Origin of the sequence: Sphingomonas sp. PAMC 26605, from assembly GCF_000241485.1 — a bacterium.
Taxonomy (GTDB): Bacteria; Pseudomonadota; Alphaproteobacteria; order Sphingomonadales; family Sphingomonadaceae; genus Sphingomonas.
In genome coordinates, this window is the sequence record NZ_JH584241.1 from 623,120 (window position 1) to 680,790 (window position 57,671).

Below are 57,671 nucleotides of genomic sequence, written 5' to 3' on the forward strand. Positions count from 1 at the left end.
CCGCCGCCGCCGCCGGCACCCGAACGGCCACCGGCACCGCCGGGACGACCGCCACCGGGACGGCCCTGGCCGCCGGGGCGACCCTGACCACCGGGACGACCCCCGCCGGCCGGACGCCCGGCACCAGCCGGACGACCAGCACCCTCGGGACGCGCGCCCATCGGGCGACCGGCACCCGCCGGGCGATCCCCGGTCGGACGTGCCGCATGCGTCGCCTTGGGCGGCGCACGGTGACGGCCCGACTCGTCGCGACGCTCGAACGTGTCCGAACCCGCCGGACGCGCCGCCTTGATCCGTGCCGCCTCGGCGGTGAAGCCCTCGGGAAGCTGCATCATCTCGGGCTTGACCTTGGTCAGCTTCTCGATGTCGCGCAGGTACGTCCGCTCATCATCCGCCACGAAGCTGATCGCGGTGCCCGATGCGCCGGCGCGCGCGGTCCGGCCGATGCGGTGGACATACTGCTCGGGAACGTTCGGCAGCTCGAAGTTGAAGACGTGGCTGACGCCCGAAACGTCGATCCCGCGTGCCGCGATGTCGGTCGCGACGAGCACCTTGGCCTTGCCCGACTTGAACTCGGCGAGCGCCCGCTCGCGCTGCGGCTGGCTCTTGTTACCGTGGATCGCGTTCGAATCCATGCCATTGGCGGCGAGCAGCTTCACGACGCGGTCGGCGCCATGCTTGGTGCGCGTGAAGACGAGCGCACGCTCGACCTTCTCGTCGCGCAGCAGGATCGTCAGCAGCGCCTGCTTCTCGCCCTGGTTGAGGAAGGTGACGAACTGGTCGACGCGCTCGGCGGTGCTCGACGTCGGCGCGACCTTGACGGTCTGCGGGTCGTTGAGGAACTGGTTGGCGAGCTCGCGGATCGCATTCGGCATCGTCGCCGAGAAGAACAGCGTCTGGCGCTGCTTGGGCAGCATGCGGACGATTTTCCGAAGCGCATGGATGAAGCCCAGATCGAGCATCTGGTCGGCTTCGTCGAGCACGAGGATCTCGAGCATTGCGAGGCTGACGAAGCGCTGCTCGATCAGGTCGAGCAGGCGGCCCGGCGTGGCGACGAGGATGTCCACGCCGCGCGCCATGTCCTGGCGGTTCTTGTTGATGCTGGTGCCGCCGAACACGGTCGCGACCGACATCTTCGAGAACTTGCCGTATTCACGCGCGCTCTCGGCGATCTGGCTGGCGAGTTCGCGCGTCGGCGCGAGCACGAGCATGCGGCAATGCGTCGGCAGGACGCGCTTCTCGTTGTTGACGAGATGCTGGATCGACGGGAGCACGAAGGCTGCGGTCTTGCCGGTGCCGGTCTGCGCGATGCCGAGCAGATCGCCGCCTTCGAGCAGGATCGGGATCGACTGCTTCTGGATCGGGGTGGGGGTGGTATAGCCTTTGGCTTCGAGCGCGCGGACGAGCGGCTCGGCGAGGCCAAGTTGAGCGAAAGTCATGGGTAGTTTAGTCCATTGCATAGGCCATGGACGCGCATCATCGACGCGCGAATGGCGGGGGGAAAGGTGACACCCCGCGTGAAAAGGGAGGTCCGTTACAGTAACGACCGAGGCGGAGCTTGGGCTGCCGGTTAACGACATGCCTAATCACGCTGCATGACGCCTCGATGCGGGCGATATGCGGCGCGCGGTCGGAAAAGTCAAGGTTTGTTGCGGCAGCGGAGCAATCGAGCGGCGAGTCCCTGCTCGGCCGCTCCGCTGCAGGGCGAGTCACCGCTCGTACGCTTTGGGCAGCGCGCCTTCCTGCGGCACCATATAGCGCTCGCGCAAAGCGTCCTGCCGCGTGCGCAGCGGCTGCTTGACGCCGTCGATATAGACTGCCGCCACCGCGCTGCCGAGTTCGAGCGGATCGCCGTCCCAGATCACCACGTCGCCGCGTCGCCCGGCGCGGAGCGAGCCGATCTCGTCGCCCATGCCGATCGCCTCGGCCGGGCCCGAGCTGATCGCGGCGAAGGCGGCGTTCCAGTCGAGCCCGGTTGCGCCCGGCACCCTGGTCAGCGCGACGAGATTGCCGGCATATTGCTTTTCGAGCCGCGCCTGACGCGCCTCGTCGTCGTTGATCGTGCCGATCCCGACGCGCACGCCCGCCGCCTTCATCCGCCCGACGTTCGATTGCGTCGCGGCGAGCTGGTCGAAGCTCTCGGGCAGGTCGTGAAGCGCCGAGGCGATCACCGGGACGCGCGCGGTGGCGATTTGCTGCGCGACGAGCCAGCCTTCGCCCGCACCGACGAAAACGAGCTTCAACGCCGGATAATCGCGCTTGAGGTCGAGCAGCGCCAGCATGTCGGCTGCACGCTCGACGTGCACCAGTAGCGGCATCCGCCCTTCGACGACGGGCACCAGCGCCGCCGCGTCGGCGCGGGTGAGCAGGGCGTTCTTGCCCTGATCGGCATAATGGTTGGGGTCGCGCGCATAATCGCGTGCCTGCGTCATCGCGTTGCGGAAGGCGATCAGCGCGGCGGGGCGGCTGCCGCCGGCGGCGCGGCCGCCGGTCTCGCCATATTCCATGAACTGGAAGGCGCGCGCGCGGGTGACGGGCGCGCGGTCGGCGCCGAGATCGATCACCGCGCCGAGCCCGGCGAAGATCGACCCGGCGATATCGGGCGCGACGATCGCGCGGGTGATCCCCTCGGCGCGGTTGAGCGGGATCGACGAGGTGCTCGGGTTGACCGCGGGGGCCACGTCGATCGCGGCGTGGAACGGGCTGGTGCGCGCGCCGGCGTCGTTGGTCTGGTCGACCCCGTCGACCTCGACGATCCCCATCCGCGTGAAGCCAGCAACGATCCCCGGCGTGACCCAGCGTCCGCCGGCATCGACGCTCGTCGTTCCCGCCGGGACCGCGACCGAGCGGCCGGCGGCGACGACGCGCCCGTCGCGGACGATCACCGTGCCGCCCTCGATCGGCGGCGAGCCGTCGCCGATGACGAGCTTGGCGTTGGTGATCGCGACCGATTGCGCAGTGGCGGGGGTCGCGAGGAAGGTCGCGGCAAGGAGCAGGAGGCGCTTCACTTGGTATCTCCCGCACCGGGCTGGCCGAGTTCGAAATCGGAGACGGGGCGGCGCTTCGGATCGTTGGCGTCGTAGAGCAGCGCGCCGTCGATCCACACCTTTTCGGGGCGGGTATAGACGCTGAACGGATTGCCGTTCCAAAGCACGAGATCGGCCATCTTGCCGGGTTTGAGGCTGCCCGTCTTGTCGGCGATGCCGAGCGCCTTGGCGGGATTGTAGGTCAGCCATTCCCACGCGACCGCATCGGAGATGTCGATCCCGGCATGACGCCCGGCGGCGAGCGCCTTGGCGACTTCCTGGTTTAAGCGCTGGATGCCGTTGGGATCGTCCGAATGGATCATCGCGCACGCGCCGTTTTTCTGCAGCAGCGCGAGATTCTCGCTGATCGCGTCGTACGATTCCATCTTGAAGCCCCACCAGTCGGACCACACCGCCGCGCAGGTGCCGTTTTCCTTCAACAGGTCGGCGATCTTGTACGCCTCGACCGCATGGTGGAACGCGCTGACGTGGTAGCCGAACTCCTTCGCCATATCCAAGACGATCGCCATTTCGTCGGCGCGGTAGCAATGGTTCTGGACGAGGATTTCGCCCGAGAGGACGCCCGCGAGCGTATCCATCGCGATGTCGCGACCGGGGGGATCGCCGCCGTCCTTCTCGTATTTGTCCCATTTGCGCTTGTACTCGACCGCCTTCGCCCAGGTCTGCCGATCGACCGCGATATTGCCCATCCGCGTCGAGGGTTCGCGCCCCTTGGACCCATAGACGCGCTTGGGGTTCTCGCCGCACGCCATCTTGAGGCCGTAGGGCGCGCCGGGGAACTTCATCCCCTGTTCGGTGCGGGCATAGACATTCTTGATCACCACCGAGCGGCCGCCCATCAGATTCGCCGAGCCGGGCAGGATCTGCAGCGTGGTGACGCCGCCATTGACGAGCGCGCGGCTGAAGCCCGGGTCCTGCGGCCAGACGCTGTGCTCGGCCCAGACTTCGGGCGTGGTCGGGCTGGTCGCCTCGTTGCCGTCGGAATTGGCTTCGACCGCAGGCGAAGGATAGTCGCCGAGATGGCTGTGGATGTCGATCACGCCGGGGGTCAGCGTCTTGCCGGTGCCGTCGATCACGCTCGCGCCGGCGGGGGCGGCGATGTTTTGGCCTAGGCGCACGATCTTGCCGTCGGCGAACAGCGCCGAGCCGTCATCGATCCTGGCGCCTTCGCCGTCGAAGATCGTGACGTGCGTGACGAGCGTGGGAATGCCGGGATAGGCCTTGTAGGTCGAGGGAAAGGGATCGTGTGCATAGCCTTTGCCGGCGCCAGGGCCCTTGCTCGACTTGGCCGACGCGCTTGCGGGATGTTGGCCATCGCTCGCGCACCCCGCAAGCAAGGCGACGACCGCCACCATGGTCCAATCGAAAGGCTTCATGCGACCCCCTTATCGCGCGTTTCGCGCTGTAGGGGCACGTCATCCGGGACACGCGCTGCGCTGTCAATTGCGCCGCGGGCCACGCGCAATTTTCAAGCGCGGCTAGGCAGTCGTGCAGCGCTGGATTACAGGCGCGGCGCGGCCGGCATGTATGATCGGGCCGCAGATCGAGGACGGATGTTTCACGTCGAATATGACCGCCGCGCGAACTGCCTCAATTTGCTCGTCGCCGGATTCTGGAAACCTGAGGACGTCACCGAGCTGGCGCGTGAAGTCGGGCTCAAGGCACTCGCGGCAAAGGCGATTCGCGGCGATTTCAACGCCTGTGTCGAATCGTTCGATTTTCCGGTGCAGGCGATGGATGTCGCCGATCTGCTGTCGGACATCATGCGCGGTGGGATCGCGATGACGACCGGGCGCGCCGCGGTCGTGGTCGGCAGCCAGCTCAACAAGGCGCAGGCCGAGCGGACGCTGGTTCATCCGCGGGTTCGCGTGTTTACGACGATGGAAGCGGCGCGGGCGTGGCTGGCTGAGCCCCAGTAAGCGTATTCCTGCTAAGCGTATTCCCGCGTCCGATCGCCGGACGCTAGACTTCGTCGCGATATTTGATTTCGAGGAAGCGTCCGCGCGTTTCGAGTGAGTCGAGGTCGCCTTGCGCGATCTGCGCCGACATCTCGCCGATCTCGCTGTCGATCAGCCGCAGCGCGTCGGCGAGCTGTGCGTCGGGGCTCTTGCCGTTGCGCGCAACGCCGCGCAGCGGCGGCGGGACCTTGGCATAGCCCTTGAGCAATTCGGGCAATTGCTCGCCGATCAGCTTGCGCACTTCGATCGCGGCGGGCTCGCTTTCGTCGAGACCGGCCAGTTGCGGCGACAGCGTCTCGAGCCGAACCCCGATCCCGTCGACCAGCGTCTGCGCGGGGGCGGGGAGAAGCTTGCGTTGCGTGTCGAGCCATTGTTCGGTCTTTGCCGGCAGCGCTTTCAGCGGCACCTGAGCCAATTGTTCGACGCGGACCGGCGGGGTCAGCGTCGCAAACAGCAGAAACGCCGTCACGAGGATCAGCAGCAGGCCGACGAGCAACGCTCCGCCCATGCCGAGCGGCACGAACCATCCGATCGCGATCGCCGCCAGGACGATGATCGCATCGGCCCAGCCGACCAGCGCGAGCCGCCGCGCGAGACTCATCCCTTGGCGCCGCCGCGCAGTGCGCGACCGCCGCTCGGCGCGCGTACGGTCGAGCAATTCCCCGGCGCGGGCGATCTGGCGGTCGACGTCGGTCATGGCGTTACAGCGCCTCCAGCTTGAACGTGTCGCTTGCGGCGCCCTTGTTCTCGATCGCACCCTGCGCTCGCGCGATATACCCCTTCGATTTCTCGACCTCGCTCGACAGCGTGCCGACCGTGCTCTTCATCGAATCGAGCGCCTTGAGCTTGAACGCGTCGATCGCGTCCATCGTATCATAGATGTTCTGGAACGCGCGCTGCAGCGTTTCGACCGGGATCGTCGCGGCGGCGGCCTGTTCGTGGATCGTCGCGGTCTGCGACTTGAGCAATTTGCCGGTCGCATCGATGATGTTGGCCGTCGTCGTGTTGAGCGCGGTGATCTGGTCGAGCGCCAGCTTCTGGTTGGCGAGCGCCTGCGCCACCGTCACCGCGGTGCGCAAAGCGCTAACCGTCGTGGTCGAGGCGCGGTCGACGCCCTTCACCAGCTCGACATTGTTCTTCTTGACGAGATCGAGCGCGAGATAGCCCTGCACCGTGACGGCCATTTGCGTCAGCAGGTCCTGCGTGCGCTGGCGGACGTAGAACAGCGCGCTTTCGCGCAAGGCCTTGGCCTTGGCCGGGTCGCTATGGTCGAGCTCGTTGGCCTTGTCCTCGATCCGGGCGTCCATTTCCTTCGACAGCACGATCATCTGCTCGAGCCGGCCCATCGCCGCCCAGAGATTGGCGCGCTCGGTGTCGATCGCGGCATTGTCCATTAGCAGCTCGTCCTTGCCGCGCGCGAGCGTCTTGAGGATCGCCGAGATATGCGATTGCGAGGAGCGATATTTGTCGAAATAGGTGTTGATCCCGCCGCCGAACACCTTGCTCAGCATGCCGCGGCCCGACAGCAATTTGCCGTTGACCGAAGGGTCGAGCTTTTCGATCGTGCGGCGCAGTTCGGTGAGGTCGGCGCCGACGCCGCTTTCGCCGTCCATCGCCTTGACCGGGCGATCGAGGAAGCGGTTCGACTGATCGGCGGCGGCGCGGATTTCCTTCTGGCCCATCGCCGCGATCTGATCGACGCGGCGGCCGAATTCGGGGCTGTTGACGTCCTGCGCGACGAGATCGTCGACGAAGCCGGCGACCTTGGTCTGCAATTGCGTGCGCACCGCGTCGTCGACCGGAACGAGTCCGATCGCTTTTTCTGGCGCGACCACGGGAACGGGGTCGGGCGGGGTGAGGACCAGCGCGGTCGCGTCGGTATCGGCAGCGGTCGCCATCTTTTCCCTCCAGCTAATGTCGCCCCCTTAGATGCAGGGGATCGCCGCGCGGTTCAAGTGTGCCATGATAGTAATACGCATGCCGTCATACAAGTTTCATGGAAATGACGCGAGCCCGACGCCTCCAGCCGATACCGCGCCGCAGCAGATAAGAAAAAAAGGGGATTCATCGATGCGTCGTTCCGTTTCGTTCGGGCTTGCGGGGCTTTTGCTCGGCTGCAGCTCAACCGCTGCGCTTGCGCAGGCGGCGATCCAGCCAAATGTGCCCGAGGAGGGCGGCGATATCATCGTCACCGCTCAGAAGCGCGAACAGAAGATCCAGGACGTCCCGATCACGGTCACCGCGGTGACCGGCGCAAAGATGGAGGAACTCGGCGTCAATTCGCTCGCCGAGGTCGCGTTGTACGTGCCGGGCCTGCGCATTCAGGAGCAGAGCGACAACAATCCCGGCTTCGTGATCCGCGGGATCACCTCGGACAGCGGCTCGGCGCAGCAGGGCGCACGCGTCTCGATCTATTACAACGGCGTCGACATCTCGCGCACCCGCGGAGCGTATCAGGATCTCTACGATCTCGAGCGGATCGAGGTGGTAAAGGGCCCGCAGGCGACGCTGTTCGGCACCGCGTCGGCGGTCGGCGCGGTCAATATCATTTCGGCGCAGCCGCGGGCAGGGACGTCGGCGGGGCTGCAGGGATCGTATGGCAATTACAATCGCGGTCAGGTCTCGGGCTTCGTCAATGTCGGCAACGACACGCTCGCGGGGCGGCTTGCCTTTGCCTACAAATATCATGACGGCTTCGTCCGCAACATCGCCGGCGACCCCAAGGTGGCCAACCAGAACCAGGGCAAGGTCGATCAGGACGATCTCAACGGGCAGGACCAGCGCGGCATCCGCGGCTCGCTGCGCTGGGCGCCGAGCGACGCGATCGTTGCCAGCCTGGTGCTGACCTATGACGGCCAGCGCAACCCCGGCACCGCGTTCCGCTCGCGCGCGCAGGCGCCGACCGGTGGCAATGGCGGCGATTACAGCTACGCCGAACTGTCGGGCTCGCCGTATAGCGCGGCAGTGCTCGGCGCGGCCAAGCTCGGGCTCAAGCGTGACGTGTACGACGCGAACTTCACGCTGACCTGGGAGCTGTCGCCGGGCGTCAGCTTCACCACCGTCAACGGCTATCGCAAGTTCGACAGCAACGAAGTGTTCGATGCCGATGGCGGGCCAGCTTGGTATCTCGAATTCGCCGAGGATGCGCGCGGCGATCAGTACAGCCACGAAGGCCGCTTCAACTTCTCGGGCGACACATATCGCGCGTCGTTCGGCTGGAACGGCTTTTTCGAGAACAACGTCCAGCGCGTGCCCTTCTCGACCGAGGAAGGCACCTATCTGACCTGCGCCGGCGCGTTGCCCGCCACGACGCGCGCCGCCCTGCTCGCAGCCGGCATCCCGAGCGGCCCGGGCTGCGTGCTGCCCAACGGCACCGTCGCCGCGGCGCGCGCCACCGCCTTGCTGACCCGCGGCGCGGCGACCGCGATTCCGTACAGCTCGGTCTTCTCGAACTTCGGCACCAACGACACCTATTCGGTGTTCGCCGACGGCACCTGGATCCCGACGCCCCGGCTCGAATTGACCGCCGGCGCGCGGATCCTGATCGAGCGGCGCAAATCGGCCTACAGCTCTGTCCAGCCCAATTCGGTGCTGGCCGGCGTGCCGCTGCTCCCGACGGTCAGCACCGGCGGGCGCGAATTCACCGCGCAGCGCAGCTTTTCGGCGATCCTGCCGCGCTTCAACGCGCTCTACCGCGTGACCGACGCGATCAACCTCTATGCTACGATCAGCAAGGGGCGCCGCTCGCCGGTCGTTCAGCTCGCCGCGGCGAGCGTGGGCGGCGTCGTCGTGCCGAGCCTGCAGATCGTCCCCGACGAAGTCGTGTGGAACTATGAAGGCGGGATCAAGGGCAAGGTCGGCCCGTTCACCGGGTCGCTCGGCGTGTTCTACCAGACCTATAACGGCTTCCAGGTGACCGTCACCAATGGCGGCGTGACGACGACGCAGAGTGCGGGCAAGGCGAACAACCCCGGGGTCGAGTTCGAAGGCAATCTGAAGCTCGGGCGCTTCCTCCAGCTGTTCGGCAATTTCGCCTATGTCGACGGCAAGATCGCCAACAACGCCGCCTATGGCGCCTATGCCGGCGACCAGTTCCGGCTCCAGCCGAAATACAGCGCCTCTGGCGGCGCGACGCTGCGCGTCCCGGCGGGCGACCTGACCTTCTATGCGACGCCGTCGGCGACGTATCAGAGCAAGGAATATTTCGAGCTGCCGAATTCGGAGGCGATCAGCCAGGGCGGCTATACGCTGGTCAACTTCCGTGCGGGGGTCGAGCTGATGCAGGGCAGATACCGGATCGGTGGCTTCGCACGCAACGCGTTCGACAAGAAGTATCTGATCGACGCGGGCAACACCGGCGGCGGCTTCGGCATCCCAACCTACATCCGCGGCGAGCCGCGCGTGTACGGCGTCGAGGTCGCGGGCAAGTTCTGATCCCTGACTAGCCCACCGCCCGTCATCCCCGCGCATGCGGGGATCCCGCTTCTTCCGCCGAACCCAGCAGAAGAAGCGGGACCCTCGCTTTCGCGAGGGTGACGGGGCATGGGGGCACGCGCGTTAATCCGGCAAGCGTCCCGAGCGCGACGCGTGGCCCCACGCCAGCCGAGCTCCCCCAAGAAAAACCACCCCCCTTTCCGCGACGCAGCATTTGCGCTAGGGGCCCAACGCAATCATTCCTCACTTCATCGAGCTATATTCATGAGCCTCCGCAATGTGGCCATCATCGCACACGTCGATCATGGTAAGACCACCCTCGTCGACCAGCTGTTCCGCCAGTCCGGCACCTTCCGCGACAACCAGCGCGTCGAAGAGCGTGCGATGGACTCGAACGATCTCGAAAAAGAGCGCGGAATCACCATTCTCGCCAAGCCGACCTCGGTCGACTGGACCCCGCCGGGTGAATCCGAGAGCATCCGCATCAACATCGTCGACACCCCCGGCCACGCCGATTTCGGCGGCGAGGTCGAGCGGATCCTGAGCATGGTCGACGGCGTCGTCCTGCTGGTCGATTCGTCGGAAGGCGCGATGCCGCAGACCAAGTTCGTCACCGGCAAGGCGCTCGCGCTCGGCCTCAAGCCGATCGTCGTCGTCAACAAGGTCGACCGCAACGACGCGCGCATCCAGGAAGTGCTCGACGAAGTGTTCGACCTGTTCGTGTCGCTCGACGCCAATGACGAGCAGCTCGATTTCCCCGTGCTCTACGCCTCGGGCCGCAACGGCTACGCCTCGACCGACATGGACGCGCGCGAAGGCACGCTGATCCCGATGTTCGAGACGATCGTCAGCCACGTCCCCGCACCGAAGGTCGAAGTCGCCGGCGTGCCCTTTACCTTCCTCGTCACGCTGCTCGATCGCGATCCGTTCCTCGGCCGCATCCTCACCGGCCGCGTCAACTCGGGCGTGGTCAAGCTCAACCAGCCGATCCACGCGCTCGATAACGACGGCAAGATCGTCGAGACCGGCCGCGCGTCGAAGATCATGTCGTTCCGCGGCCTCGACCGCGTTCCCGTCGACGAAGCCAAGGCCGGCGACATCATCAGCCTCGCCGGGCTGTCGGTGGCAACGGTTGCCGACACGATCGCCGACATCACGGTGAGCGAGCCGCTCCACGCCCAGCCGATCGATCCGCCCACGCTGTCGATGCGCTTTGCCGTCAACGATTCGCCGATGGCGGGTCGCGAGGGCACCAAGGTGACGAGCCGCATGATCCGCGAGCGCCTGTTCCGCGAAGCCGAGTCGAACGTCGCCGTCAAGGTGACCGAAGCCTCGGACAAGGACAGCTTCGAAGTCGCCGGCCGCGGCGAGCTTCAGCTCGGCGTCTTGATCGAGACGATGCGCCGCGAAGGCTTCGAGCTCGGCATCAGCCGCCCGCGCGTGCTGTTCAGCGAAGACGAGCAGGGCAACAAGACCGAGCCGTACGAGACCGTCATCATCGACGTCGACGAGGAATATTCGGGCACGGTCGTCGAGAAGATGAACCTGCGCAAGGCCGAGATGACCGACATGCGGCCCTCGACCGGCGGCAAGACGCGCATCACCTTCTCCGCCCCCTCGCGCGGCATGATCGGCTATCACGGCGAGTTCCTGTCGGACACGCGCGGCACCGGCATCATGAACCGGCTGTTCGAGAAGTACGGCCCGCACAAGGGCAACATCGAAGGCCGCAAGAACGGCGTGCTGATCTCGAACGGGTCGGGCGAAGCCAATAACTATGCGCTCGGTCCGCTCGAAGAGCGCGGCATCCTGTTCGTCGGCCACGGCGAGGCGCTGTACGAGGGCATGATCGTCGGCGAGAACGCCAAGCCCGACGATCTCGAAGTCAACCCGATGAAGACCAAGGCGCTGACCAACTTCCGCGCGAGCGGCGGCAAGGACGACCAGGTCCGCCTGTCGCCTCCGAAGCGCGCGACTTTGGAGCAGGCGATCGCGTATATCGACGATGACGAGATGGTCGAGGTGACGCCGAAGTCGATCCGGCTGCGCAAGCGCTTCCTGGATGCGAACGAGCGCAAGCGGGCGAGCCGCGCGAAGCAGAGCTAAAGCGGGTCGCGCGCCGCCGCAGCGAAGCTGCGGCGCGCCCCCCAGCGATCCGCTCGGCCGGCCTCGCCACAGCGAGGTCCGACGGCGTGGCTTTGCCACGCCGGGCCATGTGGGTGATCGCGTTGTCGCGAATGCTATAATCGTGTACTCTCAACCCATGACCGTCGTCAGCGTTCACGAAGCCGAGACGCACCTTTCCCGCCTGATCGAACAGGTGCTGGCGGGCGAGGAAGTCGTCATCGCGCGCGACGCGCAGCCGGTCGTCCGGCTGGTGCGCGAGGGGCCGGCGGAACAGCCGGCCAAGAAGCCGCTGCTCGGGGCGATGAAGGGGCGCTTCACCGTGGACGATGCCTTCTTCGAGCCGCTGTCGGAAGAAGAGCTCTCCACCTGGCACGACGGCAAGATTTGAGGCTCCTGCTCGACACGCACGCCGTGCTGTGGAGCGTCCTCGACCATCCCCGTCTTTCGCACCGTGCGCGCGCGGCCGTGGCTGACCCCGGAAACGAGCTTTTGATCAGCGCGGTGTCGATCTTCGAGATCACCTTGAAGCATCGCCTCGGGAAACTGCCCGAGGCCGCGCCGTTTGCGCTCGATCACCAGGCTATGCTGGCCGACCTTAGCTGGTCGCCTTTGGCGATCAGCAATGCGCACGCCGCGACCGCGGGCAGCCTCGATATTCCGCACAAGGACCCGTTCGATCGGCTGCTGATCGCGCAATCGCTGGTCGAGCGCGTTCCGCTGGTGTCGGTCGAGGTGGTGTTCGACGGGTTCGGAGTCGAGCGGATTTGGTGAGCGGCGGGAGCGAACGCGTCGGGCCTTTTCGTCGTCTCGCGTTTACGGCTAGGGTGCGGCGCATGACGGAACCCGTTGCGGTCCTTTTCAGACGATATCGGACGCACGCTACCGCGCTGCTTCTCGCGTGCGCGGTTCCGGCGTCTGGCCCGGCTGTCGCCGCGCCCGAGGTTGCACCCGATTTCACGGTACAGCTTCTATCGGGCGGCGCGGTCCCAGCGAGCGCGCTCAAAGGGAAGGTGATCGTGCTGAATTTCTGGGCGAGCTGGTGCGCACCGTGCAAGCGCGAACTGGCCGATCTCGACGCCAGCTTCGTACGGCACGGCCCCAGCCACCTCGCGATGTTTGCGATCAACGCCGAGCACCCGCCCGATCAGCGCCGGCTTGCACAACAGGCTGTGCGCATGACGATCCCGGTCGCGACGAGCATCACCGGAGGCTATCGGCCCCGCAACAATGCCGTGCCGACAACCTTCGTGATCGACGCCGCCGGCAAGCTCGTTTTGACCAAGGCGGGGGCTTGGAAGCCAGGCGAAGTCGATGCGCTCATCGACGCTTTGCTCACCCCTAGTTCGGCATCCGATACGACACGTTGACCGTCTGCCCGACACAGCCAAGCACCTGATTGCCGAGCGTCGGCGGGAGATACCGGAACTGCCCAACGGCGCGTTCCGTCGCCGGGCCGAACACGAACGGCGGATACGACAGGACCGTGCGAACGTTCTGGACCCGGCCGTCGGCCGCGATGTCGAAGGCCTCGCGCACGGTACCCTCGAAACGCCACCGCAGTGCCTCCGCCGGGAAGGTCGAACTCGAAATGTCGGTATTGCGGGCGACGGGCCGCACGTCGAGCAGCGAGCATTGTTCCGCGTCGATCCCCGCATTGTTGAGTCGCTGATCGGCAAGGGCGGCCGCACCGGAGCGCTTGTCGATCAACGCCAGATGCAGCACCGCCAAGCTACGAATTGGGTCGTCTGCCGGAAGCGTGCCGAGCGGCAACGCGGCGACCGCTTGCAGCGCGGTCTTTGCCGGCGCGAGGGCGTAGCTGGCTTCGAGCGCGAGGCCATATTCGGCCTGCAGCCATGCGCGGGCATGGTCGGCGCCCGCGATGCGGTCGACCGCTTGGATCGCCGCCGCCAAGGTGCGCGCATGCGCTGCCTGATAGCTGCGGGCGCCGTGCGCGCTTTGCGGGGTCGCGGCGAGGTAGATTGCATAGGCGCGCACGTCGATCGGAGCGTTCGCGGCGACCAGAGCGGCGTCCAGAGTGGCGCCGGCGGCGGCCACCGCGCGATCGCCGTCCGCCTTCCACAAGGCGACGAAGGCGGCTGGAACCGGCGCCCCGCCTGTCGCATGCGGATCGAAAACGCCCTTGGCCAGTGCAGGGTCGTAACCCGATTTCGCCAACCAATCGCTGGTGGCGGTGCGGAACGGATCGTTCAGAGTAAGCAGGGGCGGGTGCGTGACGCAGCGCAGTTCGAGCCGCACCGACGCGCGCCAAAAGGGGTTGAGCTTGGCGAGCGCATCGGGTTTCCAGCGCCAGGTGTTGACCGCCGTTGCGAAGGTTGCGCCGACCGGTCCCGGTCGACTGGCATAGAGGGTGTTGGCGCCCCACGCCCGGCCGTCGTCGCCGATCGTGAAATCGACAACCGCGAAGTCGTTCGGCCCAATGACCGAGTCACAGACCGGCAGATCCTTTTCGGCGGCCGAAAGCCAGCTGCCGTCGGGCAAATGACCGGCCCCCGAATAGGTGAGATATTGGCGGACGTTTTCCTCGTCGCCGAGCTTCGCGTAGATCAGCGCCGCATTGCCGCGGATCTGGACCTGCACGATATTGATCTTCGTTGTCGTGCGGCCGGTGAGCGTCAGCGCCTTCTCGATATAGCTCGACGCGAGTTTTGCCTGACCGCGATTGAGTTCGGCCATCGCCCGCGCACTGAGGACGTTGGCTTGATCCGTCTTGCTGATCGACGCGAACACCGACGCGTCGGTCAGGATCGAATCAAGCGTGCTCGCTGCAAGATCGGGGTTTGCAGTCAGCGTCGCCATCGCCAGCCCATAGCGCGGCTGCAGCAAGGCGGCCGGAGCGTCGGAGGTCATCGTCGCGAGGGCATTCCGATATTCGGTGATCGCGAGATCGTTGTCGGCAGCGCCCCGATGCAGGCTTGCCAGGAGCACATAGGACAATGCGAGATCGTCATTTTTGCCGACCTTTTGAGCCTCGAAGCGCGCGATCGCGAGCTTTGCTTCGGCTTCTGCCTCGGCCCGCCGTCCGGTGCGCTGCAACGCGCCCGCGAGGCGTGCGTGGATCACCGGAATCGCCGCCGAGTTCGGCTTCAATGCGGCCAGCGCCGTACGATAGCCTGAGACAGCGGCGGGCCAATCGCTGCGATCGAAGGCAGCCTGCGCTGCGTCGAACAGCGCTTGCGGGGTCGGGTGCGCGTCGCTCGCCAGCGCGCCGCCGGCGGCGACCGACCAGATCAGCGCCGCGGTCGTTTCTATGGCGGTAAGTGCCCGTAGTTGCATGAAACCTGCCCCCCTATGTACTCGAATGCGTATCATGACGATTGGAAACCGCGAAGTAAATCGCGCGTCGCGATCGTAATAGTCGCACTCGCCGCGCTTTGCGGTATAGAACAGACCATAAACAAAACGCTGTCCTACACGCCCCGAATCTGCCTACCCTCCGCGCACCACCCGCAACCGGAGGCAAGCCCATGCAGAACCGCACCCCCGTCGCGCGCGAGGCGCGGCCGGCTCTTCCCGAGTTCACCCCCGTCCCCCGCAAATATCGCCATGACGGCTGGACGCCCGAGCGGCAGAAGGCGTTCATCGAGGCGCTTGCCGATACCGGCAGCGTCTCCCGCGCCGCGGCGATGTGCAACATGGCGCAGGCCAACGCCTATACGCTGCGCCGCGCGCCCGGCGCCGAGGAGTTCCGCCGCGCCTGGGATGCAGCGCTCGATTATGGCGTCCAGCGGCTGAAGGACATCGCGTTCGAGCGCGCGATCGAGGGCGAGCTCGTCCCCGTCATCGCCGGCGGCAAGGTGATCGGCTATCGCCGCAAGCGCAACGATGCGCTGCTGATGTTCTGCCTGCGCCATTATGGCCAGGACGCCGAGGGGCGCCGCACGACGATCAACTATGTCAGCACGCGCGCGACGGCGGGTGCCAGCGCGGGCGCCGCCGCCGGGGCGGGCGCCAGTGTGGGCGCCAGTGCCGGGGCGGGCGCCGAAGCGGGCGCGGTCGCCGAGGCGACCACCACGACGATGCGCACCAGCGTTACGGGCGCGCCCGATCTCGCGGCGGTGGCGGCGCGCGATGCCGGCGGCGAGGCGGCGGCCGATGCTGCCGAGGACGATCCCGACACGCTGTTCCTGCGCGTGCCCGAGGGGGGATCGGAATATCGCGGCACGCTGCAGCCCGCGCCCGACGATCTCGACGATGCGCTCGCCGCGGGGATCGATCCGTTCGAGCCCGACTGGAGCGAGCATGGCGCGGACCAGCCGGCGTGGGTGTCGGAGCTGGCCGAGCGGCAGGCGCCGTCGCAGGCGATCATCGACGCGGTGGCAGTCGATCCGGGGGCGGTCGACCCGGACGACGGGGTGGCGGCGGTCAAGCGGCCCCGGCGGCGGCGCAAGCCCGGGTGAGGGGCGGGGGGCTGCTCCCGCGTCGTCGCCCCGGTGGTGCGCCGTGGGGCCCGGCGCGGGGCCGGGGTGACCGTCGGCGGGAAACGCCGCCGAAGCGCGCCCCCCGCCGCCGTTCGCGCATCGCTCAGACGGGCTCGGGCTCGGCAGCCGTTTCGGGCGTCGCCGCAGGCGCTTCCTCGCGCAGGAAGGCGAGCAGATCGGCGTTGAGCCGGTCGGGGTCGGTGATCGCCACGCCGTGATTGCCGCCGGGATAGACAATCAGCCGCGCGTCGGGGATGATCTTGGCCGCGGCGCGGCCGCCGGCGTCGATCGGCACGATCTGGTCGTCGTCGCCGTGGATCACCAGCGTCGGCACGTCGATCCGGCGCGCGTCCTCGGTGTAATCGAGCTGCCAGCTGAACGAGGTCTCGTATTGCGCGAGCAGCCCGCCCTGCAGCCCCTGGAACCAGAACAGGTCGCGCATCCCCTGCGTCACCTTCGATCCTTCGCGGTTGGCGCTGAAGAAGGGGATCGCCACCTCCTTGAAGAATTGGGAACGGTTGCCGAGCGTGCCGGCGCGGATCGCATCGATGCCCTCGAGCGGGACGCCGGCGGGGTTGTCGGGCGCCTGGAGCATGCGCGGCACGATCGAATCGAGCAGCACGACCTTCGCGACGCGGCCCGTGCCGTGCCGGCCGATATAGCGCGCGACTTCACCGCCGCCGGTCGAATGGCCGACGAGCACGACCTGCTCGAGATCGAGTGCTTCGATCAGGCCGGCGAGATCGTCGGCCCAGGTGTCGACGTCGTTGCCGAAATCGGGCTGGTCCGAGCGGCCGTTGCCGCGCCGGTCGTGCGCGATGACGCGGTAGCCCTGCGCGCGCAGGAACATCATCTGGCCTTCCCAGGCGTCGCCGGTCAGCGGCCAGCCGTGGCTGAACACGACCGGCTGGCCCTTGCCCCAGTCGCGGTAATAGATCTGGGTTCCGTCATCTGTGGTGTGGATCGGCATTTCACGTCTCCTTGTGAGCGGCACACGCGGTACGCGCCGCCACAGGAGGCGTTTTCAGCTGCGCCGGCGGATGCCGTCGGCGGCCGAGACTCGCGGTGTGGCAGCGGCGCGACCTTACCATGCAATCGGCGAACCAGCGCGGCGGAAAGCACGCCAGCGCCGCCCAGCGGACCGAAAGACGCGGCGTGATGCACTACGGCGGCCGGGCGCAACGGTCGCCGCCCTGCGCTTACGAGCGGCCGCTCAACTCGTGCTGCCGTCGGCCAGCGCCTGGACGCGCAGGCGCGGGAAGACCTCTTCGATCGGCTTGGTGTCGGGCAGGACATAGACATAGCCGCCCTTGCGCTGGAACAGCGGGCGCACCGACTTGCCGTAGAACGCCGTGGGCACGTTGATGCAGCCGAAGGTGATGCGGTGGTCTTCGGGCGTCGGCGACAGCATCCGCTGGCGGCGCCGCTCCTTCGGGTTGGCGCCGGGCGGGATCGCGTGGAGCGCGACCGATGTCGCATAATCGACCCAGAGGATGCGCTCATGGCCGAACGCGATGCCGAACTTGGCGAGGAAACGCCCTGAAGGCGTGGTCTTCTCGGCCGGGCCGATCTCGGCGAGGTTCTTGCTGCCGATGCCGGGGGTCGCCTCGTCGCCGAGCGCCACGCCGATCAGCACCGGCGCCGCGCCGAGCGGCTTGCCCTTGCCGTCGAACAGGAAGATCGATGCGCCGAGCTTGTCGACGATCGCATAGGGCAGTGCGTGGTTGTCGCCCGACGTGGCGACCCATTCGGCGACGCGCAGCTCCGATTCGGAGGGCAGGATGACCGGGGCGGCGGGGGGCGCCTTCGCCGCGCGGGGCGCCTTTGCCGGCCGCGTCGCGTGGGGCTTGGGATGCTCGGCCTTCGCTGCCGGCACGGTCGACGCCAGCGCAGCGAGCGCCAGCAGAAAGCTCTGCATCAAATGGGTGCTCGACATGAACCGGTCGTCGCCCGCGGGCGACGACCGATGTTGGGATCATGATACGATCGGCATGCCGACCGGTCGGGTCAGTTGCGCGGACGCTTGCGCTTCTGCTCCTGCACCGTCAGGCGCTGATCGACGCCGTCGACGCGGCCGGTCAGCTGGTCGACGCGCTGGTTGGTGCCCTGGATCTGCGCCGATGCGGCCTGCGCTTCGGTTAATGCCGATTTGGCGGTGGTGTCGGTCTGCTGCAGGCGCTGCTCGAGCCCGTCGACACGCTGGCTGACCGGGGCGATCTGCTCGCGCACATAGGACTTCGTCGCGCAACCGCTGAGGCCGATCGCGCCGGCCAGAAGGACGATCGCCGGGGTAAATTTCGAAACGGATGTGACCATGGTAGTTCTTCCAATCGTTGATGACGCGATCACCAGCCCCGCACTTCGCTTCGAGACAATGCGATTGTGTCGGACTGTGCAACCACTCGGGTCAGTGGAGTTTAGCGAAACGACTTGCGCGGCCGATGGATCCACGACGTGTCGTTATGTGCGGCCATGCCCGGAGCATATCTCACGGCTTGGTCCGCCGTTTGTGATCCGACGCGAAGGGATCCTTGGGGATCGCGTCGGACCGGGACGTCTTGCCCGTTTCGGCTTTAGGTCCGGCCTTGACGGCATCGACGCAGCGCCGCAGCGCCGCGACCGCCGCACCGCTGCCCGCCAGGTCGATCTGCTCGACGGGGACATCGCCGCGCGACACCTGCAGCGCGGTCGAGGTTGCGAAATATGTCGGAAATTTCGCGTCGAAGGTCGTCACGAACCCCTTCTGACCGTTCGACGCCAGCCCGACCGCATCATGTTTGACATAGCCGCCGCCCGAGAGACGGAAGTCGAGCTTGACGCGCGCCTTGGGGCTGATCGACCAATTGTCGTTGAGCAGCGAGAGACGGTTGCTGCCGTCCTTGTCGAGGCCGAGCAGCAGCGTCGTATGACCGACCCCGTCATATTGCCGGCTCAGGAAACAGCCTCCGCCATCGCCGCTCTGCGCCAGCGTCCAGCCGCCGATGTCGCGGGGAAGATCGTCCGCGGCGACGACCGGGGCGGTCGCGAACAGGGTCGCGGCACCGGCCAGCGAAAGCAACCGCAGCCATCGCCCGCGCCGTGCCGGCTTCGAATGTCCCTGTCTGCGCACCCCGATCATAGCCTGCTCGTCCACTCGATTTTCCTGTCGACCGTATATGCCGAAATAGCGCGTGAAGGTGCAGCGGAATGATTCGTGAGACGGAGCGGGGGTGGGGAGCGCGCCGCGGCGAAGCCGCGTCGTCGGACGGCGCTTTGGCGCCGCCGGCCGGAGTTCGGCTGATCCTCGCCTAACGCAACGATTGCTGCGCAATCGGTTCGTTAGGCTCGGGCCTCACTCTTCCCCCATCCTCAACGCCGCAATGAACGCCTCCTGCGGGATGCTCACGCTCCCGTACTCGCGCATCTTCAACTTGCCCTTCTTCTGCTTGTCGAGCAGCTTGCGTTTCCGCGAAGCATCGCCGCCATAGCATTTCGCGGTGACGTCCTTGCGCATCGCGCTGATCGTCTCGCGCGCGATCACCTTGCCGCCGATCGCCGCCTGGATCGGGATCTTGAACAGATGCCGCGGGATGAGGTCCTTCAACCGCTCGACCATGCCGCGCCCGCGCACCTCGGCGGTGCCGCGGTGGACGATCATCGACAGCGCGTCGACCGGCTCCTCGTTGACGAGGATGCTCATCTTGACGAGGTCGCCCTCGCGCTTGCCGATCTGCGTATAGTCGAAGCTGGCATAGCCCTTCGACAGCGACTTCAGCCGGTCGTAGAAGTCGAACACCACTTCGTTGAGCGGCAGCTCGTAGGTCGCCTGCGCGCGCCCGCCGACATAGGTCAGGTCCTTCTGGATCCCGCGGCGGTCCTGGCAGAGCTTCAACACGCTGCCGAGATATTCGTCGGGGACATAGATCACCGCCTGGATCCACGGCTCGGAGATGCTCAGGATCTTGTTGGGATCGGGCATGTCGGCGGGGTTGTGCAGCTCGATCGTCCCGCCGCCGTGCGTCAGTTCGATGTCATAGACCACCGACGGCGCGGTGGTGATGAGGTCGAGATCGTATTCGCGCGTCAGGCGCTCCTGGATGATTTCGAGGTGGAGCAGGCCGAGGAAGCCGCAGCGGAAGCCGAAGCCGAGTGCGGCGCTGGTTTCCATCTCGAACGAGAAGCTCGCGTCGTTGAGGCGCAGCTTGGAGATGCTCTCGCGCAGCTTCTCGAAATCGGCGGCGTCGACCGGGAAGAGGCCGCAGAACACCACTGGCTGTACTTCCTTGAAGCCCGGCAGCGCCTCCAGGGCAGGGCGCTTGGCGTCGGTGATCGTGTCGCCGACGCGGGTCTGCGCGACTTCCTTGATCTGGGCTGTAATGAAGCCGATTTCGCCCGGGCCGAGATCGGTCAGCTGTTCGATCTTGGGGCGGAAGCAGCCGACGCGGTCGACCAGATGGAGCGTGCCCGCCTGCATGAACTTGATCTGCTGGCCCTTCTTCAGGACGCCCGCGACGACGCGCACCAGGATGACGACGCCGAGATACGGGTCGTACCAGCTGTCGACGAGCATTGCCTTCAACGGCGCATCGGCATCGCCCTTGGGCGGCGGGATGCGCGTGACGATCGCCTCGAGCACTTCGGCGATGCCGATCCCGGCCTTGGCGCTGGTGAGCACCGCCTGGCTCGCGTCGAGGCCGATCACTTCTTCGATCTCGGCCTTGACCTTGTCGACGTCGGCGGCGGGGAGATCGATCTTGTTGATGACCGGAATGATCTCGTGATCATGCTCGATCGACTGATAGACGTTGGCGAGCGTCTGCGCTTCCACGCCCTGCGCGGCATCGACGACGAGCAGCGCGCCCTCGCATGCGGCGAGCGAGCGGCTGACTTCGTAGGCGAAGTCGACATGGCCCGGCGTGTCCATCAAATTGAGCGTATAGTCGACGCCGTCCTTGGCGGTGTAGCGCAGGCGCACCGTCTGCGCCTTGATGGTGATCCCGCGCTCTTTCTCGATGTCCATGTTGTCGAGGACTTGCTCGGACATTTCGCGGTCGGTCAGGCCGCCGGTCGCCTGGATCAGGCGGTCGGCGAGCGTCGACTTGCCATGATCGATATGCGCGATGATCGAGAAATTGCGGATGGTCTGGAGAGGGGTCACGAATTCGCCCGGATGAGTGCTGCGGAAAGGGAAAGGCGGCCCATAGCATCGTGCGCGGCGCGGCACAAAGCCCGTCGCGCGGCGGCGCAATCTGCCTATGCCACCCGAGCAAAATTGGGTATTGCAGCCGTAACGACTCTCAGCGGGGGCTGCATGGCGAAATTCTCGGCCGGATTGGCGATCGTAGTGTTAGTGTCGAGCGTGCCGATGCAGGCGCAAGCCCAGCGTCTCGCAAAACCGTCTGGCACGCAGAAACTCCAGGAAGCGACGATGAACGACGTGCCGCGCTGCGCGCGCAAGCACGGCACGATTTCGATCGTCGACGGCGACGATCCGCGCGGCTGGACGCAGTACAGCCTCGCGCCGCCACAGAAATTGCTCAAGGTGCTCGTCGCGCGCTCGGGCTGCTTCAATTTGGTCGATCGCGGGAGTGGGCTGCAGGCGGCGCAGCGCGAGCGTGACATCGGCGGCGATCTCGGGCTGCAGCGCGGCGCCAATGTCGGGCAGGGGCAGATCAAGGCGGCGGATTACGTGCTTCAGGCCGAGGTGCAGGGCGCCAACAGCAATGCCAGCGGCAGCGGCGTCGCGGCGGGCATTGGCGGGCTGATCGGCGGGCCGTTCGGCGGAATCGTCGGCGGCGTGCGCAGCAAGAAGATGGAAGCCAATGTCGTGCTTTCGATCACCAACGTCCGCACGACCGAAACGCTCGCGACCGAGGACGGCTATGCCGCCAAGAACAGCCTGAGCTTCGGCGGTGGGGGCGGGGTGTTCAGTGGCGTCGCGGGCGGCGGGGTGATCGGCGGCGGCTATGACAATACCGATATCGGGCGGATCGTGACGCTCGCCTTCATCCAGGCCTATGCCAAGCTCGTGAATGATCTCGGCTACACCAACCCCGGCGACACCGGGACTGCGGAAGCTGCGCCCGCCAAGACCTTCACGACGCAAGGCCCGGTGGCGATGCGCAGCCTGCCGAGCGCGACGGGCAAGGTGGTGCGCGCGCTGCCGCCCGGCGCGATCGTCTATCCCACCGGCAAGAAGGACGGGATGTGGTGGGAGGTCGCCGACGAGAATGACAATGTCGGGTGGGTGCTCAACTCGAAGCTCGCGCCGTCGCGCTAGGGGGCATTTCGGCGCGATACTTCCTTCGTCGTCACCCCGGGCTTGTCCCGGGGTCCACCGGGATGCACGTCCTGCCAGTGCGGTTTACGCGGCACGGTGGGCCCCGGCACAAGGCCGGGGTGACGGCAGTGTGGTGATCGTGCTGGCGGAGCGCCCGGCGGCGGGATAGGGTGTGGCACTATCCCAGGAGACGATGCCATGAAGTTCGCAGTTCCGCTGATCGCCACCGCCGCCGCCGCGCTCCTCGCCGCTGCGCCCGCCAATGCCGCACTGAAGGTCGGCGACACCGCGCCGAACTTCTCGACCGAGGCAGCACTCGGCGGCAAGGCCTATCCCTTCTCGCTCACCGCCGCGCTCAAGAAGGGGCCGGTCGTGCTCTACTTCTTCCCCGCCGCCTTCACCTCGGGCTGCACCGCCGAGGCGCATGCCTTTGCCGAGGCCGCCGACGATTTCACCAAGCAGGGCGCGACGCTGATCGGCCTGACCGCGGGCAATGCCGAGCGGATCAAGGAATTCTCCTCGGTCGAATGCCGCGACAAATTCCCGGTCGGTCTCGCCACCCCGGCGACGATCTCGGGCTATGACGTCGCGCTGCCGCAGAAGGCGGGCTGGACCAACCGCACGTCGTACGTGATCGGCAAGAACGGCAAGATCGCCTATGTCCTGTCCGAGATGCAGCCCGCCGGGCACATCACCGGCACGCTCGCCGCGGTGAAGGCGCTCAAGGCGAAGGGCTGATCTACCCCAGTCCCGCCGCCTCGATCGCCGCGAGCGCGGCGGCGAGGCGCGCGGGGCCTTCGCCGCCGACGATCGCATAGCGCAGGCCGCGCCGATCGAGCTCGGCGCGCGACAGGTCGAAGAAGCGCTGGCGTTCGGCCAAGCTGCCGAACAGGCGCGTGCCGTCGTCGACCCAAGGCAGATCGATATCGAGCAGCAGATACAAATCGGCGGTGGCGTGCCACGCGTCGAACCACGGATCGCGCGCGCCGAACAGCATGTCGGCCCACACCGCGGTCATCAACGGATCGGTATCGAGCAGCAGCGGATCGGCGCCCGTCGCCAGCGCCGCGCGCGTCCGTGCGTCGTGCGTCCGCGCGATCTCGACCAGGTCGGCCATGCTGAAATCGGTCCCGTGCGTCTCGGCGAAGGTGCGGCCATATTCGCGCACGAAAATCGTGTCGAAATGCGCCGCGAGTTGCGGGATCAGCGTCGATTTGCCCGTGCTCTCGGGGCCGTGCAGGCAGATCGTGCTCATGCGGCGCCGACCCTCCGCCGCTCGACGCGGCGCCAGTCGATCAGCCCCCAGATCGCGAGCGCGAGGAAGATCGTGTAGAGCAGCATCGTCAGTCGCAATCCTTTGGCGGCGTACAAGGCGACCGAGCCGATATCGACCGCGATCCACAGCCACCAGCTCTCGAGCTTGCGGCGCGACTGCAGGGTCTGCGCGACGACGCTGACGATCGCGAGCGCAGCATCGAACCACGGGAAGGCGGCATCGGTGAAGCGGTCCATGCCATAGCCCCATGCGAGCGCCCCGATCGCGCAGCCAAGCGCCCACAGCGCCCGCTCGCGCGTCGTCAGCACGCCGACCGCGATCTCGCCCGTTTCGGCGCGGACGCGCGCCCAGTTCCACCAGCCGTACAGCTGCACGACGAAGAAGAAGACCTGCAGCAGCGCATCGCTGTACAGCTTCGCGTCGACGAAGATCACCGCATACAGCGCGACCATCGCCAGCCCGAAGACGTAGTTCCAGATGCTGCGCAGCACGACGAGCGTGACATTGGCGATGCCGAGCCCGAAGGCGATGATCTCGAGCGCGGTCATGCGAGGCGGCGTAGCAGCGCGATCGCGCGGGCGTCGAGCCGCGCTGGCACACGCCCTCGCGATTTTCCGCTTGATAGTCGGGGGGCGGCGGTCTACGCGCTGCGCCCTGCAATGTGTCGGGGCGTGGCGCAGTCTGGTAGCGCACTGGTCTCGGGGTCCAGGGGTCGTAGGTTCGAATCCTATCGCCCCGACCATTGCAGCATTTCCCCGAATATCGGCGTGAGCCGCGCGCCAGCCGATCCTCGCTCGGGAAATCGGCACCCCGGATTGCGATCAGCCGCAGCGTATCGTCCTCAGATGAAGCGATTGTCACCTTGGCGTCGCGATTACGCCATGCCAAAGCACCGATGCGAGCCTAATCTGTTTTACCCGAGGACACCGACCGCATGAGCCGCGCGCCCGTTTTCTACGATGCTTCGGGACGCCGGCGCCGGCGGTTCGCGATGGCGGTCGCGGCGTTTGTCCTGCTCGTGGTGATGGCGGTGGCCGCGCTCGCGATCTCGATCGGCGCGGTGCCGCGCGCCCCCCTGCTGCCGGTCGAGGCCGAGCACGCCGCTTACACCAAATTGCCGCCGCCGCACGAGCCGCTGCTGCGCCGCGCGCGGCATCGCCTGAGCAGCTACGCCCGCCTGCTCGGCGCGCCCGCGCGCGGCGTCGGTGTCGACCAGCCGCTCGCGATCGCCTTCCACGTGCCGTGGGACGAAAGCTCGACCGCGTCGCTCCGCCGTAATATCAGCGAGCTCGACTGGCTGGTGCCGGGCTGGGTCTCGGTCTCGGGGATGAACCATCACATCACCGTGTTCCGCGACACCGCGGGGCGCGAGATCATCAACCGCGCCAGCCCGCGCCCGCTGATCCTGCCGATGATCCAGAATGCGATCGGCGGCAAATGGGATGCGGCGGGGATGGAAGCGCTGCTGCGCGACCCCAAGCTGCGCAAGAAATTCCTCGACACGCTCGAGCCGTGGCTCGCGGCGAACGGGGCAGGGGGCGCGTTCTTCGATTTCGAGGAGCTCTCGCCCAAGGGGCAGCTCGATTATCAGGCGTTCCTGCGCGAGACGCGCGCGCGCTTCGCCAAGCGCAATTGGGTGATCGGGATCGCGGTGCCGGTCGGCGCGGCGGACGACGAGGAAGCGGGCGGCTGGAACATCGGTGCCTTCGCCAAGATCGTCGATCGCGTCGTGCTGATGGCGTATGACGAGCATGAGATCAGCGGCGAGGCCGGCCCGATCGCCTCGCAAAGCTGGTTCGAGCAATCGGTCTCGCGCGCGGTGCGCAACGTGCCGCGCGACAAGATCGTCGTCGCGATCGGCAATTACGCCTACAATTGGCACGACGGCACCGGCGAGCCGCTCGCGATCGACGAAGCGTGGGAAGCCGCGCGCGAATCGAGCGCGATGCCGACCTTCGATCGGCAGAGCGGCAATAGCGGCTTCGCCTATCAGGAATCGGGCAGCCGCCACGTCGTTTGGATGCTCGACGCGGCCTCGGCCTATAACCAGATGCGCTGGCTCCAGAAGGTCGGGCTCACCGGGATCGGGCTGTGGCGCCTTGGGTCGGAGGATCCCAGCCTATGGTCGATCTTCGGCCGCAACCACCGGACCTTGCCCGCCGCCGCGACGATCGAGAACATCCCCGCCGGCACCGATGTCGATATCGACGGCAGCGGCGAGATCCTCAAGATCGCCGGCACGCCGGTGAAGGGCGTGCGCCGCGTGCAGGTGACCAAAAGCGGCGCGATCGGCAATGTCGCGTTCGAGACGATGCCCTCGCCCTATGTCGTCGCGCGCACCGGCTACAAGCCGGGGCTCGTCGCCTTGACCTTCGACGATGGCCCCGATCCCAATTGGACGCCCAAGATTCTCGACATCCTCAAGGAGAAGAAGGTGCCCGGCACCTTCTTCGTCATCGGCGAGAACGTGCTGACGCAGCGCAGCCTGATCAACCGGATGGTCGCCGAGGGGCATGAGATCGGCAGCCACACCTATACGCATCCCAATCTGGCGGGTGCCTCGCAATCCGAGACGACCTTCCAGCTCAACACCACGCAGCGGCTGTTCCAGGCGTTTACCGGCCACACGCTCCGGCTGTTCCGCGCGCCCTATTTCGGCGATGCCGAGCCGAGCACCGCCGACGAAATCGACCCGGCGCTGATGGCGCAGGACCGCGGCTATATTTCGGTCGGCCTGCACGTCGATCCGGGCGACTGGAAACGGCCGGGGGTGCAGAACATCATCGACGGGACGATCGACGAGGTCACCGACGCCAAGGGCAAGTGCGACACGTCGAACCCCGATCCGCAGTGCAGCCGCAACATCGTGCTGCTCCACGATGCCGGTGGCGATCGTTCGGAGACGGTCGCGGCGCTGCCGCAGATCATCGATCAGCTGCGCGCCAAGGGCTATACCTTCGTCCCGGTGTCGACGCTCGCCGGGATCCCCAAGGACGTCGCGATGCCGACGCTGTCGCCCGCCGATCGCGCAGCGGCGGAGACCGATTTGTTCATCTTCTCGCTGCTCGGCGGCGGGGTGATCGCACTCGGCTGGATCTTCTTCTTCGCGATCAGCATCGGCATCGCGCGCGCGCTGATCCTGTCGCTGCTCGCGCTGATCCAGGCGCGGCGCGAGAGCCAGACGGTGTTCCCGCCGATCGACCCCGAGCGCTTCGTGACGGTGATGATCCCGGCGTTCAACGAGGAACTCGTCATCGAACGCGCGGTGCGCGGCGTGCTCGCCTCGACCGACGTGCGGATCGAGGTGATCGTGATCGACGACGGGTCGAGCGACGATACCAGCGAGGTCGTCACCTCGGCGTTCGCGGGTGATCCGCGCGTGCGGCTGCTGACGCTCGAGAATGGCGGCAAGGCGCGCGCGCTCAACCATGCGCTCGCGCTGGCGACGGGCGAGATCGTGATCGCGCTCGACGCCGATACGCAATTCGAGCCGGCGACGATCGCGCGGCTGGCGCGCTGGTTCGCCGATCCCAGGATCGGCGCGGTCGCGGGCAACGCCAAGGTCGGCAATCGCGTCAACCTCCTGACCAAGTTCCAGGCGGTCGAATATATCACCGCGCAGAATCTCGAGCGGCGCGCGCTCGCGCGGATGAACGCGATGACGGTGGTGCCGGGCGCGGTCGGCGCGTGGCGGCTGGCGGCGATCCAGCAGGTCGGCGGCTATCCCGACGATACGCTCGCCGAGGACCAGGATCTCACCATCGCGATCCAGCGTGCAGGCTGGGCGGTGACGTACGACCAATACGCCGTCGCCTGGACCGAATCGCCCGAGAGCATCAAGGGCCTCGCCAAGCAGCGCTTCCGCTGGGCGTTCGGCACGCTGCAATGCCTGTGGAAGCACGGTCGCATCATGGGGACTGGGCGCCCGGCGGGTCTGGCGCGCGTCGGGCTGCCGCAGGCGATCCTGTTCCAGATCGTCTTCGCGGCGATCTCGCCGATCATCGACCTCGCGCTGATCGTCAGCTTCGTGATGACCTATATCGCAGTGCAGGCGCATGGCTGGGCGCAGACGCAGCACGATGTCGAGAAGATGCTGCTCTACTGGCTGGTGTTCACTGCGATCGACCTGCTCGCGGCGACGGTGGCCTTCGCGCTCGAGCGGCGCGAGCAGTGGCGGCTGCTCTGGCTGCTGATCCCGCAGCGGATCGGCTATCGCCAGATCATGTACTACGTCGTGCTCAAGGCGATCACCCAGGCGCTGCGTGGGCGCAGCGTGGGGTGGGGCAAGCTGGTCAGGACCGGTCGGGTCCAGGCGCGCTAAGGCCTGCCATCGTGTTCCGGGCGCCGCCGAACGGCGCCCGGGCCTGTGGTAAAAGCGCGACATCATGATCGAAATCAACGCCTTGGTATCGTTTTTCGCGATGAATCCTATGCCTCGGCCGCCGCCGGGTCCATCGCACGCCGCAGGGACGGGTTCCGGGTAAGGCAAAGCGATGATGGTTCGGACACTCTATGCGACCGCCGCGGCGGGTGTGCTCGCCGCGCTGCTGGCGCCGACCGATGCGTCGGCGCAGGACCAGCAGGTCGATATCGGTGCGCCCGCGCCGCCCCCCACTGCTCCAGCGACCCCGACCGCGAACGACACCAAGAAGCCCGCGACCAAGCCCGCCGCCGGCCCCGAGGCTCCGACCAGTACGGCCGCGGCAAGCCCGATTGCGTCCAAGCGTCACGTGCCGAGCCACGCGCTGCACCCGCGCGATACCTCGCCCGACTCGCAGATCAGCGATACGCAGAGCGCGGCGCCGCCCGGCCTGTTCGGCGACTGGCGCAACAGCCGGACCTGGCTCGGCGCGCGCGGCGTCGACGTCTCGGCGCGCTATGCGTCCGAGACCGCGTACAACCCGACCGGCGGGCGCCACCAGGCGATCACCGAGACCGGCCAGTTCGACGTGGGCGCCAAGATCGACACGGGCAAGCTCATCGGTCTCGAAGGCGGTACGCTGCAGGCGACGCTGACCTGGCGGCGCGGCGACAATCTCTCCGACGTCGCCGGGCTCAACACGCTGCAACAGGTGCAGGAGGTCTATGGCCGCGGCCAGACCGTGCGCGTCACCGAATTGTGGTACGAGCAGAAGATCGGCGATTCGGTCGAATTGAAGCTCGGCCGCACCAATCCCGGATCGGACTTCGCGGTCTTCTCCTGCCATTTCGAGAATCTGACCTTCTGCGGCGCGCAGCCGGGCAATCTCGTCGGCGATTACTGGCAGAACTGGCCCGTCGGGCAGTGGGGCGGACGGCTGCATGTCGATGTGCGCCCCGGCGTGTATCTCCAGCTCGGCGCCTATGAGGTCAATCCGCTCAACCTCAAGAACAACTTCTTCGTCGCCCGCTTTCATGGCGCGACGGGCGCGCTGATCCCGTTCGAGGCGGGCTGGACGCATGGCGGCGACGGCGGCCATGTCGGGTCGTACAAGGTCGGCGGCTGGTACACGACCAGCAATGGCAACGACGTCTATCTCGACATCAACCGCCGCCCGATCGTCGTTACCGGGCTCGCCCCGCTCGAGCATTCGGGGCGCTATGGCGGCTATGTCAGCATCCAGCAGCAGATCACCGGCAAGTCGAAGGACGGCAAGTCGCTCGACGGGCTCGGCGTGTTCGCGAACTTCACCCAGACCGACCGCGCGACCGCAGTGACCGACAATCAGGCGGTGGTCGGCGTCTTCTACAAGGGGCTGGCGACCTGGCTGCCGGGCGACGTGCTCGGCGTCGCGTTCGGGCGGACCAACGTCAACGGGCGTGCGGCGGATGCCGACCGGCTGCTCCCGAACACGCCGTTGCGCGATGCCGAATATGCCGCGGAGGTCTATTACAGCGTGACGCCGCTGCCCTGGCTCGAGCTGCAGCCCAACGTGCAGTGGATTCACCACCCCGGCGGCGTGCGCAGCGCCGACGAGGTGGTGGTGCTGGGGTTGAAGGGCGCGATCACGCTGTGAGCGCTAGAAGCGGTTCGGGCCGCCCATTTGGTCGCACGTGCCGCGAAAGCCGTAGCTCGAGAAACCCTGGACGTTGATGCGCCCGGCGCGGCGATCGATCGTGACGCGCGGCTTGTTGAGGCCATTGAGGCGGTAGGTCGCGGTGATCGTGTCGCGGCCGGGCTGAACGTCGTACAGGTCCCACCAGCCACTGTCGCCGCGCGAGTTGATTGGCGGGATCAGCGACTTGGGCAAGCGAATGCGTCCGCCGCCGTCCCACAGCTGGATCATCAGCGAGGCGTCGAACATCTCGCGGCGCGATTCGGTGTAGCTGCCGTATTCGTAGCGGTCGCGTTGCGAATTCCACTGCCACTGCGTACCCGTCGCCAGGCCGTCGCGGCTGCCGTCGCCGAAGCAGACGAGCCCGAGCGTCACCTGCCGCCCGCTGATCGACGGCGCTCCGCCATAGCCATCGCCCCGCCGGTCGTCGCTGGGGCGGTAGGGCGGCGGATAGGCGGGGCGTGCCGGATAGGCATTGTCGGGCCGCCCGCGATCGGACGTTGCGGTCTTGCCGCAATCGGGCGGCAGCGTCGGAGTGACCGAGGCGTAGCGGCCGTCCATCGTCGCAATCGTCACGCACTGGCGGCGCGAGGCGCTCCACCAATAAGTGTAGCTGCGGTCGTCGCCGCGGTCGGCGCGGATGAACTCGTAGCCGCGCGCGCGAACGCCGTTCTCGGCCTGGCCGGCGCGCGCACCGACCATGTCCTCGAGGCCGGTCGATTGGGCGAGCGCGGGGACGGCGAGCAGGCTGCCGAGAATCGCAAGAGGCACGAGGGGGATGCGAGTGGAATGCATGACGTTTCTCCCTGACGCTAAGCTTGCTCCACAGTTGAACGATGGTGCTGACGACCTACGAGACTGGAACTGCTAGAACGAATGCACTTCCGCGCGGTTTCAATGCGCCACGAAAAGGATCGCGAGGAAGAGAAACGCGCCACACGCCTCGAAGAAGGCTCGCAGCGTATTGCCGATCGCGCGCAAGACGGATTGCGCGAGATTGCGCGCGAACCACAAGGTCTGCGCGAAGAGATAGGCGAGCAGCGCGGCGCTCGCGAGGATTCCCCCGGCGAGACGCGCCTCGGGGATCGCGGCATGCCCCAGCGACAGCGCCGCGCCGAGAAACAGCGCGAACGGCGCGCAGGCATAGCATTGCGCGTAGAAGGGCGATTTGAGCCGCTGGCGCGTGATCTTGACGCGTTTGGCGCGCAGCAGCCGCGCCGCGAAGATCAGCGGGAACAGCGAGAACCGGATCAGGCGCAGCGCGAGCAGCGTCGTGCTGTCGGTGATGTACCCGGCGAGCCCCGCCTTCTGCGCGATGATCGGATTGGTCCCGCCGCCGAGCGCCACGTCGATCGCCTGCGTCAGCAGCAGCGACAGGACGAGGAACAGCGGCGGGTTGAGCGTATCGTCGAACTGGTCCTCTTCGAGGTCACCCAGTTCGGTCTCCGAATAGCGCATCATCGCGAGCGGATTGGTGAGCGTGCGCCACAGCGTGATCGGGTAGAAGATCAGCCAGCTCATCACTTCGTAGAGCAGATCGCCCAGCGAATTGAGCCATTTCATGAAATCCATCGGCGACCTTTCGCGCAGGGGCGGGGCTAGTCAGCACAGATTGGGGGCGGGGGACAAGCCCGCCGCCGGCGGACGGGAGCGCCTAACGCGACGCGGTGGGATCTTCCCCCAAAGCCGGCAGACCGGCCGCCTTGCGCTCCGAATAGCGATCGACGAGCTGGTCGGCATGCGGCCGCAGCAGCACCGTCATGCGCACCAATTCCTCCATCACGTCGACGATGCGATCGTAATAGCTCGACGGCCGCATCCGGTCGTCGTCGCCGAACTCCTTGTACGCCATTGCGACCGAGGACTGGTTGGGGATCGTGACCATCCGCATCCAGCGGCCGAGCAGGCGCAGCGTGTTGACGCTGTTGAACGATTGCGATCCGGCCGAGACCTGCATCACCGCGAGCGTGCGCCCCTGGGTGGGCCGCATCCCGCCCATCTGAAGCGGCAGATGATCGATCTGCGTCTTCATCACCCCGGTGATCTGGCCGTGCCGCTCGGGGCTGCACCAGACCTGGCCTTCGGACCATAAGGACAGCGCGCGCAGCTCGTGGACCGCGGGGTGATCGTCGCCGCCGACCTGGTCGGGCAGCGGCAGGTCGGACGGATCGAAGATGCGCGTCTCGGCGCCGAACAGGCGGAGCAGGCGCGCGGACTCCTCGACACAGAGGCGCGAGAAGGATCGCGCGCGCAGCGAGCCGTAGAGCAAGAGGATGCGGACGGGTGGCTGGTCGTCGCCGAGCCCGAGCGCGGGGCGGTCGATCAGGAAGCGGCGATCGAGCGCGGGGAGGTGATCGGGATCGGGCAGGGGGCGGACTCGCGTCATGCGGGTTCCTCGTTTGTGTCGGGAAAGAGCCGGTCGGCGAAGAGGTACGCGACCAAGGCGCCGGCGAGCTGCGCCAGGATGAAGCCCGGTACGCTCGACGGCGCGATGCCCGCGAAGCTGTCGCTGAGCGACCGCGCGACGGTGATCGCGGGGTTGGCGAAACTGGTCGATGCGGTGAACCAATAGGCGGCGGTGATGTAGAGCGCGACGCTCGCGGGCAGCTGCGCGGGCCGCATCCGCGCCGTCCCGAGGATCGTCAGGATCAGCCCGCAGGTGGCGACCGCCTCGGCGGTCCATTGGCTGGGACCTGCCCGTACTTTGTGCGAGAGCTGGAGCACCGACAGGTCGAACATGACGTGCGCGAGCCAGACCCCGATGATCCCGCCGACGATCTGCGCCGCGCCATATCCGAACGCGACCTTGGTGCTGACATGCCCGCGCAGCCGCATCACCAGCGTGACGGCGGGGTTGAGGTGCGCGCCCGACACCGGGCCGAGCATGGTGATCAGCACGAACAGCATCGCCCCCGTCGCGAGCGTATTGCCGAGCAAGGCGATCGCGAGGTTCCCGCCCGCCAGCCGCTCGGCCATGATGCCCGAGCCGACCACCGTGGCGAAGAGGATCAGGCTGCCGAGCGCTTCCGCGAGCAAAGCGCGGCGGATCACGGCGCGCCGACGCGCTGGCCGTGTTCGTCGATCACACGCTCGCCATCCTCCTTGGCGAAGGCGCCCTGCTGCGGCTCGGGCAGGAGGTCGAGCACGGCTTCGGACGGACGGCAGAGCTTGACGCCGAGCGGGCTCACCACCAGCGGGCGGTTGATCAGGATCGGATGCGCCATCATCGCGTCGAGCAGCGCGTCGTCGTCGAGACTCGCGTCGGCGAGGCCGAGCTCGTGATAAGGCGTGCCCTTCTCGCGCAGCAGCGCGCGCGGCGTCATCCCGGCGCGCGCGATCAGCGCGGCGAGCAGCGCACGCGCGGGCGGCGTCTTGAGATATTCGATGACGTGCGGCTCGACGCCCGCATTGCGGATCAGCGCGAGCACGTTGCGCGACGTGCCGCAGGCGGGGTTATGATAGACGATGATCTCGGTCATGCGGTGGTCCTTCAGCAGCAAATCAGGTCGGCGAGCAGCGGCGCGCACAATTCGGCGCGTCCGCCGCAGCAATCCTTGGCGAGAAAGGTCATCAGCGCGCGCAGCGTGTCGAGGCTCGCGCGCTGCACCTGCTGGCGCCCGCGCTTCTCGGCGGTCACCAGGCCGGCCTTGGCGAGCACCGCCAGATGCGTGGAGAAGGTGCTCTGGGTGACCCCGCTCGCTGCGACGAGCGCGCCGGTCGGGAGGCCGGCGGGTTCGTGCTCGACGAGCAAGCGGAACGCCGCGAGCCGGGTGGGATGCGCGAGCGCTGCTAGCGCGGCGAGGGCGGATTCGGTTTGCATTCATCGGGTTTAGCCGATGTGAGAGCGATGGTCAAAACGTATCGGCTTTCTCCGATGCATGGTCCTAGGCGTGCCGCGGATGGGGTGCGCTTTCTCCACCTTTCTCCTTCGTGCGCCCCACGGAGCGCTGGGGTATCGAAAGCCTTCGACACCACCCAAAGAGCAAACTGCCTTTCGAAAATCGAGCAGGAGCGCGCATCCCTCGGCCGTCGCCCCGGCGGAGGCCGGGGCCGCCGAACGGCTTGGCGGGCGGCCGGACGGTTGCGCGAAGGCCCCGGCCTCCGCCGGGGCGACGGTTTCGGGAGAGTGTAATGCCCCACGATCTTGCGCCGTTTCCCCCCTTTCGATCGAGCGCGCATACCGGCGAAAGTTGTCGGGCAGCGATCGGGCGGAAAAGCTGACCGGCCCAAATCGCCGGTGGGTTCAACGGGTGGTCGCAACGCATCAGACGGGCGCATAGCCACCCCTCGCTAGTGTCAGCCGCGGCCCGCGTCGGCGTGCCGATTGCTCCTCAATCGCCAATGCGTGCTTGGCCGTTCAATCCGGCGCATCCACCCTCGGCAAGTGCAACGTACGCCCCGTGATATGCAAAAGCCGTGGGTACGAACGATGCATTTCCGCCGCTACGGACGGATTGAACCGCTGGTCGAACAGCAGGTCGCCACGATCGCCATCGGTCACAAAGAAGCCGAACCGATGGTCGCGGATCATGCCCACGAACCGCGCCTCGTCATAGCGACCGGCACTGCCCAGCTCAGCGACGATCGCCGGCTCCCAGCGCATCGGTTGCCCCGCGCGTAGCAACAGCGTTGCATCATCGGAGATCACGGGTCGAGGGCTGCGCCGGATATGTGCGACGATGGAGTCGAGGGCGCGGGTCTCCGCCTCCGCTGCTGCAAGGTCGGGGAATGTAGCCCCTCCGATGACCTGCAAAGGCAGCCCGATGCCGACCAGCGCGGACAGGAGCACCGTCGGCCGGGCGGGCAGGCGCCGGGCCGCGCGCCACATCGGCACTACAGCGATGCCCACTAGGATGGCTAGTTCGGAAAACCAGTCGATGAGGTAATTGTCGCTCGCGCCGGATTTTAGGATCGCGGGCAACGTTGCCGTCTTCAGTGCGAGCGTCAGCAGGACGATAGCGAGGACGACGCGATGGGGAGCGGTCCGGCGGGGATCGCCGAATAGCCGCAACCGGACGTCGCTCCACCGGCGCATGCCCGGTGCCCGGACGGCCGCCGCCGCGCCGATCGCGGCGATGGCGATCACCACGATGTTGGCGAGCAGTACCATCGCCAAAGCGTGCGCATGCTCCCAGATGATCCGGTTAACGTTGTAGGACACAATGTTGAGGAGGAACCCACCACCGGTCGCGATCTCGACTGCCGCCAATGCCGCCAGCCCGCTCGCCATCGCCACACTTGCCATCACCCAGGCGCGACCGGGATGAACGACGAGCAGCACGAGGAAAGCCGCGGCCGGTGCCGGCAGGCAGGTCTGGCGGGTGTAGAGCGCCAGCGTGAACATTAGCCCTGCCGCGACGGTAGCCCCCAGCGACAGTGGGGCGCGGCTCGCCAGCAGCATGCCGGCGAGCGTGAACGCGCAAGCGAGCAGGTCGACCCGCATTAGCAGCGCCCAGACCCCCACGACCGGCAGGGTCGCAAAAACCAGCGCCGCGACGAGCGCAGCGCCCCATGTCGTGACCCGCGTCTCGCCTACGACCGCGCGATACGTCAGCTGGCCGATCAGGATCGCGCAGACCGCCGCGCAGGCGAGTGAGAGCAGCCGACCGGCATAGAGCGGGTCGAGCCCGGCGATCGCCGCGACTGCGGCCGTGCAGAGATGGAAGATCGGCGGATATTCGTAGGCGATGGCGGGATAGGTACCGATAGGTGCATAGGCCTGCCCCGCCACCATGTCGCGCATCTGCTGCCACACGACACCCTCGCCATAATCGAACGCATAGGGAAACGACACGGCGAGGCGCACATGCGCCGCCAGCCGCACCAGACCGTATGCAAAGGCGATCAGCGCCAGCCCAAGCGCGGCACGACTGAGCACAACGCCCTGTGGCGGGTGTTCATCGGACCGTACGGTAATCCTCATCCTGTTAACCTTCAGCTCGAACCACTGAATTTATTGAAGGCTTTCCCGACCGAGCGCGGATAGGCTCTCTTGGTGCTATCGTAGCCCGTTGGCATAAATTCGGAATGTCTGGAACCGGTTGTTTGGGACCTAAAGCGGACCGTCGCCTAATTACCAAACTCGGACATAGCCTCGGCCGTCGCCCTGGCGGAAGCCGGGGCCTCTGGATGGCTTGGCGGGCGGCGCGACGTCAGGCGGAGGCCCCGGCCTTCGCCGGGGCGACGGTTATAACCGACAGCACCTGACCATTACTATCCAACGCGCACCGGCCCACTCTCTCCCGACCCCCAAAAGAAAACCGCCGCCCGGGTTTCCCCGGGCGGCGGCTCTCTTCTTGTCAGGCGTGAACCCGAACGCGGAGGATTACTCCTTGTTCAGATACTCGCCGGCGTCGGCATCGGTGCCGGTGCCGCTCGTCACGACCGCGCCGAGCGCGTCGTCGCCGGTACCGCCGGCATCGCGCGTCGAGCGGGCAAGCTCGGCGTCATGCTCTTCCTTCGCCGAGGCGGGCGCGACGATCGAGACTTCGGCCATGCGACGCTGCGAGACGCGCATCGCCGCATCGCGCGACGAGGCGGTGACGCGCAGGCGACCCATGCCCGCACCGGTGCCGGCCGGGATCAGACGACCCACGATCACGTTCTCCTTGAGACCGGTGAGCGTGTCCTTCTTGCCCTGCACCGAAGCTTCGGTGAGCACGCGCGTCGTTTCCTGGAACGATGCCGCCGAGATGAAGCTGCGGGTCTGCAGCGACGCCTTGGTGATGCCGAGCAGGACCGGCTTGCCCTGTGCCGGACGCTCCTTCTTGCCGATCTTGGCGTTCATCTCGTCCATCTCGTCGCGATCGACCTGCTCGCCGGCGAGCAGCGTGGTGTCGCCGCCGTCGGTGATCTCAACCTTCTGCAGCATCTGGCGAACGATCGTCTCGATGTGCTTGTCGTTGATCTTCACGCCCTGGAGACGATAGACCTCCTGGATTTCCGACACGAGATATTCGGCCAAGGGCTCGATGCCGAGCACTTCGAGAATGTCGTGCGGATCGGGCGAGCCGCCGATGAGGTTGTCGCCGCGCTTGACGTAATCGCCTTCCTGCACGTCGATGACCTTCGACTTGGGCACCAGATACTCGACGACCTCGCTGCCGTCCTCGGGCTGAATGCCGATCTTGCGCTTGGCCTTATAGTCCTTGCCGAACACGACACGGCCCGAGACCTTGGCGATGATCGCATTTTCCTTCGGTTTCCGCGCTTCGAACAGCTCGGCAACACGCGGCAGACCGCCGGTGATGTCGCGCGTCTTGGCGCTCTCGCGGCTGACACGGGCGAGAACGTCGCCGCCCTGGACCGTCGCACCGTCCTCGACCGAAAGCGTCGCGCCCGGAACCAGCATGTAGCGGCCGGTTTCACCCGATGCGTCGTCGAGCAGGGTCAGGCGCGGACGCAGATCCTCCTTCTTCGACGCGATGCCGCGGTTTTCGGTGACGACCCGCTGCGAGATGCCGGTCGCTTCGTCGGCCTGCTCGGTGAGCGTTTTGCCCTCGATCAGATCGACATATTTCACGATGCCGCCATTCTCGGTGATCACCGGCATGGTGAACGGGTCCCACTCGGCCAGACGATCGCCCTTCGACACGATGTGACCGTCGTCGAACAGCACATAGGCGCCGTAGGGGAGACGGTGCACCGCGCGCTCGCGGCCGTCGATGTCCATGATCGCGACTTCGCCCGACCGCGACAGCACGACGCGACGGCCGCGCTGGTCGGTGATGGTGCGCAGGTCGCGATATTCCATCGTGCCGTCCGAGAGCGCCTCGAGGTTCGACTGCTCGTTGAGCTGCGCCGCACCGCCGATGTGGAAGGTACGCATCGTCAGCTGCGTGCCCGGCTCACCGATCGACTGGGCGGCGATGACGCCGACCGCTTCACCGATGTTGACCGGGGTACCGCGGGCGAGATCGCGCCCATAGCACTTGCCGCACACGCCGATCTTGGTCTCGCAGACGAGCGGCGAGCGGATCTTGCACGACTGCGTGCCGATCGCCTCGATCTGCAGGATCATCGGCTCGTCGAGCAGCGTGCCCGAGGGGATGACGACCTCGCCGGTCTTGCTGTCGACGATGTCCTCCGCGGTCGTACGACCGAGGATACGCTCGCCGAGCGACGCGATCGTCGAGCCGCCCTGGACGATCGCGCGCATTTCCAGCGCGCGGGTCGTGCCGCAGTCGAGCTCCATGATCACGCAGTCCTGCGACACGTCGACCAGACGACGCGTGAGGTAGCCCGAGTTCGCCGTCTTCAACGCCGTATCCGCGAGGCCCTTACGCGCGCCGTGGGTCGAGTTGAAGTATTCGAGGACGGTCAGACCTTCCTTGAAGTTCGAGATGATCGGCGTCTCGATGATCTCGCCCGACGGCTTGGCCATCAGGCCGCGCATGCCGGCAAGCTGCTTGATCTGCGCCTGCGAACCACGCGCACCCGAGTGGGCCATCATGTAGATCGAGTTGATCGGCTTCTCGCGGCCCTTGTTGGGGCCGTCCTCGTAATGCTTAACCGCCTTGATCTCGTCCATCATGGCGTTCGCCACCTGGTCGCCGCAACGGCTCCACGCGTCGATCACCTTGTTGTACTTCTCCTGCTGCGTGATCAGGCCGTCCTGATATTGCTGCTCGAAGTCCTTCACCAGACCCTTGGTCTCGTCGACCAATGCGATCTTGGCGTCCGGAATGATCATGTCGTCCATGCCGAACGAGATGCCGGCCTTGAACGCGTGCTTGAAGCCGAGGCTCATGATCGCGTCGGCGAACAGCACCGTGTCCTTCTGGCCGGTGTGACGATAGACCTCGTCGATCACGTCGCCGACGTCCTTCTTGGTGAGGAGGCGGTTGACGGTATCGAACGGCACCTTCGACGACTGCGGCAGGCACTCGCCGAGCAGCATGCGACCAGGGGTGGTCTCATAGCGCTTGAGGTACTGGTTGCCCTTCTCATCGGTCTGCGGAACGCGGCTGATGATCTTGGTGTGCAAGGTCACAGCACCGGCTTCGAGCGCCTGATGGACTTCCGACATGTCGGAAATCATCATGCCCTGGCCCGGCTCATTCTCCTTGAGCATCGAGAGGTAATACAGACCCAGCACCATGTCCTGCGACGGCACGATGATCGGCTTGCCGTTGGCGGGCGAGAGGATGTTGTTGGTCGACATCATCAGCACGCGGGCTTCGAGCTGTGCTTCCAGCGACAGCGGCACGTGGACCGCCATCTGATCGCCGTCGAAATCGGCGTTGAAGGCCGAGCAGACCAGCGGGTGCAGCTGGATCGCCTTGCCCTCGATCAGCACGGGCTCGAACGCCTGGATGCCGAGACGGTGCAGCGTCGGCGCACGGTTGAGCATGACCGGATGCTCGCGGATCACCTCGTCGAGGATGTCCCAGACTTCCTTGCGCTCCTTCTCGACCCACTTCTTCGCCTGCTTCAGGGTCATCGAGAGACCCTTGGCGTCGAGGCGTGCGTAGATGAACGGCTTGAACAGCTCGAGCGCCATCTTCTTCGGCAGGCCGCACTGGTGCAGCTTGAGTTCCGGACCGGTCACGATGACCGAACGACCCGAATAGTCGACGCGCTTGCCGAGCAGGTTCTGACGGAAGCGGCCCTGCTTGCCCTTGAGCATGTCGGACAGCGACTTGAGCGGACGCTTGTTGGCGCCCGTGATCGTGCGACCGCGGCGACCGTTGTCGAACAATGCGTCGACGGCCTCCTGCAGCATGCGCTTCTCGTTGCGGACGATGATGTCCGGCGCGCGGAGCTCCATCAGGCGCTTGAGGCGGTTGTTGCGGTTGATCACGCGGCGATACAGATCGTTCAGATCCGAGGTCGCGAAACGGCCACCGTCGAGCGGCACCAGCGGACGCAGCTCGGGCGGGATGACCGGAACGACTTCGAGGATCATCCACTCGGGGCGGTTGCCCGAATCGATGAAGCTCTCGACGACCTTCAGACGCTTGATGATCTTCTTGGGCTTCAGCTCGGACTTGGTGACCGCGAGCTCCTCGAGGAGCTCCTTGCGCTCGCCCTCGAGATCCAAGTCCTGCAGCATGATGCGCACGGCTTCCGCGCCGATGCCGGCCGAGAAGGCGTCTTCGCCATATTCGTCCTGCGCGTCGAGGAGCTCGTCCTCGGTCATCAGCTGATACTTTTCGAGCGGGGTGATGCCCGGCTCGATCACGATGTACGCTTCGAAGTACAGCACGCGCTCGAGCTGCTTGAGCTGCATGTCGAGCAGCAGGCCGATGCGCGACGGCAGCGACTTCAGGAACCAGATGTGCGCGACCGGGGCGGCGAGCTCGATATGGCCCATGCGCTCACGGCGGACCTTCGAGACGGTGACCTCGACGCCGCACTTTTCGCAGACGATGCCCTTATACTTCATGCGCTTGTACTTGCCGCACAGGCACTCGTAATCCTTGATCGGACCGAAGATGCGCGCGCAGAACAGGCCGTCACGCTCGGGCTTGAACGTGCGATAGTTGATGGTTTCGGGCTTCTTGATCTCGCCGAACGACCAGCTGCGGATCTTGTCCGGGCTGGCGATGCCGATCTGGATCTGGTCGAAGGTCTCGGCCTTGACGACCGGGTTCGCGAAGTTGGTCAGTTCGTTCATGGGGATGAACCTTTCCTCGAAATTCTTTTTCCTCTCCCATCGGGAGAGGAAGGGGCCCGCTCGGCGGAGCCGAGCGGGAAGGTGAGGGCAGGGCAGTTACCTGTCCTCACCCTTCCGGCGCGTTCCGCGCCTCCCTCCCTCTCCCGCCGGGAGAGGGAGAAGAAGGCCTTACTCCGCCGCGATCGCGACGCCGTCGGTGTCGAACTGCTCGGTGGTGGTGAGCTCGATGTTCAGACCCAGCGAGCGCATTTCCTTGACGAGAACGTTGAAGCTCTCCGGAATGCCGGCCTCGAACGTGTCGTCACCCTTGACGATCGCCTCATAGACCTTGGTGCGCCCGACCACGTCGTCCGACTTCACCGTGAGCATTTCCTGCAAGGTGTACGCCGCGCCGTAGGCCTGGAGTGCCCAGACCTCCATCTCGCCGAAGCGCTGACCACCGAACTGCGCCTTACCACCCAGCGGCTGCTGCGTGACGAGCGAGTACGGCCCGATCGACCGGGCGTGGATCTTGTCGTCGACCAGATGGTGGAGCTTGAGCATGTAGATGATGCCCACCGTCACGCGCCGATCGAACATGTCGCCGGTGCGGCCGTCGAACAGCTCCGACTGACCCGACGAGTGCAGACCCGCCAGCTCGAGCATGTCGGCCACATCGGCCTCGCGCGCGCCGTCGAACACGGGGGTGCCCATCGGCACGCCGGTCCGCAGGTTCTGCGCGAGTTCGATGATCTGGCTCGCGTCGCGCGCCTCGATGTCCGCGGCGTAGTGATCGCCGTACACTTCGAGCAGCCGTGCCTTGACCGCGTCGGGCATGTCGCCCGGTGCGGGTTCGGGGTTGGCTTCGCGCCATTCCTCGAGCTGCGTGTAGATCTGCTGACCCAAGTTACGGGCAGCCCAGCCGAGATGCGTCTCGAAGATCTGACCGACGTTCATGCGCGACGGCACGCCGAGCGGGTTGAGCACGATGTCGACCGGCGTACCGTCGGCGAGGAACGGCATGTCCTCCGCCGGCAGGATCCGCGAGATCACGCCCTTGTTGCCGTGACGGCCGGCCATCTTGTCGCCCGGCTGCAGCTTGCGCTTCACCGCGACGAACACCTTGACCATTTTCAGCACGCCCGGCGGCAGCTCGTCACCGCGCTCGAGCTTGTCGCGACGATCCTGGAACTTGTCCACGATCACCTTGACGGCATCGTCATACTGCACCTTGACCGCTTCCAGATCGCTCTGGGTCTTGTCGTCGGCGACAGCGAACTTCCACCACTCGTGACGGTCGACCGAGTCGAGCACGTCCTGGTCGATGACCACGCCCTTCTTCGGGCCGTTCTTGGGAACGGCGGTCGCGGTCTGGCCGAGCAGCATTTCCTTGAGGCGCGACCAGGTCGCGCGGTTCAGGATCGTGCGCTCGTCGTCCGAGTCCTTCTTCAGGCGCTCGATCTCCTCGCGCTCGATCGCCATCGCGCGCTCGTCCTTGTCGATGCCGTGGCGGTTGAACACCCGGACCTCGACGACGGTGCCGGCAACGCCCGGCGGCAGGCGGAGCGAGGTATCGCGCACGTCCGACGCCTTTTCACCGAAGATGGCGCGGAGGAGCTTTTCCTCCGGCGTCATCGGGCTTTCGCCCTTCGGCGTGATCTTGCCCGCGAGAATGTCGCCCGGCTCGACCTCGGCACCGATGTACACGATGCCCGCTTCGTCGAGGTTGCGAAGCGCTTCCTCGCCGACGTTGGGGATGTCGCGCGTGATGTCTTCCGGCCCGAGCTTGGTGTCGCGCGCCATCACTTCGAACTCTTCGATATGGATCGACGTGAACACGTCGTCCTTCACGATACGCTCGGAGATGAGGATCGAATCCTCATAGTTGTAGCCGTTCCACGGCATGAACGCGACGAGCGCGTTGCGGCCGAGCGCGAGCTCACCGAACTCGGTCGAGGGACCGTCGGCGAGCACGTCGCCGGCCGTCACCACGTCGCCCACCTTCACCAGCGGACGCTGGTTGATGCAGGTGTTCTGGTTCGAGCGCTGGAACTTCATCAGCGTGTAGATGTCGACGCCCGACTGGCCGGCATCGATCTCGCCGGTTGCGCGGATGACGATACGCGCCGCGTCGACCTGGTCGACCACCCCCGCACGCCGTGCGGAGATGGCAGCACCCGAGTCACGCGCGACGGTCTCTTCCATGCCCGTGCCGACGAACGGCGCCTCGGCCTGGACGAGCGGCACGGCCTGACGCTGCATGTTCGAGCCCATCAGCGCGCGGTTGGCGTCATCGTTTTCCAAGAACGGAATGAGCGATGCGGCGACCGAGACGAGCTGCTTGGGGCTGACGTCCATCAACGTGATGTTGTTCGGGATCGCCATCAGGAATTCGCCCGCCTGACGCGACGAGACCAGTTCCTCGACGAAGCCGTTCGACGAATCGAGCTCGGCGTTGGCCTGCGCGATCGTGTGCTTGGCCTCTTCCATCGCCGACAGATAGACGACGTCGTCGGTGACCTTGTGGTCGACGACTTTCCGATACGGCGTTTCGATGAAGCCGTACTTGTTGACGCGGCTGAACGACGCGAGCGAGTTGATCAGACCGATGTTCGGGCCTTCCGGCGTCTCGATCGGGCAGATGCGGCCATAGTGCGTCGGGTGAACGTCGCGGACTTCGAAGCCGGCGCGCTCACGCGTCAGACCACCCGGTCCGAGCGCCGACACGCGACGCTTGTGGGTAACTTCCGACAGCGGGTTGGTCTGATCCATGAACTGCGACAGCTGCGACGAGCCGAAGAATTCGCGGACCGCGGCAACCGCGGGCTTGGCGTTGATCAGGTCGTTCGGCATCACCGTCGACACGTCGACCGACGACATACGCTCCTTCACGGCGCGCTCCATGCGGAGCAGGCCGACGCGATACTGGTTCTCGAGCAGCTCGCCGACCGAACGGACACGACGGTTACCGAGGTTGTCGATATCGTCGATGTCGCCCTTGCCGTCCTTGAGGTCGACCAGCGTCTTGATGACGGCGAGAATGTCCTCGGTCCGCAGCGTGGTGACCGTGTCCTCGGCGTCGAGGTCGAGGCGCATGTTCAACTTCACACGGCCAACGGCCGAGAGGTCGTAGCGGTCGGGATCGAAGAACAGGCCGCTGAACAACGACTCTGCGGTCTCGAGCGTCGGCGGCTCGCCGGGGCGCATCACGCGGTAGATGTCGGACAAAGCCTGCTCGCGCTCTTCGGCCTTGTCGACCTTGAGCGTGTTGCGGATCCAGGCGCCGGTCGCGATGTGATCGATGTCGAGCAGTTCGATCCGGTCGATCCCGGCCTGGTCGAGCAGTTCGAGATTCTCGGCCGAGACTTCATCGCCGGCTTCGATGTAGATCTGGCCGGTGGTCTCGTTGATGAGATCATAGGCGCTGTAGCGGCCGAAGATTTCTTCCGTCGGGATCAGCAGGTCGGTGAGACCGTCCTTGGCCGACTTGTTGGCAGCACGCGGCGAAATCTTCTGGCCGTTGGGGAACACCACTTCGCCGGTCTTGGCGTCGATGATGTCGTACATCGGCTTCTGGCCACGCCAGTTCTCGGCCTGGAACGGGATGATCCAGCCACCCTGGCCGCGGACGAAGGTCACGCGGTTGTAGAAGTGGTTGAGGATTTCCTCGCCGGTCATGCCGAGCGCGTACAGGAGCGCCGTCACCGGCAGCTTGCGTTTGCGATCGATGCGGACGTTGACGATGTCCTTGGCGTCGAACTCGAAATCGAGCCACGAACCGCGATACGGGATCACGCGCGCGGCGAAGAGATACTTGCCCGAGGCGTGCGTCTTGCCGCGGTCATGGTCGAACAGCACGCCCGGCGACCGGTGCATCTGCGAGACGATGACACGCTCGGTGCCGTTGATGATGAAGGTGCCGTTGCCCGTCATCAGGGGCATGTCGCCCATGTAGACGTCCTGCTCCTTGATATCGAGGACCGAGCGCGAATCGGTATCGGCATCGACCTCGAACACGATCAGGCGCAGCGTGACGCGCATCGGCGCGGCATAGGTGATGCCGCGCTGACGGCACTCGTCGGTGTCGAACTTGGGGGGCTCGAGCTCGTAATTGACGAAGTCGAGTTCGGCGGTGCCGGCGAAATCGCGGATCGGGAAAACGCTGCGCAGCGTCTTCTCGAGACCCGAGACATAGCCGATCGACGGATCGGAGCGGAGGAACTGTTCGTAGGATTCGCGCTGAACCTCGATCAGGTTCGGCATCTGCACGACTTCGTGGATGTTGCCGAACACCTTGCGGATCCGGCGCTTTGCCGTGCCGCTCTCCGCGCGCCGGGTGGGCGCGGTGCCGTCGCCGTGGCGCGAAGCGCCATTCTGATCCGTCGGGTTGGTTGCCATGGAGTTTTCTGCCCTCAAGCCTGAAATTCGGCCCGGAATCCACCGGGCGGGCGTGCACTTCGAAAACGACAAAAAGCCGCGTGTTGTCCGCGTGTGCGGATAACAGCAGCTGTCATGCGTCTCGAGAAACCTCAACCATCAATACGATCGATGCACTGCGCGACGGCACATCATTTCCCGAAGGTTGGGGTGGAAGGCGTGATATAGGGGGCGGGCAGGGGCGTGTCAACGCAGTCGCACGGCATCGGTTGCGCTGCGGCGAACCGCTCGGCGCAGCAATCCTTGGCAGCGGGGGTTTTATCGCTATTGCCGGGCGGGTGAAACCCTTGATCCGCTTATCCCTCCTCGCCGCCGCGAGCGCAATGGCGTCCGGCACCGCAGCGCTCGCGCAGAACACGGTGCCCGCGCAACCGCTGCCGGGGCTCGACTCGTTCAGCTTGCCGTCGAACCGGCCTGCGCCGCGCGTCGCGCCGTCGCCCGAGCCGACGACCAACCCGCGTCCGGTCGAGACCGAGACCGTCGCGCCGCCCGTCGTCGCGCCGACGACCCGCGCGACCGCCGCGCCACGTGCAACGCCGACGCCCGCTCGGACAGCACCCGCGGCGCGCGCGACACTTGCGGCGCGACCGACCCCTATCGCCAAGCGAACGCCCGCGCCGCGCCCGACCGGGAGCGCCACGCCGGTCGCGGCGCCGCTGCCCGTTCCGTCCTCGACGCCAACCGCTGCGCCTGCTGAAACACAAACCCCCGCGCCGGTCGCGCAGCCGAGCGTCGCGCCCGCAGCGGCTCCGGGAACGACCGAGACCGGCAGCGGCTATCTGTGGCCCGCCATCGCGGGCGGTCTGGCGCTTGCCGTCGCGATCGGTCTTGCGCTGTGGTGGCGGCGACGCGCGGCGCGCGAAACCCCGGCCTATGAAGAGGGCGCCGTCGTGGAAGACGTCCCGACGAGCGGCGATCCGGTGGTTGCAGCGCCGCAGATGGCGAGTGCGCCCGAGCCCGCTCCAACGCTAACGTTGATGCCTGTGCCCGCGCCTATCGTACCGGATGCGGTCACAGCGGCACGTGCGGCGATCACCTTCGAGCTGACGCCGAAGCGGGCAGGCACCAATTTGCTCAGCGCAGCGGTCGAATATCAAATCGTCGTGCGCAACAACGGCGACGCCGATGCGACGGGCATCCGGCTCGATATCCGCTTGCTGAGCGCAGGCGCTCAGCAGGACGCGACGATCGCGGCGCTGTTTGCGGCGCCGATCGATCGCCCGATCACCGCGCCGTTCGACCTCCCCGCCGGGGTCGCGGTCGAACTGAGCGGCATGGCGCTGCACCCCAAGGCGTCGCTCGAGGTGATGGAGATGGGCGGCAAGGCGATGTTCGTCCCCGTACTCACCGTCGTCGCGGAGTATGACTGGGCCGACGGTAGCGGCCGCACCGCGCGCTCCTATCTCGTCGGCATCGACCGCGGGGCAGGGGGCAAGCTCGCGCCGTTCCGCATCGATAGCGGCGCGCGGATGTACGATACGGTGCGCGCGATCGAATATACCGTGCCGGCATAGGGTGTCTGCCCCGGGGCGGGGCGAAGAGACGGACGTGGATACGAAAAGGGGCGACACCTTGCGGTGCCGCCCCTTTTCTGTGGCAAGCCGTCATGGGCAAAGCCCATGACGTCGGACGCGGCATGCCGCGCCGGCCGGCCTCGCGGGGTGCGATTTAGCCGAGGCTAAATCGTCTCCCCGCTAGCGGCTCACTTAACCTCGACGGTCGCGCCGGCTGCTTCCAGCTGCGCCTTGATCTTGGCGGCTTCGTCCTTCGACACGCCTTCCTTGATCGCCTTCGGAGCCGACTCGACCAGCGTCTTGGCTTCGGTCAGGCCGAGCGCGGTGATCGCACGGACTTCCTTGATGACGTTGATCTTCTTGCCGCCGTCGCCGGTCAGGATGACATCGAATTCGGTCTGCTCTTCAGCAGCCGGTGCTGCAGCGCCGCCGCCAGCAGCAGGAGCCGCTGCAACAGCAGCAGCGGCCGAGACGCCCCACTTCTCTTCGAGCAGCTTCGACAGGTCGGCTGCTTCGATGACGGTCAGGGCGGAAAGCTGGTCAACCAGCGCGTTCAGGTCTGCCATGTGTATTCTCCAGTAAAATCAGTTCGGGTTTGAAATCTCGAAGCACCTGAAATCAGGCGTCCGCCGTGTCCTTTTCCGCATAGGCGGCGAGCACGCGGGCGAGCTGTGCTGCTGGCGCCTGGGCGATCGTCGCGAGCTTGGTTGCAGGAGCAACCAGGAGGCCCACGATCTTCGCGCGCAGTTCGTCCAGCGACGGCATCGTCGCGAGTGCCTGTACGCCTGCTACGTCGAGGACGGTCGCACCCATCGCACCACCCACGATTTCGAACTTGTCGTTCGTCTTCGCAAAGTCGACGGCCACCTTGGCGGCCGCGACGGGGTCGATGGAAGTGGCCAGACCGACCGGCCCGGTGAGCATGTCGCCCAACGTGACGTAGTCGGTGTCGGCCAGTGCGATCTTGGCAAGCTTGTTCTTCGAGACCTTGTAGCTCGCCCCTGCGTCGCGCATTGCGTTCCGCAGCTTGGTCGACTGCGCCACCGTCATGCCGAGGTTGCGGGTGACGACCACCACGCCGACTTCGGCAAAACTGTGGTTCAGGTCGGCGACGAGCTCGGTCTTTTGAGCGCGATCCATGCCATTCTCCACGTTTGACCTTGCCGCTTGCACGACAAGGCCGGTTACAAACCGGATGCTGGTGCACCCGGAATTGTCCAGCGATGGGGAATGGGAGCGTCGCCCCGTTTGATGGAGGGCGGCAGACCGGTCGCGGCAGGGCCGAGAGCGGTTGTAATCCTGGTCCCCGTCTCGGCAGGAAATTAAGACCGGGCAGATCCCGATCACCTACTGTCTTGGACGGTCCCGCCGCGCCGAGGCGTGACGGGAGAGTGGCGCCTTTAGCGGAGGTGGCGCGAAAGTCAATCGCCCCTCGTCGTCACTCCAGCGAAAGCTGGGGCCTCGTGGTGGTTGCGTCGCGCGTCGTCGCTCGAGACCCGAGCTTTCGCTGGGGTGACGGGTTTGGAGGACTTCTCCAAAAAAAACCGTCATGCCAGCGGAAGCTGGCATCTCCATTGATTGTTCGATACGCTAGCGTAATGAGCGGGGGCGGCTGGACCTACATCATGGCGGCCAAGCCGCGCGGGATGCTCTACATCGGCGTCACTGCTAACCTCGTAGCGCGCGCCGATCAGCATCGGCGTGATGTGGGAGCGGCGTTTTGCCGCCGCTACGGAATTAAAACACTGGTTCACGCCGAAGCGCACGACCGGATCGAAGACGCGATCATGCGCGAAAAAGCGCTGAAAGCGTGGAAGCGCGACTGGAAGATCGAACTGATCGAGCTCGGTAATCCCGACTGGCGCGATCTGTTCGACACGCTCGCTTGACTGGCTGGGGTCTCACGCCACTTGAACGCCGCGTCGCGCTTTTCTCCGACTCCCTCTGGCTTTTGCATCGAAACTGCGGAACACTCAGCCGCAAGGACCGCACGAGTCCATGCAGGACGGAATCGATATCCGCTTTAAGCAGGGGCCGATTCAATGACCGAAGACAGCATCACCACCGCACCGCTCGGCGCCGAGGCGCAGGACGATCTGCTCACCCGTGGCTTTGCGCGGCGCGATCTCGCGCGCATCGCCGCGGTGTTCGGCGTCGGCGCGCTCGCCGCTTCGGTCGGGCGGCCGGCGTTCGCGTCGGGTGGAGTGCCCGATCCGGCGCCCACCGCCAAGGTTCGCATCGGCGCCAACGAATGCTGGACCGGCCCGCTCGCGCCCGGCCAGAAGGCCGCCGCGGCGATGGTCGCGATGGGCAACCGCTATTCCCCACACGACGAGCGCGGCGATTTCATCAAGGCGGTGATGTCGGTCGAGAACGTCCCGTACGACCATGTCGCGCCCTGGCCGGGGTCGAGCGATCCATTGTGCCGCGCGGTCGTGACCTATTGTTCGCCGACGAAGGGGCTCGTCACCGCCGATCCGACCTTCGAGCTTGCCGGGCGCACCGCCGCCTGGCTCGGCGCACCGGTCAAGGCGGTGCCGCTGACCGCGGAATATACGCACGACGTCAAGGCGATGCTCGCCGCCAACCCCGATGCCGGCCTCTATTATATCTGCACGCCCAACAACCCGACCGGCACGATCACCCCGCTCGTCGATGTGGAATGGCTGATCGCCAACAAGCCCGCCGGATCGATGGTGCTGATCGACGAAGCCTATACGCATTTCGCGGGCGTGCCGGTCGCTTCGTATCTCGCGGTGAAGCATCCCGACGTGATCGTGATGCGCACCTTTTCCAAGCTATTCGGCATGGCCGGCCTGCGGATGGGCTATGTCATCACCAATCCCGCCAATCTCACCAAGATGATGCGCTATGACGGCGGGATGCAGTCGGGCGCGCTGCCCGTCACCAGCCTGGCGTGTGCAACCGCGAGCCTGACCGCCGCCCCGCTGATCGCCACGCGGCGCGCCGAGATGCAGAGCGCGCGCGGGCTGACGCTCGATCACCTCAAGGCGCGCGGCGTGAGCGTGTTTCCGACCAACGCCAATATGTTCATGATCGACTGGAAGACCAAGCAGGCCAAGGACATGCAGGTGGCGTTCCGCAAGCAGAGCGTCGAGATCGGCCGGTCGTGGCCGATCTGGCCGACCGTCAGCCGCGTGACGGTCGGGTCGAGCGCCGAGATGAAGGCGTTCTGTACCGCGCTCGACAAGGTCATCGCCTAACATCACCTTCTAACCGTCACCCTGGGCTTGTCCCGGGGGCCACTGTGACGCGCACGCTGGGGTCGGAGTGCGTGCATCCCGGTGGACCCCGGCACAGGGCCGGGGTGACCGAAGGGCGGCGCTAGGATGCGTCCGGCAACCCCGACACGATCCGCGTGTACCAGCGTGGATGGCCCGCCGCGTCGCGCTCGATATCGGGCACGCCGAGCGGATCGCTCCCGGTCTCGATCCAGCCCGCGCCGAGGCAGCGGTTGCAGATCGCGCGGATGCTGCGGAAGCTGATCAGGTCGATCTCGCGGTTCCACTGGCCGTGCCCCTTGCATACCGGGCACGCCGCATCGAGCGCGCCGTTGCGCGGCTGGAGCGGGATGATGTCGAAGGCGTGCGGCGATTCGGGGCCGTCGCAATGGACGATCTGGCTGGCATGCGGCATCGCGTCGGTCTCCTCGCCGGCCGGAAACGTATCGCGGCGGCGTCGGCTCCGGCGCTTGCGCGTTTTTGTGCCGACGGGGAACGCCGTATCGCCGCGATCGGGGTTCCGACGCTGATCGACGGGCATACCGTGTCGATGCTGCAACAATCCGCGGACCTCAGGGTTTGAACGAGGTGACGACTCTTCCGCCTCCCCTCCCGCAATCCGCCCCGCGCCGCCAGCGCTGGCGCCCGCCCGCGCTTGCCATCGGCGCGGCGTTGCTCGCCGCCATCGGCCTATTCGTGCTCGCGCTCGGCGCTTTTCCGGTCGGGTTGGTGCGCGGGCTGGTCGAGAACCGCGTGTCCGCGGCGCTCCATGCCAAGGTCGAGATCGGGTCGGTCACGCGCGACAGCGCGTTTTCCTATACGCCCGTGGTGGTGCTGCACGACCTGCGGATCGCGCAGCCGGGCTGGGCGGGGCAAGGCGATTTCGTGCGCGTCGCGACGGCGCGCGCGCGCGTTCCGGTGCTGGCGCTGCTGACCGGGCGCTTCCGCCCCGATCGCGTCGCGATCGACGGCGCGCGGATCGCGTTGGTCCGCGATGCGAGCGGCCGCGCCAATTGGAAGCCCGACGACTCCAAGCCCGACCAGGCCGGTACGAGCCGCCCGAGTCTTTCCGACCTCAGCGTCACGAATACGCAAATCGTGCTACGCGACGCCAAGCGCCGGTTGATCGTCGCGGGCCCGCTGACGGTCGATGCCACGCACGGGCTGCGGCTGACCGCCACGGGCAGCTTTCGCGACACGCCGGCAACGCTCGAGCTGACCGGCGGCCGGATCGCGGGAATCGATCCGACCGCGCCCTATCCGTTCGTCGCCAAGCTCGCCTCCTCCGCGCTCGACTTCACAGCGCGGGGAACGGCGCAGGGCGTGCTCGACACGCGCCACTTCACCGCCGCGATCAGCGCGCAGGCGCCGACGCTCAAGAACCTCGACTATCTGGTCGAGGCCGGGCTGTTCGGCACGCAGCCGATCGACCTCACCGGCACGATCCGCCACGACGGACGCGACTGGTATGTCGATCGCCTCGGCGGGGCAATCGGCCGCTCGCGCTTCACCGGCCAGGCGACCGTCCACAAATACGGCATCCGCACGATGATCGACGCGCGGATCCGCGCCTCCCGCTTCGATTTCGACGATCTCGCCGACAGCCAGGGCCGCGCCGAATCGGCCGCGCGGCTCGCCCGGATCGGCCCGCGCGTCATCCCGCCGACCAGGATCGATTTGTCGAAGCTGTGGAAGACCGACGGCACGATCCGCTTCGCCGCCGATCACCTGCTGTCGAACGGCGGCACGGTGTTCCAGAGCCTGTCGGCGACGCTCAATCTCGACAATCGCGTGCTGACCGTGAGCGACATCGTTGCGCCGCTGGCGAGCGGGCGGATGACCGGCACGGCGCGGGTCGATCATCGCAGCGGGCTGCCCAAGCTTGCGCTCGACCTGCGGCTCGCCGGGCTCACGCTCGGCGCGCTGGTCGGCAAGCCCGACATGGTCGACGGCGTGGTGCGCGGCCATATCGTGCTGCGCGGGCAAGGCGAGACGGTTCGCGACGCGCTCGCCCATGCGAGCGGCAAGGCCGCGATCGTCGCGACGCAGGGGCATGTCCGGCGGATGATCGCCGACGTGCTCGGGCAGAGCCTCAGCGGCGCGATCGCGCATGCGATCGGGTCCCCGAGCGAAAGCGTGCCGCTGCGCTGCCTCGTCGCCGATTTCCGCGGCGCAGGCGGCGTCTTCACCCCGCATCCGCTGGCGATCGATACCGGCAGCTCGGTCGGCAACGGCACCGGGCGGATCGTGCTCGACGGCGAGCGGATCGACCTGACGCTGACGGGCGCGACCAAGAGCCGCGCGCTGCTGCGGATCACCGACCCGATCCGCATCGGGGGGACGCTGAGTACGCCGAGCGTCACGGTGGCGGGGCTCGGCGCGCAGGACAAGCCGAGTTCGGGCGGGGTGCTGCGCGTGCTCGGGCGCTCGATCGGGCAGGCGCTGGGGCTGACCAAGAGCGCGCCCGTGCCGACGGCGGCGCTGCCGGCAAGCTTCGACTGCTCGCGCGCGGTCGCGGCGGCGCTGCGCTAGCGCGGGCGCACCCCGATCGCTGCGCGGTCGGCATCGTAGAGCACCGCCCAGTGGAAATAGGGCGCCAAACCCAGCGACAGCCGGCCGACCGCGCGTCGGGCCAGCGGCACGTAGAACATCCCGCTCGCCTGCTCGCGCCGGCCGATCACGACCGGCATCGACGCGGTCGCCCCGCCAACGCCGATCGTCACCTGCGCGCGCGTTCCATCGGGCCACGGCGTCACGCTCGGACCGCCGATGATGCGCAGACCCGGCGCGCCCGTGTCGAACAGCGCGCGTGCGCAGAGCACGCGCTCGGGATGCTCGGCGAGCAGGCATCCGTTGCTGGTGTCGTCCTTGTCGAGCGCGATCAGAGTGAAGCCGTTCAGCTCGGCGGGCGTCGGGTTGAGGATGATCCGGCCCGCGGCTTCGCCGGGGCGCGGCAGCTCGACGATCCAGCGCCTGGCGCCGAGCTGGACGAGCGGATTCGCGACAAGGTCCGGCTTGGTCCGGATCCCGAATATGGCATCGAAGCCCTCGCTCGGATGGCCGTTGCCCTGGATGCCGAAGTGCGCCGCGTCGACTCGCGACGCCGGGCAAGTCGGTTGGTCGGGAACACACTCGACCCGATCGATGCGCTGGAGCTGAACGTTGCCCGAGATCGCCCCGATCGCGAGCGTGCGCCGGATCGCCTGACCCCGGAACTGCGTGCCCGAATCGTAGCTGTAGCGCGCCGCAGGCCCGGAATCGCGCCGCGCAGCGTCGTTCAGCGCGCGCGGCAGGACGCGCAGCCCGGTCGAACCGGTGTCGAGCCCGGCCTGGACCGGCTGACCGTCGATCACCAGCGTGACGGTGTAGCGGCGCGTGCCGTCCGACAGATCGACTTCGCGGATCGGCAGTTCGGCGCGCTGCGCCATCGCTATCGAGGGGAACAGCAGCAACAGGGCGATCCAGTAGCGCATGCGTCCAGCTCCTATTCCAGCATCGCGATGCGCACGATCGCCTGCGCGGGACAAAAGCACAAGGGCGCCGCTTCAATGGTTTAGCGAGGCTAGCTCGCTCAGCGGCGCCGAGATTTGTCGGGTAGCGGCCCAGCGCGCATTGCAGGCGCGGGCAGGCGCGCTATGTCTGCAGGATGCACACCACGCCCACCTCGCTCGCGCTCATCGGCAACACGCCGCTCGTCCTGTTGAAAGGCCCGAGCGAAGCCGCGGGCGCCGAAATCTACGGCAAATGCGAATTCGCCAACCCCGGCGCCTCGGTCAAGGACCGCGCCGCGCTCGGGATCGTCGAGGATGCCGAAGAGCGGGGGGCTATCGCGCCGGGCGGGACCTTCGTCGAGGGGACCGCGGGCAATACCGGGATCGGGCTCGCGCTGGTCGCCAATGCCAAGGGCTACAAGACGATCATCGTCATGCCCGAGACGCAGTCCAGAGAGAAGATGGACACGCTGCGCGCGCTCGGCGCCGAGTTGGTGCTGGTGCCCGCGGCGCCCTATTCGAATCCGGCGCATTTCGTCCACACCTCGCGCCGCATCGCCGACGAGACGCCCAATGCTGTCTGGGCCAACCAGTTCGACAATATCGCCAACCGCAAGGCGCACATCACCGGCACCGCGGAGGAGATCTGGGCGCAGATGGACGGGCGGATCGATGGCTTCACCTGTGCTGCGGGGACGGGCGGGACGATCGCCGGGGTCGGGATGGGCCTCAAGGCCAAGGACGAAACGGTCTGCATCGCGCTGAGCGACCCGCACGGCGCCGCGCTCTACGAATATTATGCGCATGGCGAATTGAAGTCGGAGGGCTCCTCGGTCGCGGAGGGGATCGGGCAGGGGCGAATCACCGCCAATCTCGAGGGCGCGCCGATCGACACGCAGTTCCGCATTTCCGATGCCGAGGGGATGGAATGGGTCACGCGGCTGCTCGCCGAGGAGGGGCTGTGCCTCGGCCTGTCGTCGGGGATCAACGTCGCCGGCGCGGTTCGCCTCGCGCGCCAACTCGGCCCCGGCAGCCGAGTCGCGACGATCCTGTGCGATACCGGTTTTCGTTACCTATCAACGCTTTATAATCGAGTTTGGTTGGAGGCGAAGGGGCTGGTCGTTCCACCCTGGTTACAGCACGATTGATCGCGGGATCGACAACCGTGTCTTAACTCGTTACATTTATGCCACAGCCTATGAAAATCATCGCCCAGGATCCGGCTCAGACGAGCCAGCGCGCCAAGGTCGGCATGATCGGTCTCGCCGCCGTTTTGCTGCTCATCGGACTCGCTTCGGCGATCTTCGCGACCGCCAATCACGATCGGCAGGTTGCCGCGATCGGCAGCGCGCGCCCCGACGTCGTCGCCAACATGATCGCCGCCAACACCACCGATCCGAGCGCGCCGAAAGAGCCGCTCGCCGAGCTTGGGGTCGCCCCGAGCGCCGACGCGTCCGATGGCAATGTGATCGAAACCCCGAGCCGGAACGCGGCGTCGCGGTGATGCAAGCCATGCCGGGGATTTTACGGGAAAACGCGGGGATATCGCATGGCCCATGCGGGATATCGCGAGTGCAGCCCGCATCCTTTCGAACACAGCGAGAACAGGTCGATATGTCGCGCGAGATAATGAGGCCAAATCCCATCGATTAACGCGCTTTCCCGGGATTTCCCCTGATTTCCCCTTGTATCCCCGATCGGCCCCATGGTAACTGTCCGTTACAGGGACAGACTCATCTCGCCTGCGCGTTATGCGCTGACACTACAGGCACCGAAATTCGCGACCACGCGCTTTTCGGCTCGGGAGAGGCTTGTCCGCCGTGTGCGGGGGAAGCGTGGAAGACCGGAGCGATTATCAGGGTGAGGGGCTCGGACTTGTCGACGACAAGGGCCGGGTCGCGATTCCTGCTTCGCTCCGCCAGGCGCTCGCCGCCAACAGCCCGCGCGCCGACGGCAAGGACGGTGGCACCGTCATCATCGGCGTCCATCCCGAGCAGATTTGCCTGCGTGCCTATGATCCCGGCTATGTCCGCATCCTCAAGGCCGAGGTCGAGGATCTCCAGGCGCGCCACATCGCCGAGCACGGCAAGCCCGACTTCAACCTGAAGCGCCGCAACGCGAGCGGCGAGGCCGTGCCGTTCGACGGCTCGGGGCGTTTCATCATGCCCGGCTTCCCGCGCGATTATGCGCGGATCGCTGAGAACGCGTTCTTCTGGGGCACGTTCGACTGGATCGACATCTGGGACCCCAAGACGCTGCTCGACGCGGTCGGCGTCGACGACGCGATGCAGGCGGCGTGCCGCTATCATTGCAAGGCCAAGGGGATCGCGCTGTGAGCGACGTGATCCAAGGCGATGCTCCGCATATCCCGGTGCTGCTCGACGAAGTGCTCGACGGGCTGGCGATCGCGGCTGGCGAAACGCATGTCGATGCGACTTTCGGTGCGGGCGGCTACACGTCGGGCATGCTCGCGCGCGGCGCGCGCGTGTTTGCCTTCGATCGCGATCCCGATGCGATTGCGGCAGGTGCGGCGCTCGTTGAATCCGCGGCTGGCGCGCTGACGCTCGTTCCCGCGACCTTCTCCGCGCTCGACAGCGAACTCGCGTCGCGCGACGCGCTGCCGGTGCAGGGCGTGACGATGGATATCGGCGTGTCCTCGATGCAGCTCGACCAGGCCGAGCGCGGCTTCTCGTTCCAGTCCGACGGACCGCTCGACATGCGGATGAGCCAGGAGGGGATGAGCGCCGCCGATTTCCTCAACACCGCCGACGAGGCCGAGATCGCCCACGTCATCAAGGAATATGGCGAGGAGCCGCGCGCGCGTCGCGTCGCACAGGCGATCGTCTACAACCGCCCGATCGCGCGCACCGGCGAGCTGGCGCGGATCGTGCGCAAAGCGCTCGGCTACAAGCCGCACGACAAGAAGGACCCCGCGACGCGGACCTTCCAGGCGATCCGCATCCACATCAATCGCGAGCTCGGCGAACTCGAGGACGGCCTCGCTGCCGCCGAGCGCGTGCTCGCGCCCGGCGGGCGGCTCGCGATCGTCACCTTCCACAGCCTGGAAGATCGCATGGTCAAGCGCTTCCTGCGCGAGCGCTCGGGGTCGCTGCCGTCGGGCTCGCGACATCTGCCCGAGGTCGCGGCGAAGCACGCCCCCAGTTTCGAAGAGGTCGGTCGCCCGGTGAAGGCGAGCGAGGACGAGATCGCGCGCAATCCCCGCGCGCGATCGGCAACGCTGCGGACGGCACGACGGACCGGTGCCGCCGCATGGTCAGAAGGAAGTTTGTAATGCTTGGTCTCGCGGGCAAGAGTCTCGGTTGGTTCCTGGCGGGCGTCGCGGTGGCGCTCGGCTTCCTGCTGGTGCCGCTGCAGGTCGCGGCCGAACGCAAGAAGCTCGACCGCACCGCCGCCGAGATCCTGCGCGCCAAGCGCGACATCCGTGCGCTCGAGACCGAGTTCGACACGCGCGCCAATCTCGCCCAGCTCGACAAATGGAACGCCGAGACGCTGGGTCTGGTCGCCCCGGCGGCGGACCAGTTCGTCGCCGACGAGACCGCCTTGGCCTCGATCGAGCCGACGCAGCGTGGCACGGCTCCGCAAATGGCATCGTTCGTTCCTGCCGCTCCGTCCTCGGTGGCGATGAGCCAGCAGCCGGTGATCCAGCCTGCGGTCGCGACTGCCGTCGCACCGGCCGCGCCGCGCGCCGCCGCAGTGCCTGCGCAGCGCGCCGCTCCCGCGCCGGTGTCGCGTGCGGTTGCCGCGCCCGTCGCGCGCACCGCGATGGCGTCGGTCAGCCGCGAACGACCCCGCGCCGCGGTCGCGCTGCTCGATCGCGCCTTGCTCGACGACAGCGTGATCGGCGATCTGCGCAGCGGCGCGCGCGCCGAGAAACGGACCTCTCGATGAGCACTTTGGTCGCCCGCCCGCTTCCCGCTCGCCGCTCGAACGATCAGCGCCATGCGCTGGTCGCGGTCGCGCATGTGCGGCTGATGATGCTGATGCTGCTGATCGCGGCGGGCTTCGTGCTGGTGATCGGGCGGATCGCCTTGCTCGGGCTGTTCGGCGGTCCGGCGGGGGCGGCGACGCTGGCGATCAATCCGGTGGTGCGCGGCGACATTCTCGATCGCAATGGCCAGCCGCTCGCGCGCACGATCGAGGCGTGGACGATCGGCGTGCGCCCGGGCGACGTGCTCGGCGATCGCCAGGAGCTGGCGGGTCGGCTCGCCGGGCTGATGCCCGAGCATGATTCGGCCTGGTATCTCGACCGGCTGACGATGAAGGCCAAGTTCACCTATCTCGACAAGCACGCCTCGCCCGCGATGGTGAACCAGATCCACGCGCTCGGCGAACCCGGCATCGTCTTCGCGCGCGAGCCCGAGCGGCTCTATCCGCAATCGACGATGGCGGCGCACGTGCTCGGCTATATCGGGCCGACCGGCACCGATCCCCACATCCTCGGCCGCGCCGGCGTCGAGCGCGCGTTCGAGCAGCGGCTGACCGACCCGACGCGGCGCGGCGACGCGATCGACCTGTCGATCGACGCGCGCGTGCAGGGCGCGATGGAGAGCGAGCTCAGCCGCGCGATGGTGATGTTCCAGGCGCGCGCCGCGACCGGTCTCGTGCTCGACGTGCATACCGGCGAGGTTATCGCGATGGCGTCGCTGCCGGTGTACAACCCCAACAAGCTGACCGGCACGAGCAGCGACGCGCTGCGCAACAACGTCACGCAGTCGGTCTACGAGCTCGGCTCGACCTTCAAGCCGATCACGATGGCGACCGCGATCCAGACCGGTACGATCACCTCGATGGCGC

The 57,671-nt window shown here is 66.7% G+C and carries 48 protein-coding genes and 1 tRNA gene (1 of these 49 cut by a window edge); 23 read left to right on the top strand and 26 right to left on the bottom strand.

Going from position 1 to position 57,671, the window contains the following annotated elements:
- The 3 genes from RH90_RS02740 to RH90_RS02750 form a co-directional block, all read right to left on the bottom strand.
- Positions 1 to 1,439: DEAD/DEAH box helicase (locus tag RH90_RS02740; protein ID WP_010183730.1), on the bottom strand; the 1,439-nt coding region annotated here is incomplete at its 3' end.
- 270 nt (positions 1,440 to 1,709) lie between these two features.
- Positions 1,710 to 3,008 (bottom strand): amidohydrolase family protein, encoded by a 1,299-nt coding sequence (locus tag RH90_RS02745; RefSeq protein WP_010183732.1) that lies wholly within the window; start codon positions 3,006 to 3,008, stop codon positions 1,710 to 1,712.
- Positions 3,005 to 4,423: an amidohydrolase gene (locus tag RH90_RS02750; protein ID WP_010183734.1), complete on the bottom strand. Its 1,419-nt coding sequence runs from the start codon at positions 4,421 to 4,423 to the stop codon at positions 3,005 to 3,007. Before RH90_RS02750 ends, RH90_RS02745 begins: the two co-directional genes overlap by 4 nt.
- Before the next feature lie 177 nt (positions 4,424 to 4,600).
- On the opposite strand from RH90_RS02750, the gene RH90_RS02755 reads away from it, so the two are divergent.
- On the top strand, positions 4,601 to 4,966 hold the full coding sequence (locus tag RH90_RS02755) for a hypothetical protein (protein ID WP_010183736.1): 366 nt from the start codon (positions 4,601 to 4,603) through the stop codon (positions 4,964 to 4,966).
- A gap of 43 nt (positions 4,967 to 5,009) precedes the next feature.
- On the opposite strand, the gene RH90_RS02760 is transcribed toward RH90_RS02755, so the two are convergent.
- Complete coding sequence (locus RH90_RS02760; RefSeq protein ID WP_010183737.1) at positions 5,010 to 5,702, bottom strand: hypothetical protein; 693 nt, start codon at positions 5,700 to 5,702, stop codon at positions 5,010 to 5,012.
- Between the two features lie 4 nt (positions 5,703 to 5,706).
- Positions 5,707 to 6,903 (bottom strand): toxic anion resistance protein, encoded by a 1,197-nt coding sequence (locus RH90_RS02765; protein ID WP_010183738.1) that lies wholly within the window; start codon positions 6,901 to 6,903, stop codon positions 5,707 to 5,709.
- Positions 6,904 to 7,075: 172 nt separating this feature from the next.
- Between RH90_RS02765 and RH90_RS02770 the strand changes: the two genes are divergently transcribed.
- The 5 genes from RH90_RS02770 (at position 7,076) to RH90_RS02790 (ending at position 12,933) form a co-directional block, all read left to right on the top strand.
- Entirely contained in the window at positions 7,076 to 9,439 is a 2,364-nt protein-coding gene (locus tag RH90_RS02770) for a TonB-dependent receptor (RefSeq protein WP_010183739.1), read from the top strand.
- 264 nt (positions 9,440 to 9,703) lie between these two features.
- Positions 9,704 to 11,545: a translational GTPase TypA gene (typA, locus tag RH90_RS02775; protein ID WP_010183740.1), complete on the top strand. Its 1,842-nt coding sequence runs from the start codon at positions 9,704 to 9,706 to the stop codon at positions 11,543 to 11,545.
- Between the two features lie 157 nt (positions 11,546 to 11,702).
- Positions 11,703 to 11,954: a type II toxin-antitoxin system Phd/YefM family antitoxin gene (locus tag RH90_RS02780; protein WP_010183741.1), complete on the top strand. Its 252-nt coding sequence runs from the start codon at positions 11,703 to 11,705 to the stop codon at positions 11,952 to 11,954.
- Positions 11,951 to 12,337, top strand: coding sequence for a type II toxin-antitoxin system VapC family toxin (locus tag RH90_RS02785; protein ID WP_010183742.1), 387 nt, complete (start codon positions 11,951 to 11,953; stop codon positions 12,335 to 12,337). Before RH90_RS02780 ends, RH90_RS02785 begins: the two co-directional genes overlap by 4 nt.
- 62 nt (positions 12,338 to 12,399) lie before the next feature.
- On the top strand, positions 12,400 to 12,933 hold the full coding sequence (locus tag RH90_RS02790) for a TlpA family protein disulfide reductase (protein WP_010183743.1): 534 nt from the start codon (positions 12,400 to 12,402) through the stop codon (positions 12,931 to 12,933).
- Here the strand turns inward: RH90_RS02790 and RH90_RS02795 are convergent.
- Positions 12,905 to 14,860 carry an energy transducer TonB gene (locus RH90_RS02795; RefSeq protein WP_010183744.1) on the bottom strand — a complete coding sequence of 652 codons (1,956 nt, stop codon included), beginning with the start codon at positions 14,858 to 14,860 and terminating at the stop codon, positions 12,905 to 12,907. The genes RH90_RS02790 and RH90_RS02795 overlap by 29 nt on opposite strands.
- A gap of 191 nt (positions 14,861 to 15,051) precedes the next feature.
- On the opposite strand from RH90_RS02795, the gene RH90_RS24185 reads away from it, so the two are divergent.
- Positions 15,052 to 15,984 carry a hypothetical protein gene (locus tag RH90_RS24185; protein WP_010183745.1) on the top strand — a complete coding sequence of 311 codons (933 nt, stop codon included), beginning with the start codon at positions 15,052 to 15,054 and terminating at the stop codon, positions 15,982 to 15,984.
- Between the two features lie 124 nt (positions 15,985 to 16,108).
- On the opposite strand, the gene RH90_RS02805 is transcribed toward RH90_RS24185, so the two are convergent.
- From RH90_RS02805 to lepA, 5 genes are all read right to left on the bottom strand, one after another.
- Entirely contained in the window at positions 16,109 to 16,975 is an 867-nt protein-coding gene (locus tag RH90_RS02805) for an alpha/beta fold hydrolase (RefSeq protein WP_010183747.1), read from the bottom strand.
- Positions 16,976 to 17,218: 243 nt separating this feature from the next.
- Complete coding sequence (locus RH90_RS02810; protein WP_010183749.1) at positions 17,219 to 17,941, bottom strand: hypothetical protein; 723 nt, start codon at positions 17,939 to 17,941, stop codon at positions 17,219 to 17,221.
- Positions 17,942 to 18,012: 71 nt separating this feature from the next.
- On the bottom strand, positions 18,013 to 18,321 hold the full coding sequence (locus RH90_RS02815; protein ID WP_010183750.1) for a hypothetical protein: 309 nt from the start codon (positions 18,319 to 18,321) through the stop codon (positions 18,013 to 18,015).
- Between the two features lie 172 nt (positions 18,322 to 18,493).
- Complete coding sequence (locus RH90_RS02820; RefSeq protein ID WP_232280291.1) at positions 18,494 to 19,138, bottom strand: hypothetical protein; 645 nt, start codon at positions 19,136 to 19,138, stop codon at positions 18,494 to 18,496.
- 198 nt (positions 19,139 to 19,336) lie between these two features.
- Positions 19,337 to 21,142 (bottom strand): translation elongation factor 4, encoded by a 1,806-nt coding sequence (gene lepA / locus RH90_RS02825; protein WP_010183752.1) that lies wholly within the window; start codon positions 21,140 to 21,142, stop codon positions 19,337 to 19,339.
- Positions 21,143 to 21,349: 207 nt separating this feature from the next.
- Between lepA and RH90_RS02830 the strand changes: the two genes are divergently transcribed.
- Positions 21,350 to 22,264 carry a CsgG/HfaB family protein gene (locus tag RH90_RS02830; RefSeq protein ID WP_442852467.1) on the top strand — a complete coding sequence of 305 codons (915 nt, stop codon included), beginning with the start codon at positions 21,350 to 21,352 and terminating at the stop codon, positions 22,262 to 22,264.
- A gap of 198 nt (positions 22,265 to 22,462) precedes the next feature.
- On the top strand, positions 22,463 to 23,002 hold the full coding sequence (locus RH90_RS02835) for a peroxiredoxin (RefSeq protein WP_010183755.1): 540 nt from the start codon (positions 22,463 to 22,465) through the stop codon (positions 23,000 to 23,002).
- 1 nt (position 23,003) lies between these two features.
- On the opposite strand, the gene RH90_RS02840 is transcribed toward RH90_RS02835, so the two are convergent.
- Both RH90_RS02840 and pnuC read right to left on the bottom strand, forming a co-directional pair.
- Positions 23,004 to 23,519: an AAA family ATPase gene (locus RH90_RS02840; protein ID WP_010183756.1), complete on the bottom strand. Its 516-nt coding sequence runs from the start codon at positions 23,517 to 23,519 to the stop codon at positions 23,004 to 23,006.
- The gene (gene pnuC / locus RH90_RS02845) at positions 23,516 to 24,088 is read right to left on the bottom strand and encodes a nicotinamide riboside transporter PnuC (RefSeq protein ID WP_010183758.1); all 573 of its coding nucleotides are present in this window, start codon (positions 24,086 to 24,088) and stop codon (positions 23,516 to 23,518) included. Before pnuC ends, RH90_RS02840 begins: the two co-directional genes overlap by 4 nt.
- 117 nt (positions 24,089 to 24,205) lie before the next feature.
- Here pnuC and RH90_RS02850 point away from each other — a divergent pair.
- The 3 genes from RH90_RS02850 (at position 24,206) to RH90_RS02860 (ending at position 29,536) form a co-directional block, all read left to right on the top strand.
- Positions 24,206 to 24,282 (top strand) — tRNA-Pro (locus tag RH90_RS02850).
- 192 nt (positions 24,283 to 24,474) lie between these two features.
- Complete coding sequence (locus tag RH90_RS02855) at positions 24,475 to 27,861, top strand: polysaccharide deacetylase family protein (RefSeq protein WP_010183759.1); 3,387 nt, start codon at positions 24,475 to 24,477, stop codon at positions 27,859 to 27,861.
- A 172-nt stretch (positions 27,862 to 28,033) separates the two neighbouring features.
- Positions 28,034 to 29,536 (top strand): carbohydrate porin, encoded by a 1,503-nt coding sequence (locus RH90_RS02860; RefSeq protein ID WP_010183761.1) that lies wholly within the window; start codon positions 28,034 to 28,036, stop codon positions 29,534 to 29,536.
- Between the two features lie 3 nt (positions 29,537 to 29,539).
- Here the strand turns inward: RH90_RS02860 and RH90_RS02865 are convergent, their stop codons facing one another.
- The 9 genes from RH90_RS02865 to rpoB all read right to left on the bottom strand — a co-directional run bounded on the left by RH90_RS02865 (position 29,540) and on the right by rpoB (position 44,570).
- Positions 29,540 to 30,370 carry a hypothetical protein gene (locus tag RH90_RS02865; RefSeq protein WP_010183763.1) on the bottom strand — a complete coding sequence of 277 codons (831 nt, stop codon included), beginning with the start codon at positions 30,368 to 30,370 and terminating at the stop codon, positions 29,540 to 29,542.
- Positions 30,371 to 30,469: 99 nt separating this feature from the next.
- On the bottom strand, positions 30,470 to 31,147 hold the full coding sequence (locus RH90_RS02870) for a hypothetical protein (protein WP_010183764.1): 678 nt from the start codon (positions 31,145 to 31,147) through the stop codon (positions 30,470 to 30,472).
- A gap of 82 nt (positions 31,148 to 31,229) precedes the next feature.
- Complete coding sequence (gene arsH / locus RH90_RS02875) at positions 31,230 to 31,961, bottom strand: arsenical resistance protein ArsH (protein WP_010183765.1); 732 nt, start codon at positions 31,959 to 31,961, stop codon at positions 31,230 to 31,232.
- Positions 31,958 to 32,626, bottom strand: coding sequence for an aquaporin (locus tag RH90_RS02880; RefSeq protein ID WP_010183766.1), 669 nt, complete (start codon positions 32,624 to 32,626; stop codon positions 31,958 to 31,960). The genes arsH and RH90_RS02880 overlap by 4 nt, the downstream gene beginning before the upstream one ends.
- Positions 32,623 to 33,054 (bottom strand): arsenate reductase (glutaredoxin), encoded by a 432-nt coding sequence (arsC, locus tag RH90_RS02885; protein WP_010183767.1) that lies wholly within the window; start codon positions 33,052 to 33,054, stop codon positions 32,623 to 32,625. Before arsC ends, RH90_RS02880 begins: the two co-directional genes overlap by 4 nt.
- An 11-nt stretch (positions 33,055 to 33,065) precedes the next feature.
- A complete protein-coding gene (locus RH90_RS02890) occupies positions 33,066 to 33,395 on the bottom strand; it encodes an ArsR/SmtB family transcription factor (RefSeq protein ID WP_010183768.1) in 330 nt (109 codons plus the stop codon).
- Positions 33,396 to 33,932: 537 nt separating this feature from the next.
- On the bottom strand, positions 33,933 to 35,399 hold the full coding sequence (locus RH90_RS02895; protein ID WP_157134505.1) for a glycosyltransferase family 39 protein: 1,467 nt from the start codon (positions 35,397 to 35,399) through the stop codon (positions 33,933 to 33,935).
- Positions 35,400 to 35,900: 501 nt separating this feature from the next.
- Positions 35,901 to 40,193, bottom strand: coding sequence for a DNA-directed RNA polymerase subunit beta' (rpoC, locus tag RH90_RS02900; RefSeq protein WP_010183770.1), 4,293 nt, complete (start codon positions 40,191 to 40,193; stop codon positions 35,901 to 35,903).
- A 168-nt stretch (positions 40,194 to 40,361) separates the two neighbouring features.
- Entirely contained in the window at positions 40,362 to 44,570 is a 4,209-nt protein-coding gene (gene rpoB, locus RH90_RS02905; protein WP_010183772.1) for a DNA-directed RNA polymerase subunit beta, read from the bottom strand.
- Positions 44,571 to 44,896: 326 nt separating this feature from the next.
- Here rpoB and RH90_RS24190 point away from each other — a divergent pair, with 326 nt between their 5' ends.
- Complete coding sequence (locus RH90_RS24190; protein ID WP_232280292.1) at positions 44,897 to 46,123, top strand: hypothetical protein; 1,227 nt, start codon at positions 44,897 to 44,899, stop codon at positions 46,121 to 46,123.
- Positions 46,124 to 46,311: 188 nt separating this feature from the next.
- On the opposite strand, the gene rplL is transcribed toward RH90_RS24190, so the two are convergent.
- Positions 46,312 to 46,689: a 50S ribosomal protein L7/L12 gene (gene rplL, locus RH90_RS02915; RefSeq protein WP_010183774.1), complete on the bottom strand. Its 378-nt coding sequence runs from the start codon at positions 46,687 to 46,689 to the stop codon at positions 46,312 to 46,314.
- 52 nt (positions 46,690 to 46,741) lie between these two features.
- The gene (gene rplJ, locus RH90_RS02920) at positions 46,742 to 47,263 is read right to left on the bottom strand and encodes a 50S ribosomal protein L10 (RefSeq protein ID WP_010183775.1); all 522 of its coding nucleotides are present in this window, start codon (positions 47,261 to 47,263) and stop codon (positions 46,742 to 46,744) included.
- A 458-nt stretch (positions 47,264 to 47,721) separates the two neighbouring features.
- On the opposite strand from rplJ, the gene RH90_RS02925 reads away from it, so the two are divergent.
- Both RH90_RS02925 and RH90_RS02930 read left to right on the top strand, forming a co-directional pair.
- Entirely contained in the window at positions 47,722 to 48,012 is a 291-nt protein-coding gene (locus tag RH90_RS02925; protein WP_010183777.1) for a GIY-YIG nuclease family protein, read from the top strand.
- 153 nt (positions 48,013 to 48,165) lie between these two features.
- The gene (locus RH90_RS02930; RefSeq protein WP_010183779.1) at positions 48,166 to 49,347 is read left to right on the top strand and encodes a pyridoxal phosphate-dependent aminotransferase; all 1,182 of its coding nucleotides are present in this window, start codon (positions 48,166 to 48,168) and stop codon (positions 49,345 to 49,347) included.
- Positions 49,348 to 49,468: 121 nt separating this feature from the next.
- On the opposite strand, the gene RH90_RS02935 is transcribed toward RH90_RS02930, so the two are convergent.
- The gene (locus RH90_RS02935) at positions 49,469 to 49,780 is read right to left on the bottom strand and encodes a hypothetical protein (RefSeq protein ID WP_029624993.1); all 312 of its coding nucleotides are present in this window, start codon (positions 49,778 to 49,780) and stop codon (positions 49,469 to 49,471) included.
- On the opposite strand from RH90_RS02935, the gene RH90_RS23290 reads away from it, so the two are divergent.
- Both RH90_RS23290 and RH90_RS02940 read left to right on the top strand, forming a co-directional pair.
- Positions 49,772 to 49,948 carry a hypothetical protein gene (locus RH90_RS23290; protein ID WP_157134506.1) on the top strand — a complete coding sequence of 59 codons (177 nt, stop codon included), beginning with the start codon at positions 49,772 to 49,774 and terminating at the stop codon, positions 49,946 to 49,948. The two genes, RH90_RS02935 and RH90_RS23290, sit on opposite strands and share 9 nt — an antisense overlap.
- 5 nt (positions 49,949 to 49,953) lie before the next feature.
- Positions 49,954 to 51,897: an AsmA family protein gene (locus RH90_RS02940; RefSeq protein WP_157134507.1), complete on the top strand. Its 1,944-nt coding sequence runs from the start codon at positions 49,954 to 49,956 to the stop codon at positions 51,895 to 51,897.
- Here RH90_RS02940 and RH90_RS02945 read toward each other — a convergent pair.
- Positions 51,894 to 52,838 carry a hypothetical protein gene (locus RH90_RS02945; RefSeq protein ID WP_010183784.1) on the bottom strand — a complete coding sequence of 315 codons (945 nt, stop codon included), beginning with the start codon at positions 52,836 to 52,838 and terminating at the stop codon, positions 51,894 to 51,896. The two genes, RH90_RS02940 and RH90_RS02945, sit on opposite strands and share 4 nt — an antisense overlap.
- Before the next feature lie 173 nt (positions 52,839 to 53,011).
- Here RH90_RS02945 and RH90_RS02950 point away from each other — a divergent pair, with 173 nt between their 5' ends.
- The 6 genes from RH90_RS02950 to RH90_RS02975 form a co-directional block, all read left to right on the top strand.
- Positions 53,012 to 54,004 (top strand): cysteine synthase A, encoded by a 993-nt coding sequence (locus tag RH90_RS02950; protein ID WP_010183786.1) that lies wholly within the window; start codon positions 53,012 to 53,014, stop codon positions 54,002 to 54,004.
- Positions 54,005 to 54,054: 50 nt separating this feature from the next.
- On the top strand, positions 54,055 to 54,360 hold the full coding sequence (locus RH90_RS02955) for a hypothetical protein (RefSeq protein WP_010183788.1): 306 nt from the start codon (positions 54,055 to 54,057) through the stop codon (positions 54,358 to 54,360).
- A 331-nt stretch (positions 54,361 to 54,691) separates the two neighbouring features.
- A complete protein-coding gene (locus RH90_RS02960; protein ID WP_010183789.1) occupies positions 54,692 to 55,192 on the top strand; it encodes a division/cell wall cluster transcriptional repressor MraZ in 501 nt (166 codons plus the stop codon).
- Positions 55,189 to 56,148: a 16S rRNA (cytosine(1402)-N(4))-methyltransferase RsmH gene (gene rsmH, locus RH90_RS02965; RefSeq protein ID WP_010183790.1), complete on the top strand. Its 960-nt coding sequence runs from the start codon at positions 55,189 to 55,191 to the stop codon at positions 56,146 to 56,148. Before RH90_RS02960 ends, rsmH begins: the two co-directional genes overlap by 4 nt.
- Positions 56,148 to 56,765, top strand: coding sequence for a hypothetical protein (locus tag RH90_RS02970; RefSeq protein WP_010183791.1), 618 nt, complete (start codon positions 56,148 to 56,150; stop codon positions 56,763 to 56,765). The genes rsmH and RH90_RS02970 overlap by 1 nt, the downstream gene beginning before the upstream one ends.
- Positions 56,762 to 57,671, top strand: partial view of a peptidoglycan D,D-transpeptidase FtsI family protein gene (locus tag RH90_RS02975; protein WP_010183792.1) — the 5' portion only. 830 nt of this gene lie beyond the right edge of the window; the window shows 910 of its 1,740 coding nt (coding positions 1-910); its start codon is at positions 56,762 to 56,764; its stop codon lies beyond the right edge, outside the window. Before RH90_RS02970 ends, RH90_RS02975 begins: the two co-directional genes overlap by 4 nt.

What these genes read in the sequence shown, in the direction of transcription:
- RH90_RS02865 (WP_010183763.1), bottom strand. Translation starts at nt 30,370, where the DNA reads ATGCATTCCACTCGCATCCCCCTCGTGCCTCTTGCGATTCTCGGCAGC.
- RH90_RS02835 (WP_010183755.1), top strand. Translation starts at nt 22,463, where the DNA reads ATGAAGTTCGCAGTTCCGCTGATCGCCACCGCCGCCGCCGCGCTCCTC.
- arsH (WP_010183765.1), bottom strand. Translation starts at nt 31,961, where the DNA reads ATGACGCGAGTCCGCCCCCTGCCCGATCCCGATCACCTCCCCGCGCTC.
- rplL (WP_010183774.1), bottom strand. Translation starts at nt 46,689, where the DNA reads ATGGCAGACCTGAACGCGCTGGTTGACCAGCTTTCCGCCCTGACCGTC.
- RH90_RS02890 (WP_010183768.1), bottom strand. Translation starts at nt 33,395, where the DNA reads ATGCAAACCGAATCCGCCCTCGCCGCGCTAGCAGCGCTCGCGCATCCC.
- RH90_RS02815 (WP_010183750.1), bottom strand. Translation starts at nt 18,321, where the DNA reads ATGGTCACATCCGTTTCGAAATTTACCCCGGCGATCGTCCTTCTGGCC.
- RH90_RS02810 (WP_010183749.1), bottom strand. Translation starts at nt 17,941, where the DNA reads ATGTCGAGCACCCATTTGATGCAGAGCTTTCTGCTGGCGCTCGCTGCG.
- RH90_RS02830 (WP_442852467.1), top strand. Translation starts at nt 21,350, where the DNA reads ATGCAGGCGCAAGCCCAGCGTCTCGCAAAACCGTCTGGCACGCAGAAA.
- RH90_RS02765 (WP_010183738.1), bottom strand. Translation starts at nt 6,903, where the DNA reads ATGGCGACCGCTGCCGATACCGACGCGACCGCGCTGGTCCTCACCCCG.
- RH90_RS02790 (WP_010183743.1), top strand. Translation starts at nt 12,400, where the DNA reads ATGACGGAACCCGTTGCGGTCCTTTTCAGACGATATCGGACGCACGCT.
- rpoC (WP_010183770.1), bottom strand. Translation starts at nt 40,193, where the DNA reads ATGAACGAACTGACCAACTTCGCGAACCCGGTCGTCAAGGCCGAGACC.
- RH90_RS02760 (WP_010183737.1), bottom strand. Translation starts at nt 5,702, where the DNA reads ATGACCGACGTCGACCGCCAGATCGCCCGCGCCGGGGAATTGCTCGAC.
- RH90_RS02860 (WP_010183761.1), top strand. Translation starts at nt 28,034, where the DNA reads ATGATGGTTCGGACACTCTATGCGACCGCCGCGGCGGGTGTGCTCGCC.
- RH90_RS23290 (WP_157134506.1), top strand. Translation starts at nt 49,772, where the DNA reads ATGCGGCATCGCGTCGGTCTCCTCGCCGGCCGGAAACGTATCGCGGCG.
- RH90_RS02855 (WP_010183759.1), top strand. Translation starts at nt 24,475, where the DNA reads ATGAGCCGCGCGCCCGTTTTCTACGATGCTTCGGGACGCCGGCGCCGG.
- RH90_RS02930 (WP_010183779.1), top strand. Translation starts at nt 48,166, where the DNA reads ATGACCGAAGACAGCATCACCACCGCACCGCTCGGCGCCGAGGCGCAG.
- rplJ (WP_010183775.1), bottom strand. Translation starts at nt 47,263, where the DNA reads ATGGATCGCGCTCAAAAGACCGAGCTCGTCGCCGACCTGAACCACAGT.
- RH90_RS02945 (WP_010183784.1), bottom strand. Translation starts at nt 52,838, where the DNA reads ATGCGCTACTGGATCGCCCTGTTGCTGCTGTTCCCCTCGATAGCGATG.
- RH90_RS02935 (WP_029624993.1), bottom strand. Translation starts at nt 49,780, where the DNA reads ATGCCGCATGCCAGCCAGATCGTCCATTGCGACGGCCCCGAATCGCCG.
- RH90_RS02750 (WP_010183734.1), bottom strand. Translation starts at nt 4,423, where the DNA reads ATGAAGCCTTTCGATTGGACCATGGTGGCGGTCGTCGCCTTGCTTGCG.
- RH90_RS02780 (WP_010183741.1), top strand. Translation starts at nt 11,703, where the DNA reads ATGACCGTCGTCAGCGTTCACGAAGCCGAGACGCACCTTTCCCGCCTG.
- RH90_RS02805 (WP_010183747.1), bottom strand. Translation starts at nt 16,975, where the DNA reads ATGCCGATCCACACCACAGATGACGGAACCCAGATCTATTACCGCGAC.
- RH90_RS02955 (WP_010183788.1), top strand. Translation starts at nt 54,055, where the DNA reads ATGAAAATCATCGCCCAGGATCCGGCTCAGACGAGCCAGCGCGCCAAG.
- RH90_RS02755 (WP_010183736.1), top strand. Translation starts at nt 4,601, where the DNA reads ATGTTTCACGTCGAATATGACCGCCGCGCGAACTGCCTCAATTTGCTC.
- RH90_RS24185 (WP_010183745.1), top strand. Translation starts at nt 15,052, where the DNA reads ATGCAGAACCGCACCCCCGTCGCGCGCGAGGCGCGGCCGGCTCTTCCC.
- RH90_RS02840 (WP_010183756.1), bottom strand. Translation starts at nt 23,519, where the DNA reads ATGAGCACGATCTGCCTGCACGGCCCCGAGAGCACGGGCAAATCGACG.
- RH90_RS02950 (WP_010183786.1), top strand. Translation starts at nt 53,012, where the DNA reads ATGCACACCACGCCCACCTCGCTCGCGCTCATCGGCAACACGCCGCTC.
- RH90_RS02870 (WP_010183764.1), bottom strand. Translation starts at nt 31,147, where the DNA reads ATGGATTTCATGAAATGGCTCAATTCGCTGGGCGATCTGCTCTACGAA.
- typA (WP_010183740.1), top strand. Translation starts at nt 9,704, where the DNA reads ATGAGCCTCCGCAATGTGGCCATCATCGCACACGTCGATCATGGTAAG.
- RH90_RS02795 (WP_010183744.1), bottom strand. Translation starts at nt 14,860, where the DNA reads ATGCAACTACGGGCACTTACCGCCATAGAAACGACCGCGGCGCTGATC.
- rpoB (WP_010183772.1), bottom strand. Translation starts at nt 44,570, where the DNA reads ATGGCAACCAACCCGACGGATCAGAATGGCGCTTCGCGCCACGGCGAC.
- pnuC (WP_010183758.1), bottom strand. Translation starts at nt 24,088, where the DNA reads ATGACCGCGCTCGAGATCATCGCCTTCGGGCTCGGCATCGCCAATGTC.
- RH90_RS02770 (WP_010183739.1), top strand. Translation starts at nt 7,076, where the DNA reads ATGCGTCGTTCCGTTTCGTTCGGGCTTGCGGGGCTTTTGCTCGGCTGC.
- RH90_RS02970 (WP_010183791.1), top strand. Translation starts at nt 56,148, where the DNA reads ATGCTTGGTCTCGCGGGCAAGAGTCTCGGTTGGTTCCTGGCGGGCGTC.
- RH90_RS02925 (WP_010183777.1), top strand. Translation starts at nt 47,722, where the DNA reads ATGAGCGGGGGCGGCTGGACCTACATCATGGCGGCCAAGCCGCGCGGG.
- arsC (WP_010183767.1), bottom strand. Translation starts at nt 33,054, where the DNA reads ATGACCGAGATCATCGTCTATCATAACCCCGCCTGCGGCACGTCGCGC.